The 56243-nt window shown below is 68.7% G+C and carries 53 protein-coding genes and 1 riboswitch (1 of these 54 running past the window's edge); of the genes, 19 read left to right on the top strand and 34 right to left on the bottom strand.

The window, feature by feature from the left end; genetic code table 11:
- A protein-coding gene (gene phoU, locus H0B54_RS22500) for a phosphate signaling complex protein PhoU (protein ID WP_188262175.1) crosses the window boundary here: on the bottom strand, positions 1-434 show its 5' portion. 277 nt of this gene lie to the left of the window's left edge; 434 of the gene's 711 nt are visible here — the first part of the coding sequence; the start codon lies at positions 432-434; the stop codon falls past the left edge of the window.
- A gap of 181 nt (positions 435-615) precedes the next feature.
- On the opposite strand from phoU, the gene H0B54_RS22495 reads away from it, so the two are divergent.
- Positions 616-1926, top strand: a complete 1311-nt coding sequence (locus tag H0B54_RS22495; protein WP_188262174.1) for a pentapeptide repeat-containing protein — start codon at positions 616-618, stop codon at positions 1924-1926.
- Positions 1927-1968: 42 nt separating this feature from the next.
- Here H0B54_RS22495 and H0B54_RS22490 read toward each other — a convergent pair whose 3' ends face one another.
- The gene (locus H0B54_RS22490) at positions 1969-2463 is read right to left on the bottom strand and encodes a MarR family winged helix-turn-helix transcriptional regulator (protein ID WP_343069007.1); all 495 of its coding nucleotides are present in this window, start codon (positions 2461-2463) and stop codon (positions 1969-1971) included.
- A gap of 391 nt (positions 2464-2854) precedes the next feature.
- Between H0B54_RS22490 and aguB the strand changes: the two genes are divergently transcribed.
- Complete coding sequence (gene aguB, locus H0B54_RS22485) at positions 2855-3751, top strand: N-carbamoylputrescine amidase (protein WP_094306294.1); 897 nt, start codon at positions 2855-2857, stop codon at positions 3749-3751.
- Between the two features lie 24 nt (positions 3752-3775).
- On the opposite strand, the gene H0B54_RS22480 is transcribed toward aguB, so the two are convergent.
- Positions 3776-4411, bottom strand: coding sequence for a putative metalloprotease CJM1_0395 family protein (locus H0B54_RS22480; protein WP_188262172.1), 636 nt, complete (start codon positions 4409-4411; stop codon positions 3776-3778).
- A gap of 205 nt (positions 4412-4616) precedes the next feature.
- Here H0B54_RS22480 and H0B54_RS22475 point away from each other — a divergent pair, with 205 nt between their 5' ends.
- From H0B54_RS22475 to H0B54_RS22465, 3 genes are all read left to right on the top strand, one after another.
- On the top strand, positions 4617-7625 hold the full coding sequence (locus tag H0B54_RS22475; protein WP_343069009.1) for an SLBB domain-containing protein: 3009 nt from the start codon (positions 4617-4619) through the stop codon (positions 7623-7625).
- Positions 7622-8452, top strand: coding sequence for a glycosyltransferase (locus tag H0B54_RS22470; RefSeq protein WP_188262170.1), 831 nt, complete (start codon positions 7622-7624; stop codon positions 8450-8452). The genes H0B54_RS22475 and H0B54_RS22470 overlap by 4 nt, the downstream gene beginning before the upstream one ends.
- A 120-nt stretch (positions 8453-8572) precedes the next feature.
- Entirely contained in the window at positions 8573-9040 is a 468-nt protein-coding gene (locus H0B54_RS22465) for a helix-turn-helix domain-containing protein (RefSeq protein WP_188262169.1), read from the top strand.
- Positions 9041-9063: 23 nt separating this feature from the next.
- Here the strand turns inward: H0B54_RS22465 and H0B54_RS22460 are convergent, their stop codons facing one another.
- From H0B54_RS22460 to H0B54_RS22440, 5 genes are all read right to left on the bottom strand, one after another.
- The gene (locus H0B54_RS22460) at positions 9064-9915 is read right to left on the bottom strand and encodes a glycosyltransferase (protein WP_188262168.1); all 852 of its coding nucleotides are present in this window, start codon (positions 9913-9915) and stop codon (positions 9064-9066) included.
- On the bottom strand, positions 9912-10883 hold the full coding sequence (locus H0B54_RS22455) for a GumC domain-containing protein (protein ID WP_246472689.1): 972 nt from the start codon (positions 10881-10883) through the stop codon (positions 9912-9914). The genes H0B54_RS22460 and H0B54_RS22455 overlap by 4 nt, the downstream gene beginning before the upstream one ends.
- Entirely contained in the window at positions 10876-12123 is a 1248-nt protein-coding gene (locus tag H0B54_RS22450) for a glycosyltransferase (RefSeq protein ID WP_188262167.1), read from the bottom strand. Before H0B54_RS22450 ends, H0B54_RS22455 begins: the two co-directional genes overlap by 8 nt.
- Positions 12124-12172: 49 nt before the next feature.
- On the bottom strand, positions 12173-13390 hold the full coding sequence (locus H0B54_RS22445; protein ID WP_343069006.1) for a hypothetical protein: 1218 nt from the start codon (positions 13388-13390) through the stop codon (positions 12173-12175).
- Between the two features lie 87 nt (positions 13391-13477).
- Positions 13478-13948, bottom strand: a complete 471-nt coding sequence (locus tag H0B54_RS22440; protein WP_188262166.1) for a DUF3299 domain-containing protein — start codon at positions 13946-13948, stop codon at positions 13478-13480.
- Between the two features lie 301 nt (positions 13949-14249).
- Between H0B54_RS22440 and H0B54_RS22435 the strand changes: the two genes are divergently transcribed.
- Both H0B54_RS22435 and hutG read left to right on the top strand, forming a co-directional pair.
- Positions 14250-14600: an ArsR/SmtB family transcription factor gene (locus H0B54_RS22435; protein WP_094306285.1), complete on the top strand. Its 351-nt coding sequence runs from the start codon at positions 14250-14252 to the stop codon at positions 14598-14600.
- Between the two features lie 192 nt (positions 14601-14792).
- Positions 14793-15617: an N-formylglutamate deformylase gene (gene hutG, locus H0B54_RS22430; RefSeq protein ID WP_188262165.1), complete on the top strand. Its 825-nt coding sequence runs from the start codon at positions 14793-14795 to the stop codon at positions 15615-15617.
- A gap of 15 nt (positions 15618-15632) precedes the next feature.
- On the opposite strand, the gene H0B54_RS22425 is transcribed toward hutG, so the two are convergent.
- From H0B54_RS22425 to H0B54_RS22350, 16 genes are all read right to left on the bottom strand, one after another.
- On the bottom strand, positions 15633-16043 hold the full coding sequence (locus tag H0B54_RS22425) for a bacteriohemerythrin (RefSeq protein ID WP_038528038.1): 411 nt from the start codon (positions 16041-16043) through the stop codon (positions 15633-15635).
- Between the two features lie 359 nt (positions 16044-16402).
- Positions 16403-17188, bottom strand: coding sequence for an enoyl-ACP reductase FabI (fabI, locus tag H0B54_RS22420; protein ID WP_014240318.1), 786 nt, complete (start codon positions 17186-17188; stop codon positions 16403-16405).
- A gap of 287 nt (positions 17189-17475) precedes the next feature.
- The gene (locus H0B54_RS22415; protein WP_188262164.1) at positions 17476-17898 is read right to left on the bottom strand and encodes a YgaP-like transmembrane domain; all 423 of its coding nucleotides are present in this window, start codon (positions 17896-17898) and stop codon (positions 17476-17478) included.
- A gap of 28 nt (positions 17899-17926) precedes the next feature.
- Positions 17927-18814: a PRC-barrel domain-containing protein gene (locus tag H0B54_RS22410; protein WP_188262163.1), complete on the bottom strand. Its 888-nt coding sequence runs from the start codon at positions 18812-18814 to the stop codon at positions 17927-17929.
- A 100-nt stretch (positions 18815-18914) separates the two neighbouring features.
- Positions 18915-19553, bottom strand: coding sequence for an urease accessory protein UreG (ureG, locus tag H0B54_RS22405; protein WP_014240314.1), 639 nt, complete (start codon positions 19551-19553; stop codon positions 18915-18917).
- Entirely contained in the window at positions 19550-20440 is an 891-nt protein-coding gene (locus H0B54_RS22400; protein ID WP_343069005.1) for an urease accessory protein UreF, read from the bottom strand. The genes ureG and H0B54_RS22400 overlap by 4 nt, the downstream gene beginning before the upstream one ends.
- A complete protein-coding gene (locus H0B54_RS22395; protein ID WP_188262162.1) occupies positions 20349-20930 on the bottom strand; it encodes an urease accessory protein UreE in 582 nt (193 codons plus the stop codon). The genes H0B54_RS22400 and H0B54_RS22395 overlap by 92 nt, the downstream gene beginning before the upstream one ends.
- On the bottom strand, positions 20927-21784 hold the full coding sequence (gene murI, locus H0B54_RS22390) for a glutamate racemase (RefSeq protein ID WP_188262161.1): 858 nt from the start codon (positions 21782-21784) through the stop codon (positions 20927-20929). The genes H0B54_RS22395 and murI overlap by 4 nt, the downstream gene beginning before the upstream one ends.
- Before the next feature lie 184 nt (positions 21785-21968).
- Positions 21969-23678, bottom strand: a complete 1710-nt coding sequence (gene ureC, locus H0B54_RS22385; protein ID WP_188262160.1) for an urease subunit alpha — start codon at positions 23676-23678, stop codon at positions 21969-21971.
- A 26-nt stretch (positions 23679-23704) separates the two neighbouring features.
- Positions 23705-24010, bottom strand: coding sequence for an urease subunit beta (locus H0B54_RS22380; RefSeq protein ID WP_114859129.1), 306 nt, complete (start codon positions 24008-24010; stop codon positions 23705-23707).
- Between the two features lie 11 nt (positions 24011-24021).
- Positions 24022-24324, bottom strand: coding sequence for an urease subunit gamma (locus tag H0B54_RS22375; protein WP_014240308.1), 303 nt, complete (start codon positions 24322-24324; stop codon positions 24022-24024).
- Positions 24325-24361: 37 nt separating this feature from the next.
- Positions 24362-25627, bottom strand: a complete 1266-nt coding sequence (locus tag H0B54_RS22370) for a glycosyltransferase (protein WP_188262159.1) — start codon at positions 25625-25627, stop codon at positions 24362-24364.
- A 42-nt stretch (positions 25628-25669) separates the two neighbouring features.
- A complete protein-coding gene (locus H0B54_RS22365) occupies positions 25670-26512 on the bottom strand; it encodes an urease accessory protein UreD (RefSeq protein ID WP_343069003.1) in 843 nt (280 codons plus the stop codon).
- Positions 26505-28880, bottom strand: a complete 2376-nt coding sequence (xdhB, locus tag H0B54_RS22360) for a xanthine dehydrogenase molybdopterin binding subunit (RefSeq protein ID WP_188262158.1) — start codon at positions 28878-28880, stop codon at positions 26505-26507. Before xdhB ends, H0B54_RS22365 begins: the two co-directional genes overlap by 8 nt.
- Complete coding sequence (gene xdhA, locus H0B54_RS22355) at positions 28873-30342, bottom strand: xanthine dehydrogenase small subunit (RefSeq protein ID WP_188262157.1); 1470 nt, start codon at positions 30340-30342, stop codon at positions 28873-28875. Before xdhA ends, xdhB begins: the two co-directional genes overlap by 8 nt.
- 119 nt (positions 30343-30461) lie before the next feature.
- A complete protein-coding gene (locus tag H0B54_RS22350; RefSeq protein ID WP_038528061.1) occupies positions 30462-31163 on the bottom strand; it encodes a LuxR C-terminal-related transcriptional regulator in 702 nt (233 codons plus the stop codon).
- Positions 31164-31515: 352 nt separating this feature from the next.
- Here H0B54_RS22350 and H0B54_RS22345 point away from each other — a divergent pair, with 352 nt between their 5' ends.
- On the top strand, positions 31516-32178 hold the full coding sequence (locus H0B54_RS22345; protein WP_094306273.1) for a LuxR C-terminal-related transcriptional regulator: 663 nt from the start codon (positions 31516-31518) through the stop codon (positions 32176-32178).
- Between the two features lie 44 nt (positions 32179-32222).
- Here the strand turns inward: H0B54_RS22345 and H0B54_RS22340 are convergent, their stop codons facing one another.
- Complete coding sequence (locus tag H0B54_RS22340; protein ID WP_188262156.1) at positions 32223-32795, bottom strand: type 1 glutamine amidotransferase domain-containing protein; 573 nt, start codon at positions 32793-32795, stop codon at positions 32223-32225.
- A gap of 129 nt (positions 32796-32924) precedes the next feature.
- Between H0B54_RS22340 and H0B54_RS22335 the strand changes: the two genes are divergently transcribed.
- A complete protein-coding gene (locus tag H0B54_RS22335; protein WP_094306271.1) occupies positions 32925-33674 on the top strand; it encodes a PRC-barrel domain-containing protein in 750 nt (249 codons plus the stop codon).
- Between the two features lie 24 nt (positions 33675-33698).
- On the opposite strand, the gene H0B54_RS22330 is transcribed toward H0B54_RS22335, so the two are convergent.
- Positions 33699-35075: a D-amino acid dehydrogenase gene (locus tag H0B54_RS22330; protein ID WP_425490079.1), complete on the bottom strand. Its 1377-nt coding sequence runs from the start codon at positions 35073-35075 to the stop codon at positions 33699-33701.
- Between the two features lie 207 nt (positions 35076-35282).
- Between H0B54_RS22330 and H0B54_RS22325 the strand changes: the two genes are divergently transcribed.
- Positions 35283-36824 carry a sigma-54-dependent transcriptional regulator gene (locus tag H0B54_RS22325; RefSeq protein WP_188262154.1) on the top strand — a complete coding sequence of 514 codons (1542 nt, stop codon included), beginning with the start codon at positions 35283-35285 and terminating at the stop codon, positions 36822-36824.
- Positions 36825-36834: 10 nt separating this feature from the next.
- On the opposite strand, the gene H0B54_RS22320 is transcribed toward H0B54_RS22325, so the two are convergent.
- Positions 36835-37065: an FmdB family zinc ribbon protein gene (locus H0B54_RS22320; protein WP_094306268.1), complete on the bottom strand. Its 231-nt coding sequence runs from the start codon at positions 37063-37065 to the stop codon at positions 36835-36837.
- Between the two features lie 125 nt (positions 37066-37190).
- On the opposite strand from H0B54_RS22320, the gene H0B54_RS22315 reads away from it, so the two are divergent.
- Complete coding sequence (locus tag H0B54_RS22315) at positions 37191-37742, top strand: gamma carbonic anhydrase family protein (RefSeq protein ID WP_188262153.1); 552 nt, start codon at positions 37191-37193, stop codon at positions 37740-37742.
- A 22-nt stretch (positions 37743-37764) separates the two neighbouring features.
- Here H0B54_RS22315 and H0B54_RS22310 read toward each other — a convergent pair whose 3' ends face one another.
- Positions 37765-38514, bottom strand: a complete 750-nt coding sequence (locus H0B54_RS22310) for a sulfite exporter TauE/SafE family protein (RefSeq protein WP_094306266.1) — start codon at positions 38512-38514, stop codon at positions 37765-37767.
- A gap of 324 nt (positions 38515-38838) precedes the next feature.
- Here H0B54_RS22310 and H0B54_RS22305 point away from each other — a divergent pair, with 324 nt between their 5' ends.
- Entirely contained in the window at positions 38839-39288 is a 450-nt protein-coding gene (locus H0B54_RS22305; RefSeq protein ID WP_188262152.1) for a CBS domain-containing protein, read from the top strand.
- Between the two features lie 98 nt (positions 39289-39386).
- On the opposite strand, the gene H0B54_RS22300 is transcribed toward H0B54_RS22305, so the two are convergent.
- Together H0B54_RS22300 and H0B54_RS22295 are read right to left on the bottom strand one after the other, a co-directional pair.
- On the bottom strand, positions 39387-41105 hold the full coding sequence (locus H0B54_RS22300; protein ID WP_188262151.1) for a pyruvate, phosphate dikinase: 1719 nt from the start codon (positions 41103-41105) through the stop codon (positions 39387-39389).
- A 248-nt stretch (positions 41106-41353) separates the two neighbouring features.
- Entirely contained in the window at positions 41354-42121 is a 768-nt protein-coding gene (locus tag H0B54_RS22295; RefSeq protein WP_188262150.1) for an NUDIX hydrolase, read from the bottom strand.
- Positions 42122-42312: 191 nt separating this feature from the next.
- Between H0B54_RS22295 and pyk the strand changes: the two genes are divergently transcribed.
- Positions 42313-43776, top strand: coding sequence for a pyruvate kinase (gene pyk, locus H0B54_RS22290; RefSeq protein ID WP_188262149.1), 1464 nt, complete (start codon positions 42313-42315; stop codon positions 43774-43776).
- Between the two features lie 64 nt (positions 43777-43840).
- Here the strand turns inward: pyk and H0B54_RS22285 are convergent, their stop codons facing one another.
- Both H0B54_RS22285 and H0B54_RS22280 read right to left on the bottom strand, forming a co-directional pair.
- Positions 43841-44530: a GntR family transcriptional regulator gene (locus H0B54_RS22285; protein WP_188262148.1), complete on the bottom strand. Its 690-nt coding sequence runs from the start codon at positions 44528-44530 to the stop codon at positions 43841-43843.
- Positions 44531-44709: 179 nt separating this feature from the next.
- The gene (locus H0B54_RS22280) at positions 44710-45324 is read right to left on the bottom strand and encodes a thiamine phosphate synthase (protein ID WP_188262147.1); all 615 of its coding nucleotides are present in this window, start codon (positions 45322-45324) and stop codon (positions 44710-44712) included.
- Between the two features lie 195 nt (positions 45325-45519).
- On the opposite strand from H0B54_RS22280, the gene gcl reads away from it, so the two are divergent.
- From gcl to oxlT (H0B54_RS22255), 5 genes are all read left to right on the top strand, one after another.
- Positions 45520-47289 (top strand): glyoxylate carboligase, encoded by a 1770-nt coding sequence (gene gcl, locus H0B54_RS22275; RefSeq protein ID WP_188262146.1) that lies wholly within the window; start codon positions 45520-45522, stop codon positions 47287-47289.
- Positions 47290-47497: 208 nt separating this feature from the next.
- Complete coding sequence (gene hyi, locus H0B54_RS22270; RefSeq protein WP_188262145.1) at positions 47498-48295, top strand: hydroxypyruvate isomerase; 798 nt, start codon at positions 47498-47500, stop codon at positions 48293-48295.
- A gap of 66 nt (positions 48296-48361) precedes the next feature.
- A complete protein-coding gene (glxR, locus tag H0B54_RS22265) occupies positions 48362-49270 on the top strand; it encodes a 2-hydroxy-3-oxopropionate reductase (protein WP_014240287.1) in 909 nt (302 codons plus the stop codon).
- Between the two features lie 256 nt (positions 49271-49526).
- Positions 49527-50789, top strand: coding sequence for a glycerate kinase type-2 family protein (locus tag H0B54_RS22260; RefSeq protein ID WP_188262144.1), 1263 nt, complete (start codon positions 49527-49529; stop codon positions 50787-50789).
- Between the two features lie 254 nt (positions 50790-51043).
- The gene (gene oxlT, locus H0B54_RS22255; protein WP_188262143.1) at positions 51044-52342 is read left to right on the top strand and encodes an oxalate/formate MFS antiporter; all 1299 of its coding nucleotides are present in this window, start codon (positions 51044-51046) and stop codon (positions 52340-52342) included.
- An 82-nt stretch (positions 52343-52424) separates the two neighbouring features.
- Here the strand turns inward: oxlT (H0B54_RS22255) and thiC are convergent, their stop codons facing one another.
- The gene (gene thiC / locus H0B54_RS22250) at positions 52425-54266 is read right to left on the bottom strand and encodes a phosphomethylpyrimidine synthase ThiC (protein ID WP_188262142.1); all 1842 of its coding nucleotides are present in this window, start codon (positions 54264-54266) and stop codon (positions 52425-52427) included.
- A 114-nt stretch (positions 54267-54380) separates the two neighbouring features.
- Positions 54381-54493, bottom strand: a riboswitch (TPP riboswitch).
- Positions 54494-54681: 188 nt separating this feature from the next.
- Between thiC and H0B54_RS22245 the strand changes: the two genes are divergently transcribed.
- On the top strand, positions 54682-54870 hold the full coding sequence (locus H0B54_RS22245; protein ID WP_038528112.1) for a hypothetical protein: 189 nt from the start codon (positions 54682-54684) through the stop codon (positions 54868-54870).
- A gap of 71 nt (positions 54871-54941) precedes the next feature.
- On the opposite strand, the gene oxlT (H0B54_RS22240) is transcribed toward H0B54_RS22245, so the two are convergent.
- Positions 54942-56243 (bottom strand): oxalate/formate MFS antiporter (oxlT, locus tag H0B54_RS22240; RefSeq protein WP_211109495.1); only part of this gene is annotated, 1302 nt, incomplete at its 5' end.

Below are 56243 nucleotides of genomic sequence, written 5' to 3'. Positions count from 1 at the left end.
TGTTCGTCATAGGCCGCGACCACGTCGCGGATCATGCCGAGCACCGTCTCGCCCATCCAGGCCAGCGACGCGACGGGCGGTTCGACCGGGATTTCCGCCAGAGTGACCGCGCGCTTGGCCACCGAGCTTGCGAAATCGCCCATGCGCTCCAGATTGGAGGCGATCTTGAGCGCCGATACGATGTCGCGCAGATCCTTGGCCACCGGCTGACGCAGGGCCAGCAAGCGTACGCTCAGGGATTCCAGCTCCAGTTCCAGCCGGTCGATCTCGGCGTCGGCCTCAACCACCCGCGCGGCTTTGCCGGCGTCCCGCTCCGCGATGGCCTCCAAAGCGGCGGCGAACTGGCTTTCCACCCGTTGCCCCATGGTCACGATGATCTGGTGCAGGCGCCCCAGTTCGGCATCGAAGGCCGCCACCGTGTGTCCGCCGTTCATTCCCAACCCCTTTTCCTTGTTTCAGGGCCATACCGCGATGGTCCGGCGTCGTCTTGCGCCCGGCTGCGGAACAGCATGTTAACAATTAAACCAGATTATCTTATGACACTGCTAACGCGCTGGAGTAACCGCGCCCCGAACCCTGCGCTGTGCCGGGAAGGGCCGATTGTCGGACGGGGTCATGACGCCACATGAGTTGGTCGCCGTGCTGGAAAAGCACGAGCGTTGGCTGAAGAACCGGTCGGGCGGCACGCGCGCCAACCTGACCATGACCAACCTGGAGGGATCGAACCTCGCCGGGGTGGAGCTGACTCAGGGCAAGCTGTCGGGGGCCAACATGGCCCATTGCGACCTGTCCAACGCGAATCTCAGCCATGCCGACCTGTTCGCCGCCCACCTGACCAAGGCCGACCTGACCGGCTGCAACTTCTACAGGGCGGATCTGCGCGGCGCCCACATGCGCGGCGCCAAGCTGAAACGCGCCATCCTGAAGGAAGCCGACCTGCGCGGCGGCGCGCTGCTGTACGGCGGGAACGGGGCGAACGGCAGCAAGGGGCTGGACTTCGTCCGCTCCGACCTCTCCGGAAGCGACATGGACGACGCGATGATGTCGAACGCCAACCTGTCCGGCGCCGATCTGACCGACGTGTCGATGAACGGGGCGGATTGCGAAGGCGCGCTGATGGCCGGGGCCACGCTGATGCGCTCGACCATGAAGAACTGCAACCTCGCCCGCGCCGACCTGCGCGGCTGCAACCTGTCCGGCGTCAATCTTCAGGGTGCCATCCTGCGCGACGCCAACCTGAACGGCGCGGTGCTGGCCGGCGCCAACCTGCGCAACGCGGACCTCCAGGGCGCGAAGATGGAGGGAGCGGACCTTGCCGGGGCGGACACCACGGGCGCCAACATGGCGCGCTCCGCCGAGAATTTCTCGATTCAGATCCAGGAAGCCCTGCACAATCACTACACCTGGATCAACACCAACGGCGCCATGGGGTCGCGCGCCGACCTCAGCGGGGCGGACCTGTCGCACATCGACCTTCATGGCGTGAATCTGTCCGGAGCCAACCTGCGCGGGGTGCGGCTGGTCGGCGCCAAGATGCGCGATTCCCTGCTCATCATGTGCGACATCTCCGCGGCCGACCTGACCGGCAGCGATTTCGGCGGCGCCATCCTCGACGGGGCGACCCTTCGCGGCACCAACCTGTCCGGCGCCCGCTTCGATGGGGCGGGCATCGGCTGGGTCGATATCAAGGGGCCGGACGGCCGACCGACCGGGCGGCTGTGGGCGGCGAACCTGACCGGCAGCAACTTCACCGGGGCCTCCTGCATCCGCACCAACATGCGTGGGGCGAATCTGGCCGGCTGCGATTTCTCCAACGCCGATCTGACCGGGGCCATTCTCAGCGACGCGAACATCCGCGACGCGCGTTTCTCCGGCGCCAACCTGACCGGCGCCAGCCTGCCGCCGCCGCCCGATCCGGACGATTGACCGGAACGACCAATCGGACGAGAAGGGCCGCCGCCGCATCCGTCATCCCAGATCATCGTCACCGGCGATGGGCGGCAGGCAGCCGAGGTTGGCGGACACGCGGCGCAACACGCTGACGGTCAGCGCCAATTCGTCCGGAGAAACGCCCTGGGCGGCGGTCTCCTCGATCTCCTCGGCGCAGGGCAGTATGTCGGCCCGCAGCGCCTTGCCTTTCGGCGTCAGGTAGATGTTCACCTTGCGCCGGTCGTGGTGGTTGCGCACCCGTTGAACAAGATCGCACCGCTCCAGATTGTTCAGTGCCGCCACGGTGGTCGGTTCCATCATGCCGACCCGCTGGCTCAGTTCACGCTGGGTCAGCCCGTCCTCCTCCCACAAGGCGCGAAGAAAGTACCATTGCCCTATGCTGACGCCGTGATCGGCGATGCGGAGTTGCAGGGCACGCGCGATCGCGCGGTGCGCCTCCCGCACGGCCCGCGGCAGGGTCGCGCCGGATTGAGGGAGTCCGTCCGCATCCTCCTGGCGCGGCTCAGCGACCACGGGTTCCTGTCTCTTGAAACGCCCAACCATGACGACGATCTTTCGGCAGACGTCCGTCAGGCCGTGGCGCGGTGCAGCGGACGAAATCAACTTACCCGATCATATCTGCTCTCGGAAAAATCGTAAAGCAATTGCGGACTTTTATTTCTCGTGCATGCAATAATATGTCGCATAACCAGCGCGCGATCCCTGGCGTGCGTTTTTCATATTTATGCGTATGACTGTCGAGTTCTGTGACCAACCATCGGCAACGGCTGGGCAAAGAAACCGTCCGGCCCGGTAACGTGGACAAATCTGAAAGGTTTGTGACAGGGCGGAGATGGGTTGCGCGCCCGACCGTCAGCCCGTTAACACGGCACAGCACCACGCAAGAGCACAGGAGCATCAGCCTATGCGCCCCACCACCGGACGCACCGTCACCGTCGCGGCGACCCAGATGGCCTGCGGTTGGGACCGCGACGCCAATGTGAACGGCGTCGAACGCCTCGTGCGCGACGCGGCGGCGCGCGGCGCCCAGATCATCCTGCCCCAGGAACTGTTCGAGACGCCCTATTTCTGCAAGGACCAGAAGCAGGACCTGTTCGCGCTCGCCCACCCGGTCGAGGATCATCCGGTGATCGCGCGGATGAGCGCGCTCGCCCGCGAACTGTCCGTGGTCATCCCCACCAGCTTCTTCGAGCGGGCGAGGAACGCCTATTACAATTCCCTGGCGATGATCGACGCGGACGGCACGGTCCTTGGCGTCTACCGCAAGTCCCACATCCCGGACGGTCCCGGCTATCAGGAGAAATACTACTTCAACCCCGGCGACACCGGCTTCCAGGTCTACGAAACCCGCTACGCCGCCATCGGCTGCGCGATCTGCTGGGACCAGTGGTTCCCGGAATCGGCCCGCGCCATGGCGCTGAAGGGGGCGGAGATCCTGTTCTACCCCACCGCCATCGGATCCGAGCCGCAGGATGGTTCGCTGGACAGCCAAGCCCACTGGACGCGGGTCATGCAGGGCCACGCCGGAGCCAACCTGATGCCGCTGGTAGCCTCCAACCGCATCGGCCGGGAAGAGGGTGAGACCTGCGGGATCACTTTCTATGGCTCCTCCTTCATCGCCGGGCCGACCGGGGAACTGGTCGCGCAGGCCGACCGGGAGAGCGAGGCGGTCCTGACCGCCAGCTTCGACCTCGACCGCATCGCCGCCCAGCGCGCGTCCTGGGGCATCTTCCGCGACCGCCGGCCGGAGTTGTACGGCCCGCTGCTGACCCTTGACGGCGAGTCTCCCGTCCGCCGCTGAGACTCGGAACCGGACCGTCCGGCGTCAGACCATGATGCCGGCGGTGCCGGTCCGCTGGCCGATTCCATAAGCCGACGCGTAAGCCGCCGCACCGCGCGCCGCCAGCGCCGGCGCGGCGGTGTCGCTTGGCGTCGCGCCGCCCTCTGAGCCATCCTGCCCATCGGACGAACCGCCGCTCCGTGAGCCCGGCCCCGAACCTTTCCGCCGCAACTCCTGCTGCGCCTGCATCTTGGTGGCATCGGCCTGCTGGGCGACGCGGAGGTCCTGGGCAGAGGGGTCGGAAGGTGCCAAGGCCGCCGCCTTGACCGTGTCCATTTTGCGGACGGTGGCTTCGGGATCGCTCTCCGCACCGGCGTCCACCTGGACTTCGCCGGCGGTCGCATAATTCTTGCCGTCCGGCCCGCGGGTGAAGGTGAAGGAGGCGCCACCCGCGTGGGGGCCGCCAGCGGCCTGATGCGCCGCCTCGTGCTGGCGGACGTTGGCGTCGATGCGCTTGAGTTCCTGGACCTGCCGCTGCTGATCGTCGGTCAGCGTGCCGGACAGGCCGGCGGTGTTTTGGCCAATGTCCTTCTGGCCGTCCGGGCTCCGGTCACGCGCCTGCTGGCCGGGCCGCAGGAGCGGCACGCCATAAACGCCACTGGACGATACACCGGCAACCATTGGCCGCGGCTCCTGCGCACTCCACGCAATGCCTCGCAGTCTACACGCCGCGTGATGATGCGGCAACACAGCTTGGCCGTTGCCTTTTGAGGGATCTGCACGCGATAGTACTCATCGCGCCCGGACCAAACGATCAATATGGAACGGGGATACAGCGCCAACACAATTCATGTGTGACTCATTGCGCAGAATTTTCACCCTTTTGGTGCCGTTGGCGGCGCTGATCGTCTGGGGGCTCGCCGTATCGGCTGCGGAGCCCACGTCCCCGGCGCTTCATGCCCGCGCTCCGGGGACGCCGCCTCAAGCGAAACCCGCCCCGCTTCCGGAGGCTCTGTCGCCGATCGAGGCCGCCTACAGCGAGCGGGCGGGCTCGGTTCTTCTCCAGTTCGGCTACGACCAGTTCGGAGAGGAGCCGCGGCGGCGCGACGGATCGGGCGGCGTGCAGGCGGACTACACGCTGGGTCCGGGCGACGAGCTTCTTGTGACCCTTCGCGGGCAGAAATCCTCCAGCAAGCGCCACGTCATCGACGCGGCGGGGTTGCTCACCGCGGATGACGTCCGCCCCGTCGTGGCGCAGGGTCTGACCCTGGCGGAATTGCGCGCCCAATTGGCCAGCGCCGTGACCGCTTCCTTTCCCGACACCGAGGTGTACGTCTCGGTGACCGAAATCCGGCGGATCGGCGTGCTGGTGACTGGCGCCGTGGTGCGTCCGGGCCGGCAAGAGGTGGGCGCCTTCGCCACGCTGATCGACGCGCTGACCGCCGCGGGCGGTATCACCCGCGCCGGGTCGTTGCGCCGCATCCGCCTGTTCCACGCCCAGGCCGCGGGAGGCGCCCCATCCAGCGGGCTGCCCATCGACCTGTACGACCTGTTCATGACGGGAGACGGCGCGAATGCCGGCCTCCGCCTGCGCGATGGCGACCGCGTCTTCGTGCCGCCGCTTGGCCCCACCGTGGCGTTGGCCGGTCCGCTGAAGCGGCCCGGCGTCTATGAGCTTCCTCCCGGCCAGGACCGCCTGCCGGTCGCCATGGCGCGGGAGATGGCCGGTGGCCTCCTGCGGCCCGGCGCGCATCGGGTGCTCCGCTACGCCATCGGCCCGAACGGCGAGGAGCGGGCGGAGGAGCTGTCCGACGCGGATGCGACCCAGTTGGCCGACGGCGACCTGCTGATGCTGGCGCCACGCCGCGAGGACCGGCGCGGCGACCTGCGTCTGGACGGCCATGTTCTGCGTCCCGGTCCGCGGGCGCTGGAGCGGACCCCGACCATCGCGGCCCTGGTTTCGACGGCGGATCTGGGGCCGGCGCCCTATCTCCCCTTTGCCGTGCTGGCCTCGACCCGTCCGGGCAGCCGAGCGCGCGTTCTCCAGCCGATCGATCTGGGGGCTGTGCTCAGCGGCCGCGACCGCCGCCCTCTGGCCGAGAGCGACACCCTCTACGTGCTGGGAGCGGAGGACGTGGATTTCCTGACCTCCGAACCGGTTCTGGAGCTGCTGCGCGGTGCACGCGAGCCGGCTCCGGACGCGTGCCGCGGACTGGTCGTGCTGGCCCGCGCACTAACCGCCCAACCCGACGGTCCGCTGGCCAGCGGTCCTCAGGCACGGGCGGCGGCGGGACTGACCGGTGGACGCACGCCCTGCCCGCACCTGTTCCAAGCCGTTCCCGACCTGCTCGTCTTCGCCTTGGAGCATTCCGCCCTGTTGATGGGAGGGGTGCCCCGCCCCGGCTTCTATCCCTCCGTGGGACGGGGCAGCGCGGCGGAGTTGGCGCTCGCCGCCGGAGGTCCGGAGTCCGGCGCGTACTACGACACGCCCTCGGTTGGCGGCGCATCACCACGCCGTCCGGCGGCGGCCGGGGCCATTCTGGAGCCGGACGCCCCCGTCTATGAGTTGACCGGCCATGCCCGCCGTCCCGGCGTCCGCCCCCTTGCCGGAGGCGCCACGCTGCGCGACGCGCTGACCGGCGGCGACGCCCTGAAACGGGATGTCTATCCCCTGCTGGGGGTCATCGAGCGCTTCGACCGCCGCACCCTCGCCCGCCGCCTGATCCCCTTCTCTCCGCAGGAGGTGGCCTCCGGACAGGCGAACCGCGCGCTCGCCGACGGTGATCGGGTGCGGCTGCTCTCCATCGCCGAGATCCGTTCGCTGACCAATCATCCGGACAAGGACGGCAAACCAGAAGCGCAACCCGCCGACGCTCAACCACCGCTGCCCATCGACGTCACAGCGCTGGTGCGGGAACGCGGCGTGCAGGTGCGTGGCGCCGTGCGAACCCCCGGCGCCTATCCCGTGGCGGAGGCGGCGACCGTCGAGGCCCTTCTGGCGACCGCCGGCGGCCCGGCCGCGACCGCCGATCCCGCCAGCCTGGAGATCACCACCGCCACCGGCCAGCGCCGCCGCCTGGACCTGCGCGACGGAGCGTCGGCACGGACGGCGCTGCATCCGGGCGACAGCCTGCGCATCAACCCGTCACCACAAGCACTGGAGGCGCGGGCGGTCACCATCTCCGGCGCGGTGCGCCGCCCCGGCAGCTACGACGTGGCGCGCGGCGAGACGCTCTCCTCGCTGATCGACCGGGCCGGCGGCCTGACGGAGGAAGCCTATCCCGCGGGGACCAGCTTCCTGCGCGACAGCGAGCGCAAGCGCGAGCGCGCCTGGTTCGACCAGCAGGCCCGCGACCTGGAACGCTGGATGGTGCAGGAGGTCGAGAAGGGCGAAGCCGCACGCTCGGACGTGGTCGGGCTGGCCCGGCAACTCGCGACTCAATTGCGCGGTGCCGAACCGCTGGGCCGCATCGTCGTCGAGGCCGACCCACAGGTGCTTCGCCGGCGGCCCGAACTGGACGTGCTGCTGGAGCCGGACGACCGCATCATCGTCCCGAAACGCCCCCTCACCGTCACCGTGACCGGCGAGGTGCTTCATCCGACCGCCGCGCAGTTTGTCAGCGGAAAGACCGCCGACGCCTATCTGCGGGAGGCGGGGGGAGCGAGCCGCAACGCCGACGATGCCCGCATCTTCCTGGTTCTGCCGGACGGGCGGGCGCAGCCGCTGTCACTCTCCTCCTGGAACCACACGATGACGGCGATCCCGCCCGGCTCCTCCATCGTGGTGCCGCGCGACCCGAAGCCGTTCGATCTGATGGAATTCTCCAAGAACATCGGCACCATCCTCGGCCAGCTCGCCATCTCGGCGGCGGCCATCGCGGTGATCTCCGAGTGACGGTTGAAGCGGGAATGGTCCGGCTGGCCGTGGTCACCGTGGTCCGCGACGACCTGCCCGGCCTGCTCGCCACCCATGCCAGTCTGCGCGCCCAGACCCTGGCATCCTACGACTGGTTCGTGGCGGATGGGGGCTCCAGCGACGGGACGGCCGCCTGGCTGGCTTGCCACCAGAACGAGGTGGCCTGGTGGCGCTCGTCGCCCGACCGCGGCCTGTACGACGCCATGAACCTCGCCCTGGACGCCATCGCCGAACGGTCGTTCTCCTGCAGGCCACCCTGCAGCCATGTCCTGTTCCTCAACGCCGGCGACCGGATGGCCGACGACCGGGTTCTGGAGCGGCTTCTTCCCATCCTGGGCGAGCGTCCGGACACCGGTCTGTTCTACGGGGACGCGTTGGAGGAGCTTCCCGGCGGGCGTCTGGTCGTGAAGCGGGCACGGTCGCACCGCCGCGCCGTGCTGGGCATGTTCACGCATCACCAGGCCATGGTCTACCGTCTGGTCGAGTCGTCCGGCCTCCGGTTCGATCTGCGTCATGGGCTGGCCGCCGATTATGCGTTCACCCTGACGGTCCTCAAGCAAGGGCTCCCGGCGCACCGCCTGCCACTTTCGGTTTGCATTTTCGCCGCCGGTGGACGGTCGCAGCAGGACCCGGCGCGCGGGCGCCGGGAGCAGGCGATCATCCGCCGCGAGCTGCTCGGGCTCGGCCGCACGGCCAACGCAACATTGTGGGGATTACAATGGCTTGCCCTTACCCTGCGCCAGAAAATTCCATGGCTCTACGCGAAATATCGTTTCTCATCAAATGAACAATCATTTCTTTCATAAGCTTTGACGACTGTTTCACGCATCTAGCTATTGATGCGCACGAAAAGTTGCATAGAATTTACTTTCTGAACTAACCAATTTCCCTGGTGGCGCGCGCCACCTCCATACTGAGGGTCTATTATGAGCGCCACGAAATCCAAGCTATCACCCGCTCACACGCTGTCACGCCGTGGCGAGGGACCCAACCCGATCGACATCCATGTCGGCGCCCGGTTGCGCCTGCGCCGCACCCTGCTCGGCCTGAGCCAGGAGAAACTGGGCGAGGCGGTGGGCATAACCTTCCAGCAGCTCCAGAAGTACGAGCGTGGGTCCAACCGCATCAGCGCCAGCCGGCTGTTCAACCTGTCGCAGGTCCTGGGCGTCCCGGTCAGCTATTTCTTTGAGGACATGCCGTCGCCGGAGCACATCGCCACTCCGTCGCCCGACGTTCCGCCGTCTGAAACGGAAGAATTCGAATCGATGGCCCGCCGCGAGACTTTGGAACTGGTGCGGGCCTACTACCGCATCGAAGACCCCTCCGTGCGCAAGCGGACGTTCGACCTTCTGAAAGCGCTGGGCGGCGAACGCGCCCTGGACGAGGCGGTGTAAGGCACGGCACCGCCGTCCGATCCTCAGTCATGGGTGGACGCGGGTGACACGGCCCGCCGTCTCGCGTCCGCGATCTTCATGCCGATCTGCCAGTAGTAAAACGCCCGCGCCAACGCATGTTGGAACCCCGGACCGCCGTCCAGGAAGCCCAGCCGCAAAACATATCCATACAGGAATACCAGGAGCGGACGGGCCGGCAACCGGTTGAACCACATCTTCAGCCACCGCCGCGACCCGGAGTCCCGTGCGATCAACTCCGTCATCCGCTCATCCGAACGCAGCGCCGCTTCCCAATCGGCGTAACGGGCATGCCGTTCGAACCAGGCCGCAACCGGCTTGTCGTCGGCATGGTCCAGGCTGTGCCGAAGCCGTCCGACCGTGCCGGCGATCACCGGCTGGTAATGCCCCTCCACCTCCCACATGGTGGCGACATCCAGATCGGGTACCAACGGGAAGTGCGCCTTCCGGCGGTCGAACAGGGCGAGTTTCCGGTTGCCCGCGCCGAAGCGCAGGCGCCGGCCGAGAAACACCGGACGGCCGTCGATGAAGTAGCCGGCATGCCGCGGGCCCGTGGCCATCACCGCGGCGATCTCTTCCACCAGAGCACCGCTGAGCCGCTCGTCCGCGTCGAGGAACAGGACCCAATCCTGATGAAACGGCAGGTGGTCCAGGCACCATTGCTTCTTCTTCGGGTACCGTCCGTCCCACTCGAAGGGCACCACCCGCGCGCGCGCCGCCTCGGCGATGGCCAGCGTCCCGTCGGTGCTGCCGCTGTCCACCACGAAGCGTTCGGCGAAACGGTCGAGCGCTGGCAGACAGTGAGGGAGATTGACCGCCTCGTTGCGGGTCATCACCACGACCGATACGGGGATCACGGAGCCGCCTCCCCACCCGCGCGCCACAGGCGCCGCAGGCTGACGACGATCGCTCCGGTCACCAGCCCAACCAGCGCCGCCATTGGAACCACCGTCAGGGGATTCGGCCAGTCCGCGCGCTGGGCCGCAGCGGGTGGTTCGATGGCGTCCGCCGCCAGCGGCAGATCGACCTCGATCATCATGGCGATGCGCTCCTGCTCCGACAGCAGGTCGGCAAGGGCACGACGGTGCTCCGCCACGGTGATTCCGGCCAGACGGGCGCGGACATGGGCGATCTGCGCGGCGCTGCGCCTGGACGCCTCCGCCCGCAGATGGGCGTCGGTCGCCTGGGCGGCGGCGGACAAAATCCGCAGCGCCATGACGCGATCGGGATGGCGCAGCCGCAGCCGCCGCATCGGTCCGCTGCCCACCATGTCGACGGTCAACCGGTCCCGAAGCGCGCTCGCCACCCGCTCGGCGTCGGGCTCGACCCAGTCCGACCGGCCGACGAGCGCGAGGAACAGCCGCCTGACGGACGCCACGGGGCCGGGCGCGGGGCGCCAGCCTCCCGTCTCCTCGTCCCAACGGTCCGGAAACAGCCCGCGCAGCAGCACCGGATCGGCCATCATCCGCTCCGCCACCGGGATGGAGGTGAAAAGCTGGAGGTAGCGCGCGAAATCCGAGAGGATTTCGTCCCCCGGACCGGGTTCCGACGCGGCGGCAGCGGCTTCCCGGCCGATCAGCACGGGCAGCCGCGCGCCCATGGCCGCCGCACCGACGCGGGCGGTCGGCCCGATCACCATCACCGCGGTGTATTGCGGCACGACCAGCCGCAAGGCGGTCACCGACGCCACGATGCCCAGCGCCGTCCCGATGAGCAGGATCGGCCAGCCCTCCCGCATCGTCCACACGAAGCGCCGCAGCCGTCGGCCCGACTCCGCCGCTTCGGCCTCCAACGGGGAGCGGCCCAACCGCATTCCATCAGGCATGCGGCAGTCTCCGCCCCGGCAGAATGGCGGCGCCGCGCAGCCTCGTTTGGCGCAGTCCGTCCGCCAGCGCCGCGAAGCGCCGTGCCGCCGCCGCCGCGTCCCAAGCCGATGCAACGGACAGCGCCCGCGCCCCCTGTGCCGCGCACAGAGCCGGATCGTGGGCGTAGCGGCGAACCGCAGCGGCCAATCCCGCCGCGTCATCGGACGCCAGCCTTTGCCCGCAGCCATCGAGCATGGCCGCCGCGTCGCTGCCCGCCGGCCCCAGGAACAGGCACGGCCGGCCGGTTGCCAGCGCGCCGGCCACCTTGCTGGGCACCAGCAGCCCCTCTGCCCGCGGGTCCATGGTCGCCAGATGCAGATCCGCGGCTGACAGGCTCTCGGCCAACCGCTCCGGGGGCTGGAGCGGCAGCAGCCGAACGTTCGCCAGCCCGCGCCGCTCCACCGCCTCCGCCACGGCGGCCCGGCGGCGCCCCTCACCGATCAGCAGAATCGCGACGGCGGGATCACTGCGCGCCAGCAGCGTCGCCGCGTCCAGCACGGCGTCCATCGGGTGGGCCAGCCCCATGTTTCCGGAATAGGCCACAGTGAAGCGGTCGCCCAGCCCATGCTCCAGCCGGAAGGGGTTGTCCGCGCGCGGCACCGGGCGGATGCGCGGATCGGGCCAGTTTGGGAGGATGGTGATCCGTTCCGCCGGCACACCTGCCGCCGCCAGCCGCCCGGCCATGCAGCGCCCGATGGCCACCACCGCGTCCTGGCGGCGAAGCGCCCGAACGCTCGCCCGCTCCGTCATCCACCTCAGCGGTTCCGGCATGCGGATGCCGAGCACCGGCAGCAACGCCGGAAACACATCCTGGCTCCAATGAATGGACGCCGCGCCATGGCGGGCCGCGATCAGTGGCCCCGCGCAAGCCAGCAGCGGCGGATCGGTCATGGTCACCACGACGTCATGCCGCGGCAGGCGCAGCGTCCGCTGTATCAGCCGAAACGCGGCTGCAAGATAGCCGCGGGCGGTCAGACGCGCGTCTCTGTGCGCCGCTCCCGCATCCCGCGGGTTCTCCCCACCCGTGCGGCGGACGGTGACGCCGGGCGGTGCGTCGCTGGGTCCGCACCCGTCCGCCACGACGGTGACCCGCCACCCCATCGCCGCCATGCGCTCCGCCAAGTCGGACACGCAACGCCCGGTCGCCCCCTTGTCCGGAGGAAACACACGGTTTACGAACAGGATGGACGGTGAATCCACGAGGGAAAGATCTCAAAGATGGATTGACACGCATAAGTATGCATTTCCATCAGTGTGTCGGCAACCGCTTCCCGCGTTCCGCCGCCAGCACCGCCAAGGTCAGCAAGAGACCGGTGTCGAGGTACTTGAAACTCGTGTGCAGGCCGAGCGCCATCAGCAGCGGCGCCACCACCGCCCAGCCGAGCGCGGGATCGGTGCGGAACAGAGCCACCGCGCGTGGAGCGAGACCGCCGAAATAGGCGATCAGGGCGCACAGGCCGACCACCCCGGTCTTGGCAAGTGCGTAGGTCACGAGCGTGTGGGTGTAGGACACGCGCCAGCCGCCCACCGCCGGGTTGGCGAGGAGCGCCCCCCATCCCTGCCCGAACAGGAAAGCGGCCGGGGAGGACAGGGTCTGCCCGAGCGCAGCCTCCGCCTCCTCCCACCGGGTGTTCGCACCGGCCAGCCGGGTTTTCTCGGCCACCTGTCCCAAGGCGCCGAACAGCGACTCGGGAAACAGCGCCACCAGCAGCAGCGCGGCCACCCCTACCCCGAGCCCGGCCAACGGCGCCCGGCGTAGCCACCACAGCCCCAGGGCGGCGAAGGCCATGACGGCAAGCCCCAGCGCCATGCGGTGCACCGCCCCGGCGAGCGCCGCCAGACACAGCAAACCGCCCACAATCGCGACCACTCCAGTGACGCGCCGCAGCCAGCCACCGCGCGCCAGCATCCCAACTCCGAAGGCCGGCAAACCGATTGCGGCGAACAGGACCGATGGCGCGTTCAGCAGGTAAACACCGCCATCCGCCATCGCCCGGATACCGACGGCGCCGAATCCCCATTCCGCCTGCTTCCACCAACGCAGCGCGAATCCAACCCCGGCCACCGCCATGCCGACCGTCAGCAGCCCCACCGCCCGGTCGGGAGCGGCGCGCAGCGTCGGCACCAAGAGCACGGGAAGGAACAGATAAAGAAGTGGGACCACGTCGCGCACCATGTCGCCCGGCGCCCAGCCGAGCCAAACGCCGCGCATCAGCGGACACCACAGCAACACCGCCAGAGCCAGCACCGCGGGCAATTCCCACGGCGGCATTTCGCGTTCCAGCAGCGTGTGGCCGGTCGCCACCGACAGGGGATGCAGCAGTCCGACGCCCAAAGCCAGCAGCGCGCCGATGGCCGCTTCGACCAAGCGGATCTCCGCCGGTGCCGGCGCGCTCAGCAGACCATAGAGGACCAAAGCCAGCGACAGCCCGGCGGCACGCCACAGCGCCACATCCCGTCCGGCCACCCGCTCCCCGCAACCTGTTCGAGTCGATCCGGCGTCAACATCCCACGGCGCACCGGAAAAGGGAATTCCTTATCTGGCGAGCAACGATCAGGCGTAGCGAAGCTCCGCGCGATCGAGACGATAGAACAACCCCTCCAAAGGGTTCAGCCGCAACGTGCCGGTAATCAGCACCGGGGCCTGCGATTCGCGGACCGGGATTTGGCTGTGGACATACAGCATGGTGGAGGGGCTGGGCCGATGGCAGGCCGGGCAGGAAATGGGATTGGCGGCGAGGATGAAGCGGTTGTGGGACGGCGCGTCGCCCAGCGGCACCATGAAGCCGCGCACCGTCACCAGCTTTCCCTCCAACGCCTTGACACGGGTCGGAAAGACCGGGTTGGCGGCCGGTCCCTCCATGCGGACCTGGACCAGATCCCGCCACAGGGCCGTGGTGTCATCCAACGACAGATGGAAGGGTCCGGCGGGATGCGTGGGTTCGCTGGCGTTGGTGGCCCAGATCGCCCAGCCGGCCACCGGGGCCAGCGCGAGCGGCAGCAGAACCTGTCGGCGCGACGTCATGGCGGTCCTCCCCCTCGATCCTGACCGTTTCGGTCGGTCGTTCGACCGTTCATTCGATCATTTATTCGACCGTTGAAGGCGTCCTGTGCGGCCTTATCCTGGACCGTCGTGCTTGTGGCCGAATTGTTTCCGAGCCTTCGCCGAAGGTCAACAGGCGAGCGATAGGCCATACGTAAGATGCCGCCGCCCGGCGACTTCGGACGCTGCTTCGCCGACCTATGGGATTGACGCGGCCGCTGACCTATACTTTGTAAGAGCGGCAACCACCGATAAAAACCTAACGAGCGGGAATCAACGCGGCATGCAAAAAGGGGCAGCACCGAAGGACAAGCCGGCGCATCTCCGCCTGTCCGAAGACCAGACCACCGAACTGGCCGACATGTTCCGCCTGATGAGCGACCCCAGCCGGCTGCGCATCATCCTGGCCTGCCTGGACACCTCGACCTCGGTCGGCGACATGGCGGCGGCGCTGGGCCTGTCGCCGTCGCTGGTCAGCCATCACCTCCGTCTGCTGCGGGCAGGGCGGCTGATCCAGGCGGAACGGCGCGGCAACCGGGTCTTCTATCTGATCACCGACGAGCACATCCGGCGCGTCCTGTCGGACATGGTCGACCATGTGGCGGAGGAAAGCGAAGGCGACCTGGAAGCGTGAGCCGGCGACAGATGTGAAGGCGGTTGCGGCGGCTTCGGCTGCCACAACGCGTTGAAGCCTTTATAACAAATACGCAATAGGGTTTGACCGCCATGCCGGTTGCGCCGCATAGTTCCGTTTATGCTGCGGCGCATCAAACCGTTGTTGCACGAATGGCCTGATGGGTGGGGCCAGGAAACCAAGGGTGTTGGCATGGAGACGTTCCGCTTCCAGCCGGGGGAGACCCCCGTCCTGCTCAGCATCCCGCATGTCGGCACCGTCGTGCCGCCGGACATCGCGGCCACCATGACCGACGCTGCCCTGGCGGTGCCGGACACCGACTGGCATCTCGACCGCCTCTATCACTTCGCCCCGGCGCTGGGCATCGGCTTCCTGAGGCCCATCGTTTCGCGCTACGTGATCGACCTGAACCGCGATCCCGACGGCGCCGCTGCCGACCCCGGCGCCGGCAACACCGAACTCTGTCCCCTCACCACCTTCGATCACCAGCCGGTCTATCAGCCGGGGCAGGAACCGGATGCGGCGGAGATGCGGCGACGGATCGGTGCCTATTGGCGCCCCTATCACGAGCGGCTCGACGGCGAGCTTCAGGCGCTGAAGGAACGCTTCGGCGTGGCGGTGCTGTTCGACGCCCATTCCATCCGGTCGCGTGTTCCGCGTTTCTTCGACGGACAGATCCAAGACTTCAACCTGGGCACGGTCGAAGGGACCAGCGCCTCGCCGGCCCTAGTCGGCCGCGTGATGAACGTGCTCACCGCGACCGGGCGCTTTTCGTCGGCGCAGAACGGGCGCTTCAAGGGTGGCTTCATCACCCGCCGTTACGGCAATCCCGCCGACAACATCCACGCCATCCAGCTCGAACTGTCGCAAGTCACCTACATGGACGAGGAAGCCCCCTTTGGCTTCCGCGAGGAGTCGGCGCGTCAGGTGCGCCCGACCCTGGAGCGGTTGCTGAGCCTCGTCGTCGAATGGGCGTGGGAGAACGCCGCCGGACGTCGGCGCAGCGCCTTCCTGTAACGGCCCGTTCGGCTCTCAGACCCAGACGCCCCGCACATAGGGCGTCAATTGCGTGTCCTGCATGATGATGTGGTGAACCAGCCAATTGGCCGTGAAGGTGTAGATCCGCTCGGCGTTCTGGTGGGTCGGGTCCCGCGTGAAGACCGCGGACAATTCGCTCAAGGTCCGCACCGCCTCGTGATGCTGGCGGACATGCTCCTCGAACTTCGGGTAATGCACGGCCTGCATGATCTTTTCTTCGCGGGCGAAGTGCTGCTGGGTGTATTCCAGAAGCTTCATGAGGATCTTGGCGACACGCACGGGCATGAAGCTGCGCGAATTCAGCGCCGCGTCCAGTTCATTCAGATACTCGATCAGGTGCTTGTGATCTTCATCGATGGACGGCTGGCCGACGCTGAGCTGCCGCCTCCACGTAATGACACCCATGAACCCTCCGCACCCTGTCTTCCGCGGCCACCGGGCAATTCCGCCGAAAGCCACCGCATTGAAGGGAAGCGCGCCGCATCTGCGCAACTGAAGATGAAGGTGCGCAATCCGTCAAGAAACCGTAAATTCCAAACGCCGCGCCCCTTGTTACCGCCGACTCCGAACCGGCGGCCTTTGCCTGCATTATGGGCGCATTTTCTACAAAACGAACGCATACGATCGTCACATGGCATTTTGCCGCACCAAAACAAAGACGCAGAAAGGCAGGGGAAACACCATGTTTCCCTTGCCTTTCCATCGACTTTATCAAGAAGAGGCGATGATCGGCCGCCCCAACTTATCCGCGAACGACCGCTCGGTCAGCCGACGATCGAATAGCCGCAATCCACATAGGTGGTGCTGCCGGTGATGCCCTTGGCACCGTCCGTCGCCAGGAAGGCGGTGGTGTAGCCGACCTCTTCGATGGTGACGAGGCGCTGTTCCGGCGCGCGTTCCGCGGCCTTCTCCATCAGCTCGTCGAAATGGGCGATGCCGGAGGCGGCGCGGGTCTTGATCGGACCCGGGGAAATGGCGTGCACGCGGATGCCCTTCGGGCCCAACTCCGCCGCCAGATAGCGCACGCTGGCCTCCAGCGCGGCCTTCACCGGCCCCATGACGCCGTAATTGTCGATCACGCGGTTGGCGCCGAAATAGGACATGGTGAACAGCGAACCGCCGTCCTTCATCAGCGGCTCCGCGTAGCGGGCCATCCGGATGAAGGAGTGGCAGGACACGTCCATCGCCATCTGGAAGCCCTCGCGGGAGCAATCGACGACGCGGCCGTGCAGATCGTCCTTCGGGGCGAAGGCGATGGAGTGCAGCGCGAAGTCCAGCTTGCCCCACTTCTGCTCGATCTTCTCGAAGATGGCCTTCAGCTCACCTTCGCCGGTGACGTCCACCGGTTCGAAGATCTCCGCTTCGAGCTGCTGGGCCAGCGGCTCGACGAAGCGCTTCGCCTTGTCGTTGAGGTAGCTGACCGCGAGATCCGCGCCCAGCGCGCGGAAGGCGCGGGCGCAGCCCCACGCGATCGACTGATCGTTGGCGATGCCGAGCACGAGGCCCTTCTTGCCTTCAAGGGTGGCGGCGGCGGGGATGATCGTGGTCATGGGCTGGCTTTCCCGGATTGCAAGGTGGCCGGATTCAGAGTGCGCCAGATCGGATCACTCGAATTGTGCAACGCACCATAATGCAATCGAAGGTCATAGGCAACTTGTTAAAGTCGCAATATAACCGACATTATCGCTTTGTTTATCCGTAACACAGCCTTCACACAGCGAAGACGCGAAGTCCGTGGCAGCGCTCCATACCCCTTTCTTGCGTATTCATGGAAAGGACCGCAACAAAGACAAAGGCCCCACCATCCGGAGGGGCCTTTTCACAGGGCTGGAGACGATCAAACGGCTCCGGGCGTGAAGGACGGCGGATCGCTGGCCGGGAAGGACTCCATCGACGCCTCGTCCACCTTCTCCTTCTCGTCGGCATCGTCGTAGATGTCTCCGGGATGGCGGGAATAACGATGGATGCCCTGATCCACATCCTCGGCGGGGGTGCCCCTCGCCCTGTCTTGGCCGCCCCAGTCCTCCATCAACGCCTTGGCCGGGCAGTAACCGGTCAACCCGCGGGCGACCAGGGCACCACCGGCCAGCGCCAACGCCGCCCCGGCGACGGTCGGACGGCGCAGCCCGAGCACGGCGAGAAGCCCGCCGCCAACCAGCGAGACCAAGCGTTCGGTGTGCCCGACGTTGATCATGCGTTCGAGATCGTCCGGCAGGGCCGCGTCGCGGCTGCCCATGCCCTGTTGGCTCGTCATCGCCATCGCTGCTCTCCTCGATCTTTTTCTATGGTCACTGCTGCGGGGTGGGCGGCGTGGATCCGCCCTGGCCCGGCGCCGGCGTGGCGCCGGTCGAACCGGACGAGCCCGGTTGCGCCGCCCCGTCTGGCTTGCGGGCGGTATCGGCCAGCGTGCGGGCTTGCGACAGCTCGCGGTTCAGCCGGTCGACTTCCTGCGACAGCCGCTGCACCTCCGATTGGAGCTGCGGCGAACCCGCGGCACCGCCCTCCGGCATACCAACCGCGGCGAGGGCCGCACCGTCGCGCATCCAATAGGGCTGGACCCCGTAATAGGTGTGCAGCGCCACCGCCCATTGCCGGTCCGACATGTCCGGACGGTTGGAGCGGGTGAACTGCGGCGCCGCGGTCAGCCGGTCCTTGGTGACGTTGAGGACATAGCCGTCACCGGACTGCGCCGCCCCTCCTTGCGCCGGCTGGACCAATGCCCATGGAACCGGGAAGTTGCGCTCGCCCAGACCGAGGAAACCGCCGGCCTCGACCACGGCGTAGGCGACGCGCCCGGTGTTCGGATCGACCACCAGTTCGGAAATGGAGCCCATCTCCTCGCCGCTGGCGTTGTGCAGCTTGGCCTTGGCCAAGTCGTCGGCGGCGACCACGCGCGGGTGCTCGACCGAGCGCAGCAACGCGTCGGCCTCGCTCAGGATGGTCTGGCAGGCCGGCTCGCCGCCCCGCTGCCCAGCGCGCTCGGCGGTCTGGCGCAGGGCGCGGAGCTGGCCGATCTCCTGCGGGCTGATGGAGGCGGGAGTCTGGTTGCCGGCGGCCTCCAGCGCGCCGATGCGCTGGCCCAGCCGGTTCACCCCCTCCGGGCAGGTCTCGGCGAGAGCCGGCCAAGGCCCGAGCGCCCCCGCGATCATGGCGGCGCTGAGGAGCAGGCGTTTCATCGTCGGTGCCTCCGGCTTGGTTTCCGTGCGTGTGCTTCTCACGCGTGGAAAACAGCACGGCCAAGACGGAGGTTCCGTGAATGCTTCTTCCGCGAAGCGGTCAGCCCGGAAGCGGCAACCCGCCCCGCTGAACGATGAAGGATTGGACCGCGTCCACCCCCTGCCCCGTCTTGATGTTGGTGAAGACGAAGGGCCGGTCGCCGCGCATCTTCTTCGCGTCGCGGTCCATCACCTCCAGGCTCGCGCCGACCAGCGGGGCGAGGTCGATCTTGTTGATGACCAGCAGGTCCGACCGGGTGATGCCCGGCCCGCCCTTGCGCGGGATCTTGTCGCCCGCCGACACGTCGATGACGTAGATGGTCAGGTCGGCCAGTTCCGGCGAGAAAGTGGCCGCCAGATTGTCGCCGCCCGATTCGACGAAGATCAGGTCGAGGTTCGGGAACTTGCGATTCATCTCGTCGACGGCGGCGAGGTTGATCGAGGCATCCTCGCGGATCGCCGTGTGCGGGCAGCCGCCGGTCTCCACCCCCATGATCCGGTCCGGCTTCAGCGCGCCCGAGCGGGTGAGGAACTCGGCGTCCTCCTTGGTGTAGATGTCGTTGGTGATCGCCGCGACCTCCCAGTCGTCGCGCATGCGCTTGCACAGCGCGTCGGTCAGCGCCGTTTTGCCGGAGCCGACCGGCCCGCCGATGCCCACGCGCAGGGGGCCACCATGGCTCTTGGAAATCGGGGCGGTCATGAGCGGAACAACCTCGTGTATTGGGTTTCGTGGATCATGGAGGTCCAATCGACGGCCATGGCGCGGCTGCCCAGGTCGTCGAGCGGGGCGGCCAGCGCGGCCTCCGCCGCAGAGTGCACCACGGAATCGAGCGCCGCCAGGGCCTTCTGCCCGTCCGTCTGCCCCAGCGGCACCAGCCGCACCCCGGCGGAGACGAGGTTGGCGGCGAAGGCGTGCAGGTAGGCCGACAGCGCCGGCCCCTCCGGCACGCCGATCAGCGCGGCGGCCAGCGCCACGGCGACGGCGTAGGCGACCGGGCGGCCGCTGTCGGCGATCACCCGGTCCCAGCGCTCCATCCCCTCCAGCGGCCAGGCGGCGCGCACGGCGATGAGGAAGGCCTGCCCCTGCGCGCGGCTCTCCAGCGCGGTTTCGGAGGAGGCGCGCATGGCGTCGGCGCGTTCGACCGCCCAGGCGAAGCTCTCCTCGTCGCCGGCCAGAACGGCGCGGTGGGCGGCCACGAAGAGCATGCCGTCGGTGCGCCCCGCGCCGTGGCGCAGGATGCCGTCCATCCAGCGCGCCAGCGTGTCGCGGTCGCGGACGAGGCCCTGCTCCACCGCCGCCTCGATGCCATGGCTGTAGGAGAAGCCGCCGACCGGGAAGGACGGCGACAGCCAGGCGAGGAGCTTGGTGAGGTGGGTGGCCGAGACGGGCCCCCACCCCCCCGCTGCGCGGGTCCCTCCCTCCCCCGCTGCGCAGGGGAGGGCCAGATCCCCTCCCTCGCGAAGCGGGGGAGGGTTAGGGAGGGGGCAAGCGCCCTCAGTCATGCGAATGCCCATGGGAATGCCCATGGGAATGGGAGTGCCCATGGGAATGCGAATGACCATGATCGTGGTCGTGGTCGTGGTCATGCCCATGCTCATGGCCGTGCCCGTGCGAGTGGCCATGCCCCTGCCCCGAGTACGCCCCGCCCTCCGGCGCGAAGGGCGCGTGGATGGCGGCGACGTTGGCCCCCAGCCCCTTCAGCATGTCCTCGATCACATGGTCGCGGCGCAGGCGGATGGTCTCGCCGACGATCTGCACCGGCAGGTGGCGGTTGCCGAGGTGCCAAGCGATGCGGGCAAAGCCCTCCGTCCCGCCGCCGCAGCGCACCTCCATCAGCTCCTCGTCGGCGGCGACCACGCGCAGGTAAGCGCCGTCGCCCAGTTCCAGCCCGTCGCCATGGTCGAGCGCGACCGCGCGCGGCAGGTCCAGCAGGAAGTCGGACCCCGCATCGTCCGTCATCACCATGCGCCGCCGATGGCGGTCGTCGAAGGCGAGGGTCACCGTGCCGGCCTCGCGCTCGGCCGGCCAATGGCCGCGGGCGTGGACTCGGGTGGCGCGGCGGAGCGTGTCGGTCATGGAGAAAGCCGTTCGAAGGGTGTGGGCCGGCCGAAGAAACGTCCCGCGAGGGCGCCGACCGGTTCCGCCGCTCCCGTGGTGAAGAAACGAAGGGCGCCTGCCGCCTCGCCAGCGGACGGGGCTGGGGCGTATTCGGGGTGGCGCTCCAGGTAGTTGTCCAGCGACCGGGCGACCAGACTGGGCTGGCACAGCACCTCCACGCCCGGCGGCAGCGCCTCCGCGAACAGATGCGCCACCAGCGGGTAATGGGTGCAGCCGAGCACCGCCGCGTCCAGCGGTTGGCCGCCGAGCTGCTCCAGCAGCGCCCGCACATAGCCGCGCACCGCCGGAGCCAGCTCCGCATCCCCCGCCCCCCGCTCGATCAGCGGGACGAGGTCCGGGCAGGCCTGCTGCACCACCCGCACGTCGGGCGCCCGCTTGCCGATCTCGCGCGGGAAGGAGCCCGACGCGACGGTGGCGGGGGTGGCGAAGACGCCGACCGTCCGCGGCTCCGGACGCCAGTCGGCGGCGGGGCCATCCTGCATCCAGGGCACGCGGGTGATCGCCTCGACCATCGGCACCAGGACACCCAGCACGTTGCGTCCCGGGTGGACCACGGGCAGCCACGTCTGCTGCATCCGCCGCAGCGCCACCGCCGCCGCCGTGTTGCAGGCCAGGACGACCAGCCCGCAGCCCTGGGCGAACAGCCGCTCCACCCCCTGGACCGTCAGGCGGTAGATGTCCTCCTCGCTGCGCGGACCATAGGGAGCGGCGGCATGGTCGCCGAGATAGACGAAGGGACGCCCGGGAGCGGCGGCCACCAGCGCGCGCAGCACCGTCAGACCGCCATGCCCGGAATCGAAAACACCAATCACGAACGCTTCACCCTCTGCCTCGAATTCCCTCTCCCGCCCCGGGAGAGGGAGGGACCCACCGCGAAGCGGTGGGAGGGTGAGGGTGCCGACAAGGATCGGCGCCCTGATCCTCGAACGACCCTCACCCGCCCGCTTCGCGGGCACCCTCTCCCGGGTCGGGAGAGGGAAATGTTCCATTCTCGCCTCAGAACAGGAAGTACCGCTGCGCCATGGGCAGCACGTCCGCCGGCTCGCAGGTCAGGAGCTGGCCGTCGGCGCGCACCTCGTAGGTTTCCGGATCGACCTCGATGTGGGGTGTGGAATCGTTGTGGATCATCTGCTTCTTGCCGACGGCCCGCACCCCCGTCACCGCGACCAGCTCGCGCCGCAGGCCGAGCGAGCGCAGCGCCTCGTTCTCCAGCGACAGCTTGCTGACAAAGGTCAGGGAGCTGGCCTGCATCGCGCGGCCGTAGGCGCCGAACATCGGGCGGTAATGCACCGGCTGCGGCGTCGGGATGGAAGCGTTGGGGTCGCCCATCAGCGCCGCCGCGATGGTCCCGGCCTTCAGCACCATGTCGGGCTTCACGCCGAAGAAGGCCGGCGACCAGACCACCAGATCGGCCAGCTTGCCCACCTCGACCGAGCCCACGACATGGGCGATGCCGTGCGACAGGGCCGGGTTGATGGTGTATTTGGCGACGTAGCGCTTGACGCGGAAGTTGTCGTTCTCGCCCGTCTCCTCGGCCAGGCGCCCGCGCTGGACCTTCATCTTGTGCGCGGTCTGCCAGGTGCGGATGATCACCTCGCCGACCCGGCCCATGGCCTGGCTGTCCGAACTCAGCATTGAGAAGACGCCGAGGTCGTGCAGGATGTCCTCCGCCGCGATGGTCTCGCGCCGGATGCGGCTCTCGGCGAAAGCCACGTCCTCCGGGATGCGGGGCGACAGGTGGTGGCAGACCATGAGCATGTCGAGATGCTCGTCCACCGTGTTCACCGTGAAGGGCCGCGTCGGGTTGGTGGAACTGGGCAGCACGTTGGGCAGGCCCGCCACCTTGATGATGTCCGGCGCGTGGCCGCCGCCCGCCCCCTCGGTGTGGAAGGCGTGGATGTTGCGGCCCTTGAAGGCGGCGATGGTGTTCTCCACGAAGCCCGACTCGTTCAGCGTGTCGGTGTGGATCGCCACCTGGATGTCCGTCTCCTCCGCCACCGTCAGGCAGGTGTCGATGGCCGCCGGGGTGGTGCCCCAGTCCTCGTGCAGCTTCATGCCGCAGGCGCCGGCCGCGATCTGCTCCAGCAGCGCGTCAGGACGGCTGGCGTTGCCCTTGCCGAAGAAGCCGAGGTTGATCGGCAACCCTTCCGCCGCCTGGAGCATCCGGGCCATGTGCCACGGCCCCGGCGTGCAGGTGGTGGCCGACGTGCCCGCCGCCGGGCCGGTGCCGCCGCCCAGCATGGTGGTGACGCCGCTGTTCAGCGCCTCGTCCACCTGCTGCGGGCAGATGAAGTGGATGTGGGCGTCGATGCCGCCGGCGGTGACGATCTTGCCCTCACCGGCGATGACCTCGGTCCCCGGCCCGACGACGATGGTCACGCCCGGTTGGACGTCCGGATTGCCGGCCTTGCCGATGCCGGCGATGCGCCCGCCGATGATGCCGATGTCGGCCTTGACGATGCCCCAGTGGTCGATGATCAGCGCGTTGGTGATGACAGTGTCCACGGCGCCGCCCTGGCGCGAGGTCTGGGCCTGCCCCATGCCGTCGCGGATCACCTTGCCGCCGCCGAACTTGACCTCCTCGCCATAGACGGTGTGGTCCTTCTCGACCTCCACGATCAGGTCGGTGTCGGCCAGCCGGACACGGTCGCCCACGGTGGGGCCGTAGAGAGCCGCGTATTCGGCCCGGTCGATGCGATGCGCCATTGTCTGATGCCCTCCGCTGGCGCCCTTTACAGGCTGCCGTTGACCTTGCCGTTGAAGCCGATGACCACGCGGTTGCCGGCGTAGGCGACCAGCCGCACGCGCCGCGTCTGGCCCGGCTCGAAGCGCACCGCCGTCCCGGCGGGGATGTCCAGCCGGAAGCCGCGCGCCTGTTCGCGGTCGAAGGTCAGCGCCCCGTTCGTCTCGGCGAAGTGGTAGTGCGAGCCGACCTGGATCGGGCGGTCGCCGGCGTTGGCGACGTCCAGCTCCACCGTGTCGCGGCCGGCGTTGAGTTCGATCTCGCCCGCGGCGGGGATGATTTCACCGGGTTTCATCGGGGCTCCCCTTAGCGAATCGGCTGGTGGACGGTGACGAGCTTGGTGCCGTCGGGGAAGGTGGCCTCGACCTGGATCTCGTGGATCATCTCCGGGATGCCGTCCATCACCTGATCGCGGGTGATCACCGTCGCGCCGTCGCGCATCAGCTCGGCCACAGTCCGTCCGTCGCGCGCGCCCTCCACCACATAATCAGTGATGAGGGCCACCGCCTCGGGATGGTTCAGCTTCACGCCACGCTCCAGCCGGCGGCGCGCCACCATGGCGGCCATGGCCACGAGAAGCTTGTCCTTCTCGCGCGGTGTCAGGTTCATGGGGCTGTCTCTCCGCCTTCCCATTGGGTTGGCGGGATTATGCCACGTTGCTGCGGTGCGCCAATCCCTCTTCGATGAATCGCACCGCGTTTCCGACACCATCCTCGGCCCGGATGCGGGCACCGAGCGCCGCGGCCCGGCTGCGCATGCCCGGATCGCCGGTCGCCTCGATGGCGCGGGCGAGCCCGTCGGCGGTCAACGTCCGGCGGGGAATCGGCGGCGGCGCGACGCCGAGATCGTGAAGCCGGGCGCCCCAGAAGGGCTGGTCGCCCATGAAGGGGATCACCACCGCCGGAACGCCCGCGCGCAGTCCCGCCGCCGTGGTGCCGGCGCCGCCGTGATGGACGACGGCGGACACGCGCGGAAACAACCAATCGTGCGGCGCCGACTCCAGGCCATGGACCGTCTCCGGCAAGGCCGACCGGTCGATCCCGCCCCACCCGGCGGAGAGCACGGCGCGCCGCCCGTTCAGAGCCTCGACGACCAGCCGCGTCGTCTCGGCGGGATCGAACCCGGCCATGCTGCCGAATCCGACATAGACCGGCGGCGGGCCGCCCTCCAGAAAGGACAGGAGGTCGGGCGGCGGCGTGTAGGCGTCGGCCTCGTCCAGGAACCAGAAGCCGGTCGCCCGGATGAAGTCCGGCCAGTCGTCTGGCCGCGGCAGCGCATGGGTCGAGAAGGCGTAGGGCATCGGCCATTTCGCCGTCATCAGCAACGGTCCCGGCCCGATGAAGGAGGGCTTCAGACCCAACACCGCGCGCCGCGCCCGGTTGGTCGGCGCCCGGAAGGTCTGCCAGACGAGCTGCATCATCGCCAGATGCAGGGCGTAGTTCACCACGCCCGGAAGACGCCGGGGCGGCATCATCGGCGGCGGGAAGGCCCGCGTCGGCGCCATCGGCTGCAACGCCGTCCCGACGACCGGAACGCCCAGCTTCTCCGCCACCGCCACGCCCGCGTAGAAGGCGAGGCCGGAGGCGATGATCGCGTCGCTTCCCCACGCCGCCTCCCAATATTCCCGCATCCAGTCCTGCGCGTGGTCCTGGCCGAGACGGAGAAGCGCCCGCATCATCTTGACGGGGTTGATGCCGTCGCGGAACAGCCCGTCCGCCTCCCGGCTGCCGGTCACGGCGCGCAGGTCGCCGGACAGCGGGCTGTAGTCCAGACCATGCCGTTCGATCAGGCCGCGGAACTCGCGGTCGGCGGGAAAGGCGACGGAATGCCCGGCGGCCCGCAGGCCCTTTCCAAGAGCGACGTAAGGACGGATGTCGCCCTGGGAACCGTAGGTGACGATGGTGAATCGCATGGGACGGGAGCTACGCCGGCAATCCCCCTTTGACAAGGGGGGTCAGACCTCCCAAAGCCGCGGCAATCTGACCGGCAGCCCCGCCGCCGCCGAGCGCAAATGCGACCACAGCGCCGCGTAGGCGCCACGCACCGACCGCGCCTCGCCGCCCAGGATGCGGACGACCAGCAGCCCGTCGAAAGCCGTGGCGCCGACCCGCACGCCCTCCAGCCCCTCCGCCGCCTCGCGCAGCGCCTCCAGCCGGCTTCCAGCGTCGGTGGCGGCGTAGAGCAGCGTGGCGCAGGCCCCGGCTCCGCCGAAGCCAGCCGGGTGGGCCAGCGTCTCGGCGAGGTCGCCGTCCATGTGCAGGGCGTCGGCCCAGGCCAACCGTCCGTCGCGCACCACCTCCCAAGCGTCGCGGACGAGGCCGCGGGTGACCGTCTCGCCGAAGGCGGCGCGCCCGAAGACCAGCATCTCCCCGGCGATCAGTCGGGCGTCCGCTTCCAGTTCCAGCCGGGTCAGGCGGCGCAGGCGGGAGCCCTCGAAGACGATGGCCTCCTGCGGCATCCATTCCAGCCAGCCGCCGGCCTCCACGGTCACGCGGGTGTCGATGCGGCAGTCCGGCCCGGCGGAGCGGTAGACCTTCTCCGCCGCCTGCGTCGTCACCAGCGCCGCCGCCCCCGGCCCCGCCGACAGGGCGACGTCCAACCGGTCGCCGCCGACCAGCCCGCCGGAGGTGGTGACCAGCACCGCGATGGGCAGGTCTCCCGCCCGCGGGTCGGGCAGCAGCACCCGCAGCGGGTCGTGGTGGTAGAGCGTGGCGAGGCGCGTGGCCCCATGGCGATGCTCGAATCGCACCGTCGCCGCACCGTGGACGGCGACCTTCTTCATCAACGCGTCAGCCACCAGCGGAACCCATCCTTGCCTTGATATCCCGGGCCTTCACATCCTCGACCGACAGCAGCACGCGCTCCGGCGTCGCGGGCGCGTCGAGGCGCACGGGCAGCCGGTGGCCGCCCACCGCCGCGACGGCGTCCTTCAGCGCCAGCCACGCCGAGATGCCGAGCATCAGCGGCGGCTCACCGATCGCCTTGGAGCGGAACACCGTGTCCTCCCGGTTGGGGCGGTCGGTGTAGAGCGCCACCCGGAAATCCTCCGGCAGCGAGCGCGAGGTCGGGATCTTGTAGGTGCTGGGCGCGTGAGTGCGCAAGCGTCCCTCGCCGTCCCACCACAGCTCCTCCGACGTGACCCAGCCCAGCCCCTGGACGAAGGCGCCCTCCACCTGCCCGAGGTCGATGGCCGGGTTGATGCTGCCCGAGCAGTCGTGCAGCACGTCGGCGCGGGGGAAGCTGTATTCGCCGGTCAGCGTGTCGATCAGCGCCTCGGTCACCGCGACGCCGCAGGAGAAGTAGAAGAAGGGCCGCCCCTCGCATTTCTCGCGGTCCCACCAAATCTTCGGCGTGGCGTAATGGCCGGTGGAGGACAGCGACACCCGGTTCAGATAGGCCAGCTTCGCCACCTCCGCGAAGGTCATGGCGTGGTTGCCGGCGAAGACGGCGTTGTCGCGGAACTCCACCTTGTCCGGCGTGGTGTGGCAGTGCTGGGCGAGGAACGCCACCAGCCGGTCGCGGATGGTCCCCACGGCGATGCGCACCGCCATGCCATTCAGGTCGGTGCCGGCCGACGCGGCGGTGGGCGGGGCGTTCGGCACCTTGTCGGTGGCGCTGGCGGTGACCCGCACCCGCTCCACGTCGATCTGGAATTCCTGGGCGGCGATCTGGGCCATCTTGGTGTGGATGCCCTGCCCCATCTCCGTTCCGCCGTGATTCACCTGGATGGAGCCGTCGGTGTAGACATGGACCAGCGCCGCCGCCTGGTTCAGGTGCTTGACGGTGAAGGAGATGCCGAACTTCACCGGGGTCACCGCCAGACCCTTCTTCAGCACCGGGCTGCGGGCGTTGAAGGCGTCGACCTCCGCGCGGCGGCGGCGGTAGTCGCCGTCCCGCTCGATCCGGTCCATCAACTCGGCCAGGATCTCCGGCTCCTCGACCGGCATCCCGTAATGGGTGGTGTCGCGGCCCGGCCCGCCGTAGAGGTTGGCCCGGCGCACGTCGAGCGGGTCCTTGCCGAGGGAGCGGGCGATCTCGTCCACCACATGCTCGATGGCGATGACGCCCTGCGGGCCGCCGAAACCGCGGAAGGCGGTGTTGGACACCGTGTTCGTCCTGCAGCGATGCCCGGTCACCCGCGCCGCCGGCAGGAAGTAGGCGTTGTCGGCGTGGAACATGGCGCGGTCCACCACGCCGTTGGACAGGTCCAGCGACATGCCGCAGCGCCCGGCGAGGTCCATCTCCAAACCCTGGATGCGCCCCTCCGCGTCGAACCCGACGTCGTAGCGCACGAAGAAGTCGTGGCGCTTGCCGGTCATCAGCATGTCGTCGTCGCGGTCCAGACGGAACTTTGCGGGCCGCTTCGTCGCGTTCGCCAGCAGGGCGGCGATGGCGGCGATCTGCGCCGGCTGGCTTTCCTTGCCGCCGAATCCGCCGCCCATGCGCCGGCACTCCACGGCGATGCCGTGCATCGGACGCCCGAGCACCTGGGCGACGGCGTGCTGGACCTCGGCCGGGTGCTGGGTCGAGGAATGGACCAGCAGGTCGCCGTCCTCCTTGGGGATGGCGTAGGCGATGTGGCCTTCCAGATAGAAATGGTCCTGCCCGCCGACCTCCAGAGTTCCGGTCAGGCGGTGCGGCGCCCCGGCGACCTCCGCCGCCGCGTCGCCGCGCCGGAAGGTCAGCGGCGGGGAGACGAAGCTGCCCTTGTCCAGCGCCGCCTCGGCGGTCAGCACCGCCGGCAGGTCCTCATAGTAGATCTCCACCAGCCGGGCCGCCGCGCGGGCCTGCAACAGCGTTTCCGCCGCCACGGCAACCACCGCCTGCCCGGCATACTCGACCAGTTCGTCGGCCAGGATGGGGTCGCCGCGCTGGATGGTGCCGATGTCGCCGTCCCCCGGAATGTCGGCATAGGTGAGGACCGCGTGAACGCCCGGCGCCTGTTTCGCCCGCGACAGGTCCATCCCCAGGATGCGCGCGTGCGCCCGCTCGGACAGCCGCACCGCGACGTGCAGCGTGCCGGGCAGTTCCGGGATGTCATCGGTGTAGGCCGCGGCGCCCATCACATGCTTGCGGGCGCTTTCATGCTCGATGCCGCGATGGACACCGCCCCGGATCGGGTGGATGGCGCCCTCCTTCTGGGCGATGGTGCCGCCGTCAGCCATGCACGGCCTCCAAGGAGGGCAACTCGCCCCCGGTCGTGTGAAGAAGGAAGCGCATCAGCAGGTTCTTCGCCACCAGCGCGCGGTAGCGGTCGCTGGCCCGCATGTCCGTCATGGGCCGGAAGTCGCGGTCGAGCGCCGGCATGGCCGCCGCCACGGCGTCGGCCGTCCAGGGCTGCCCGACCAGCGCCGCCTCCAGCGCCGGGGCGCGGGCCGGGGTCGCGGCCATGCCGCCGTAGCCGGCCCGCAACGCCGCCACTTGCCCCTCCCCATCCAGCGTCACCAGGAAGGCGGCGCAGACGGCGGAAATGTCCTGGTCCCGCCGCTTGGACACCTTCCAGGTGGCGAAGCGCTGGCCCTCGCGCGGCAGGGGGATGCGGATGCGCTCGACGAACTCGCCAGGCTTCAGGTCGTTCTTGCGGTAGCCGTGGTAGAAGCGATCCAGCGGCAGCTCCCGCCGCACCCCGCTCCGGTTCAGCACCAGCGAGGCGCCCAGCGCCAGCAGGGCCGGCATGCTGTCCCCGATGGGCGAGCCGTTGGCGACGTTGCCACCCAGCGTCCCGGAATTGCGCACCTGCGCCGCTCCGATGCGGGTGACCAGAGCGGCCAGCTCGGGTATACGGCGCTCCAGAACCGGCAGCAGATCGGTGTAGGTCGCCGCGGCGCCGACCTCCAGCGCATCGGCCCCTTCATCGATCCGACGAAGCTCCCGCACCTGGGCAAGATGGATCAGAGTGGGCAGGCTGCGCCCCTGCTTGGTCACCCACAATCCCACGTCGGTCGCCCCGGCCACCAGCGTGGCGTTCGGATGCGCGGCGAACAGGGTGGCCAGTTCATCGACGCTCCGCGGCGCGTGGAAGCTGGCGGCGCCGTGGGTCATGGTCAGGGGCCCGTCGCGCCGGATGGAGCGCAGCACTGTGGCGATCCCCTCCTCTGCCCGGTCGAATCGGTCTTCGGCCCGCTCCGCCATCATGGTTCGGGCGGCGTCGAGGATCGGGCGGTAGCCGGTGCAGCGGCACAGATTGCCGGCCAGCGCGTCGTGAATCGCCCCATCGGTCAGACCGCTGCCGTCCGTAGCGCGCCCTTGGTGGTGGAGCGCAAACAGCGCCATCACGAAACCGGGGGTGCAGAAGCCGCATTGCGAGGCATGCTTGTCCACCATCGCCGCCTGGACGGGGTGCAGGTCTCCGTCCTCGCCGGCCAGATCCTCGACGGTCAGCAGCAGCTTGCCGTCGATCATCGGCAGGAAGAGGATGCAGGCGTTGACGGCGCGGTAGAGCAGGCGCCCATCCGGGGCGAGATCGCCCAGCACCACCGTGCAGGCGCCGCAATCCCCCTCGGCGCAGCCCTCCTTGGAACCGGGGCGCCCGTTGGCGCGCAGCCAGTTCAGCACCGTGGTGGTGGGATCGGCGTCCCGCACCTCCACCACCCGTCCGCCGAGCACGAAACGCACAGAGCCCGTCATTGTCCCTCCTGTCGGGCGTTTCCGTCATAGTGCCGGAAAGTCTCCGCAGGCCGCAATGGGGGCCCGGCCGTCTACCCATAAAGGCATGGTTCGGATGGATAAACGGCTCGGGAAGGGCGTCAGGCGTCCTCTGGGAAGCAGCCGCTGCGGGCGGCCACAACGGCGACCTGGGTGCGGTTGCGCACGCCCAGCTTCTGCATGATCGCCCGCACATGGACCTTCACGGTGCCTTCCAGCACGCCCAACTCCCGCGCGATCTCCTTGTTCGAGTGACCGGCCAGCAGAAGCTGGAACACGTCGCGCTGCCGGTCGGTCAGCCGGTCGAGGATCTGCCCCGAGGGGCGCGCGACCTCCGCCGCGACGTTGCCGGACAGAACGGCGCGCGGCAGCGGCAGGAAGGTCTCCCCGGTCAGCGCCAGGGAAATCGCGTGCTCCAGGACCGCGGTGGAACTGGTCTTCAGGATATAGCCCCTGGCCCCCAGCCGCACGCTGTCCACGATGTCCGCCACCTCGTCCGACCCGGAGATGACCAGCAGCGGCCGGTTTCCCAGCACCTCGACCATGCGGCGCACCCCGTCGCGCCCGCTGCGGTCTCCCAGATTGAGGTCGAACAGGACCAGCGTCAGATCCGGCGTGCGGTCGGCGATGGCCATCGCCTCGTCCAGCGAGCCAGCCTCCAGCACCTGCGCGTCCGGGTGGATCTCCCCCACCGAGAGGGCGAAGCCGTGCCGGACCAAGGGATGGTCGTCCACCACCAAAAACGTCTGCGCCCTACCGGCCACCGACCGCTCCTTGCCGCGCGTCTGCAGCTGAACTTCCATTGCTTTGCTACCCCATCAAGCCGCCGAAAGCCGATCTGGAAAACAAAAGAGCCCCAAACCAGCCCAGCTTTCTGTCCAGCGGAAAAGTATAAAGATACCTCTTTTGGACTTTGCAGAAGCAGCGCCATGCGAATTTCTATCGTTTCGAAGCCATTTATGATTCATTCGTATCGAGCTTCTTCCAAGCATCTTGCGCCGCTCCCTGACCATCCGTATAAATCATCGGGACAACCAGCGTAAAGCACGCTTTTTCGATACAATAAAGGCGGCTTTTTTCCCTTTTCCCAGGCGAAACGGACAACGATTGGCGTTGTGCGCTGCTCGTCACGGGTGGCGTCGCGGAGGAGTTTCGATGAGAACCTGGAACGTCATGCTCGTGGACCATGATCGGCTGTTTTCGGCGGCGCTGGGAACGCTCATCGGCGGCGGCCCTTTCCGCGTCTGCCACCATGCCGCGACGGTGGAGGATGCCGAGGCGGCCATCGCGCAGGGCGTGCAGCCCGACTTGATCGTGGTGGCCCTGGGTGAGGCGACGAACGACGAGGCCGGCGGGGTGAAACGGTTGCGTACCGCCACCAGCGCCCGCATCGCCGTGCTGGCCGACGCCATCGCCGACCGCACGCTATCGCTGTCGTTGAAGGCTGGTGCCGACGCCTACCTGAACAAGTCGATGTCGAGCGAGTCCCTGCTGCGCGCCCTGCAACTGGTCATGCTGGGCGAGGTGGTCTATCCGACCCACGTCGCCAGCCTGCTGATCGCCAACGCCAACAGCGAGCGCCCGCAGCCGGAGCGCGCCCAGCCCGCCAGCAACGAGCTGTCGAAGCGCGAGATCCAGATCCTGCGCTGTCTGCTCGCCGGGCAATCGAACAAGGCGATCGCGCGCAACCTGCACATCACGGAATCGACCGTGAAGATGCATTTCAAGAACGTGATGCGGAAGATCAACGCCCAGAACCGCACCCAGGCTGCGGTCTGGGCGATCCAGAACGGCCTGTCGCCGCTGGTGTCCGTTTAGAGAGTCTGTCCCCTCTCCCAGCGCGGGGAGAGGGGACGTGCACCTCACTCCGCCGCGTGGCGGTTGCCGCTGTGGCGGCCTTCGGCGAACTCCTCGACCATCTTGCGGCAGAAGGCCGGCAGATCATCCGGCTTGCGCGACGTCACCAGCCCCCGGTCGGTGACGACTTCGCTGTCCTCCCAATTCGCCCCGGCGTTTCCGAGATCGGCCTTCAGCGACGGCCAGGAGGTCATGCGCTTGCCCTTGGCGCCGCCCGCGTCGATCAGCGTCCAGGGGCCGTGACAAATCGCGGCGATGGGCTTGCCCGACTGGACGAAGCTGCGCACGAAATCGATGGCCTTGGGCTCCAGCCGCAGCGCGTCGGGGTTGATGACGCCGCCCGGCAGCACCAGCGCGTCGAAGGTGCCGGGATCCGCCTGATCGAGCGTGACGTCCACGTCCACCCGGTCGGCCTTGTCGTGGTGGTTCCAGCCCTGGATCTGTCCGCCCTGGGGCGCCACGATCCGCACGTCGGCGCCTTCGTTGCGCAGCGCCTTCACCGGCTCGGTCAGTTCGACCTGTTCGAAGCCGTCGGTCGCCAGAACCGCGACGGTCTTCTTCTCCAGCTTTCCTGCCATGGGATCACCTCCTCGGTTGGCCTGTCCGGTCAGCAACCGGCGTACCTCTGGGGAGTTCCCTCTGGAACCGCCACGCACCCCCCATGTTCCCTTTGACGGACCGCGCGTCACAATCGGGAGCAAAGACCCATGCGTTACAGCGGCACTTCGGCGGGCATCCTCGCCGCATTCGCCATCGCCACGTCCCTGACCCTGGGCGTTCCTCAACCTGCCCAGGCTCAACCTTCCCAGTCCGCCCAAACGGTGCGAACCACGGAGGCGTCCTACCCACGGCTCTACCAAGGCTGGCGGGCCGGGGTGATCGTCGGGACGGAGGTCGAGGGGCTGCTCGGCGAAGAGCTTGGTCAGGTGGTGGATCTCGTCGTCGGCCCGGACGGACGGCTGGAAAGCGCGGTGATCGAGGCCAGCGGCATGCTCGACGTCGGCGAGGCGCGCTTCACCGTGCCCTGGCACCAGCTCATGCCCGGATCGGTGGACGGCATCCTGGCCTATCCGGTCACCGGCCCCGACACGCTGGACCTGATCCGGCGCCAGCAGCAGGCGGCGAGCCGGCCCGGCGACTGGCGAGTCTCCGCCCTGATCGGCCAGCCGGCCAACACGGCGGGCGGCGCAACGGAGGCCGGCTTCTTCGGCACGGTGGAGGATCTGGTGTTCGACCGCAACGGCGCGCTCAGGGCCGTCGTGGTGACGCCGGAACCGGAGGGCGAAGGCCCCTACGCCGTCGCCTGGAAAGCGGCGGCGCTGGAGCCGGGCCTGACCTCCGTCACGTTGCAGGCGACGCCGGATCAGGTCAAGGCGCTCGGCTCCTTCGACGCGGCGCGCATGAAGGAGTTCAACACCGCGCGTCTGAATCAGGGCGCCCAAGCCCGTCAGGATTAAGGCGCGCCGGGAGCAAAAGCCCCGTCAGGCCGCCGGGCGGGCCACGCCGCCGACCGTCGGGCGGCCGACCGTCGCGGCGGAGCGGCCGTAGCGGGCGACCGTCAGCCCGTCCATATCGATCTCCGTCTGGCGCCCGCCGACCACGTCGGCGACCACCCGGCCCGAACCGGCGGCCATCGTCCAGCCCAGCGTGCCGTGGCCGGTGTTGAGGAACAGGTTGCGCACCGGGGTCGGACCGACGATGGGGGTGCCGTCCGGCGTGTTGGGCCGCAGACCGGTCCAGAACTCCGCCTTTGAAAGATCGCCACCCGTCGGGAACAGATCGCCGACCACATGGTCGAGCGGACCGCGGCGGCCCGGACGCAGGGACAGGTCGAAGCCGGTCAGTTCCGCCGTACCGCCGACGCGGATGCGGTCGCCGAGGCGGGTCACCGCGATCTTGTGCGTCTCGTCCATCACCGTGGATTCCGGGGCGCCCGCCGGATCGACGACGGGCAGGGTCAGCGAATAGCCCTTCACCGGATAGACGGGCAGATCCAGCCCGAACGGTTTCACCAGCGTCGGGGAGTAGCTGCCCATGGCGACGATGTAGGCGTCGGCGGTCAGCGTGCCGGCGTCGGTGACCACGCCGGTGACGCGGCGCCCGTCGCTTTCCAGCTTGCGGATGCCGGTGTTGTAGCGGAACTCCACCCCCAGCTCCGTCGCCAGCGCGGCCAGCGCGTTGGTGAAGCGGAAGCAGTCGCCCGTCTCGTCGCCCGGCAGCAGCAGGCCGCCGACGATCTTCTCCTTGACCAGCCGCAGCGCCGGCTCGACCGCCGCGCAGCCTTCCACGTCCAGCAGGCTGTAGGGCACCTTGAAGCGGTCCAGCACGGCCATGTCGGTGGCGGCGGCGTCCACCTGCTTCTGGGTGCGGAAGAGCTGGAGCGTGCCCTTGGCGCGCTCGTCGTAGCGGATGCCGGTCTCGTCGCGCAGAGCGCGCAGACAGTCGCGGCTGTATTCGGCCAGCCGGACCATGCGGCCCTTGTTGATCTCATAGGAACGCTCGTTTGCGTTGGCCAGCAGCTTCAGGCACCAGGACCACATGGCCGGGTCCAGCTTGGGCCGGATCACCAGCGGGGAGTGCTTCATCAGCATCCACTTCACCGCCTTCGCCATCAGGCCCGGCGCAGCCCAGGGGGCGGAGTAGCCCGGCGACACCTCGCCCGCGTTGGCGTAGCTGGTCTCCAGCGCCGGGCCGGGCTGCCGGTCCACCACCGTGACCTCGTGCCCGGCCTTCGCCAGGAAATAGGCGGTGGAAACGCCGATGACGCCGCTGCCGAGGACGATGACGCGCATGTGAAGGCTCCCGAGATCACGGAATTGTTCGCATCTCATTCGCAAGCGCGATGCCAAGTGCCGGATGCCGCGGAAATGCTGGGGCGGACGGTTCCGCGCCGGACCAAGCCGTATACGAATCGTTACACGGCGCTCGAAATGCGCTCTCTGCCCCCCAGATATACACAGTTAAAGCAACGAGTTGCTTTATCCGTATAGAAATCGTTACGGCGTACATGGATGTTTACGGATGCGCCCGTCGTGGTACACTCACCCCCTCCATCGGGAAGAGCCATGCGCATCGACGTCCTGTTCGCCGACCGGGTCGGCATCGCCCACGAGATCCTGGCCGTGCTCGCCAAGCGGCGCCTGAACGTCGTGGCGGTGGAGGTGGACCCGCCGCACATCCACATCGACGCGCCGGAACTGGACGTGCCGGGCTTCGGTGCGCTCGACGCCGCCCTGCGCGCCGTGCCGGGCGTGGAGTCCGTCACCCCCATCGACATCCTGCCCGGCACACGGCGGCGACTGCACCTGGACGCCCTGCTGGCCGCCCTGCCCGACCCGGTGCTTGCGGTGGACCGCGCGGGCCGCATCGTGGTGGCGAACGCCGCCGCCGCGACGGTCGCCGGGCGCAGCGAGGCCGCCCTGACCGGCGCCGATTTCGGGCGGCTGTTCGGCGATGCGGAGTTGTCCGACCTGCTGGTGGACAGCGGCTTCCGCCTCAGCGCCGGACAGGAGGTCACGTTGAACGGACAGCCCTTCCTGCTGGACGCCACCCCCATTGTGGAGGACGGGCGGCCCGCCGGCGGGGTGGTCACCCTCTTCGCGCCGAGCCGGCTGGGCGAGCGGCTGAACGCGCTGCAAAATTTTGACGAGGGCGGCTTCGACCGCATCCTCGGCGAGTCCGCCCCGATCCGCTCGCTGAAGGCACGGGCGGCGCGGGTCGCGGCGGTGGACGCCCCGCTGCTGATCCTGGGGGAGACGGGCACCGGCAAGGAGCTGATCGCCCACGCCTGCCACCGCGCCAGCCCGCGCCGCGACAAGCCCTTCCTGGCGCTGAACTGCGCCGCCGTGCCGGAGAGTCTGGCGGAGAGCGAGCTGTTCGGCTACGCCCCCGGCTCCTTCACCGGGGCGCAGCGCGGCGGCAAACCCGGCCTCCTGGAACTTGCCCAGGGCGGCACCGTCTTCCTCGACGAGATCGGGGAGATGTCGCCCTACCTCCAGGCCAAGCTGCTGCGCTTCCTCAACGATGGGCGGTTCCGCCGGGTCGGCGGAGACCGGGAGCAGACGGTGGATGTGCGCGTGGTCAGCGCCACCCACCGCGACCTCGACGCCATGGTCGCCGAGCACAGCTTCCGCGAGGACCTGTTCTACCGGCTGAACGTGCTGTCGCTCCAAGTCCCGGCGCTGCGCGAGCGCGGCGACGACATCCTTCTGCTCGCCCGGCACTTCATCGCCCGCGCCTGCGCCCAGGCCCGCCGCCCACCCTGCCGGCTGACCGTCGCGGCGAGCGCCGCCCTGCTCGCCAATCCCTGGCCGGGCAACGTCCGCCAGTTGGAGAACGTCATCTTCCGCGCCGTGACGATGAGCGACGGCGCCTATCTCGACGCCGCCGACCTGGAACTGGCCGGGGCGCGCATGGAGGCCGAAACCGGCGGCGAGCCCGCCGAGCCGTCCAGCTGGGACGAGGCGGCGGCGGCGTTCGAGCGCGGCCTGCTCCGCCGCCTTTACCCGCGCTACCCGTCCAGCCGCAAGCTCGCCGCCCGGCTCCACACCTCGCACACGATGATCGCGAACAAGCTGCGCAAGTACGGGATACCGGACGGGACGTGAGCGCCGCGCGTTAGATGCGCGAGCGCTCGGCCTTGCTGTAGTTGCTGAAGTGGCCCTCCGCGGCGGCGGCGCGGCGGGCGGTGTTCAGGAACTTGTCGGCCTTGGTGTCCGGCGCGATGCGCGCCACCTTCCGCTCCAGCGCCGCCGACCCGCAGGAGGCGCAGACGGGCGTGTCCGACGAGCGCACCAGCGCTTCGAAGTCATGATCGCAGGCGGTGCAGCGGTAGGAGTAGAGCGGCATGGGGATCCTCACACGGGTCGGGAACCAAGCGCACCCATCATATCACGCAATTTTCTTATGGGTATAGCGCGGTGCAGCATTCTCACGCCGCCGATCCGTTCCGCGGTAGGATGCCCAAGCGAAGAATGAAGGAGGAACGGGTGATCTACGCCTTCAACGACAAGGTCCCGCAACTGTCGCCCCAGTGCTGGGTGGCCCCCAGCGCCACCGTCGTCGGCGACATCCTGCTGGAGGAGGACGTGTCCGTCTGGTGGGGCGCGGTCATGCGCGCCGAGGAGGAGCGCATCCACATCGGCGCCGGCAGCAACGTCCAGGACAACGCCGTCCTCCACGTCGATCCGGGCTTCCCGCTGCTCATCGGGCGCAACGTGACCATCGGCCATCTGGCGATGCTGCACGGCTGCACCGTCGGCGACGGCAGCCTGATCGGCATCGGCGCCACCGTCCTCAACGGCGCCCGCATCGGGCGTGACTGCCTGATCGGCGCCCACGCCTTCATCGCGGAGGGCAAGGAGATCCCCGACCGCTCGCTGGTGCTCGGCGCGCCGGGCAAGGTGGTGCGCACGCTGTCGGACGAGGATGTGGAGCGCATGCGCGCCCCCGCCGCCGTCTACCGGGAGCGGTGGAAGAGCTACGCCAAGGGGCTACGCCCGATCGCCGTTCCCGGGCAGCCTTGAGGCATCCCGGCGTGGGGCGCCCTCAGGCTCCGGCGCCCTTGATGAAGAAGTACAGGGTCAGCCCCACGCCGATCGACACCACCACCCACTTCATCACGTCGCGGCTGACCCGCTTCGCCGCGTGGGCGCCGGCGTAACCGCCGGCGATGGCCGACACCGCCATGACGGCGGTTTCCGGCCAGGACACCGCGTCGGACAGGCAGAAGGCCGCCACCGCCGCGCCGTTCATCAGCGCGGCCAACAGGATGCGCAGACCGTTCATGGCGTGGATGTCGCGCAGGCCGAACAGGGTCAGCGCCGCCAGCATCAGGAAGCCGATCCCGCCGCCGAAATATCCGCCGTAGATGGCGATGACGAACTGCACGACCAGAACGGAGCGTCCCCCCAGCCGCAGCCGGGCGGCCAGCGCCGGCATGAAGCTTCCCACCGCGAAGACCGCCGTCGCGAACAGCAGCAGCCAGGGCACCAGCCCGGCGAAGGCGCGGTCCGGCGTGGTCAGCAGAAGGACGGCCCCGACCACCCCGCCGACGAGGCTGACCACGGAGAATGCGGTGACGCTGACCTCCGTCACGCCGCGGATCTCGTTGCGGTAGGCCCAGGCGCTGGCCATCTGGCCGGGGAACAGGGCGACGGTGCTCGACACGTTGGCGCTGACCGGCGGCACCCCGGCGAACAGCAGCGCCGGAAAGGTGATGAAGGCCCCGCCCCCGGCGACGGCGTTGAGAACGCCCGATGCGAACGCCGCGAGCATCAGCAGCACCATGGCAACCATCGGACCCCCACCGTCAGCCTTCTGAGTATTTGGCATGCCAGCTATCGTTGTGGGCACCCTGACAATCGCCATAGGAACGACGGCAAAGGCCAGCGACGCCCCTTCACAAAAACGTCATTTCACTGATTGTTTGCTATATTAGCCATTGACGTGTCGTGGCATCTGGTATACCAAATATCCATCGCCTGCCACTGCCCGATGCCCAGGTGCCGCCGACGGCCTTCGACCGGCCCGACGCGGCTCCACCGGTCAAGCTCCGGTCCCCCGCGGGGGTCTCCGTGCAGGGCGCGCTTACGCAACCCGCTGTCTGGTGGAGGGCTCGCCATGAAAGTCGCCGACATTCTTCGGACCAAGGAATCCCGCGTCGTCACCGTCCGTTCCGGCGAAACCATCGAGGAGGCGATCCGGTTGATGAAGTCGGAAAACATCAGCGCCCTGGTGGTCAAGGACGTCTGCCGGACGGAAGGCAACGCCGTGGCCGGCATGCTGTCGGAACGCGACGTCGTCTACGCCCTGCTGGAGCGCGGCGCCTCGGTCCTGAAGACGCCGGTCTTCATGCTGATGTCGCGCGCGCCGCAGACCTGCTCGCCCGACGACAGCCTCGTCCATGCGCTGGAACTGATGGACCGCCACCACATCCGCCACCTGCCGGTACTCGACGGCTCCACGCTGGTCGGCGTCGTCAGCGCCCGCGACTTCACCAAGCTCCAGCTCACCGAAATGGTCGCCCACACCCAGCCCCCGCCTCAGGAATCCCCGGTCTACGCCCACTGACCGCGGCCCGGCGGAAGCGAAAAGGCCCCAGCCGGAAGGCCCGTCGTCCCATCGGACGGCGGGCCTTTCTTCATGGCGTCAAACCATCATTCGCCCCATCATTCGCTGGCGCCCTCGGCCCAGCGCAGCAACAGCGCCACGGCTTCCGGAGGCTCGGGGCGGATCATCGGCACGCTGCCCAGGATCACATGGCCCGCCCCGCCGTCCACGGTGATGATCTCACCCGCCCGGACGGTCAGGTCGCCCACGGTCATCACGCCGGCCGCTGGATCGACGCGCAGCATGCGCGCTCCGGTGACGCAGGGCAGCCCCATGGCGCGGGCGACGGTGGCGGCGTGGCTGGTCGCTCCGCCGCGGGCGGTCACCACCGCGCAGGCCACCTGCATGCCGTGCACGTCGTGGGGAGAGGTTTCCGGACGGCACAGCACCACCGCCACGCCCTCCGCCGCCAACCGGATCGCCTCGTCCGACGTGAAGACGGCGGCACCGGTGGCAGCACCGGAGGAGGCCGGCAGGCCGCGGGCGATCACCTCGTGGGGCGCGTCCGGGTCGGGAATGGGACGCAGGCTGTCCGCCAGCGCCGGCAGGTCGGCGCGCTGCACCGCCTCGGCCCGCGAGATAATGCCGGCCTGCGCCATTTCCGTGGCGATGCGCACCCCAGCCTCCGGCGTCCGCTTGCCGGCACGCGACTGCAGGATGAACAGGCGCCCCTGCTGGACGGTGAACTCGATCTCCTGCATGTCGCCGAAATGGCGCTCCAGCCGGTCGGCGATGCGGCCCAGCTCGGCGAACGCCTCGGGGGCGACGGCCTCCAGCGAGGCGTCGGCGCCAGCCAGTGGCCCCGGCGTGCGCAGCCCGGACACGATGTCCTCACCCTGGGCGTCTGGCAGGAACTCGCCGCACAGCACGGCCTCGCCGGTGGAGGGGTCGCGGCTGTGGGCGACCCCGGTGCCGGAGGCGCCGCCGCGATTGCCGAACACCATCGCCTGCACGGTCGCCGCGGTGCCCCAGTCGTCGGGAATGCCGTGCAGCGCGCGGAAGGCCACCGCGCGGGCGTTGCCCCAGGAGCGGAAAATGGCGCCGATGGCGGCGAAAAGCTGGGTCCGCGCGTCCTGCGGGAAGGGCTCCCCCGCCTCGCGTTCGATCACCTCGCGATAAGCGGAGGCCACGGCGCGCCAGTCGGCGGCGTTCAGGTCGGCGTCGCGGGTCAGCCCGCGCCCCTCCTTGTAGGCCTCCAGCGCCGCATCGAAGGCGTGGGCGCCCACCCCCTGCACCACCGTGCCGTAGGTCTGGATCAGCCGGCGGTAGCAGTCGTAGGCAAAGCGCGCGTCGCCGCTGCGCGCCGCCAACCCCTTCACCGTCGCGTCGGTCAGGCCGAGATTCAGGATCGTGTCCATCATGCCGGGCATTGACGCCCGCGCGCCCGACCGGACGGACACCAGCAGCGGATTCTCCGACCCGCCGAAGCGGGCGCCCGCCACGGCTTCCAGCCGGGTCAGCGCTTCCTCGACCTGGGCGGTCAGCCCGGCGGGAAAGCCGCCTTGCCCGGCGCGGTGCCGGCGGCTGGCCTCCGCCACGATGGTGAAGCCCGGCGGCACCGGCACGCCCAGCCGCGCCATCTCGGCCAGCCCGGCGCCCTTGCCGCCCAGCTCCGCCAGCATGCCGCCGTGCCCCTCCGCACCACCACCGCCGAAGGCGTAGACCCACCGCTGTCCACCGGCCGCCGGCAGCGCCTGGTGCCCGGCAACCACGGCGGCACCGACGGCAATGGCGCCGCTCGTGTCGGTGGAGCCTTGGATGATGGACTGGTGGAGCATGGACCTATCCTCGCGTCGGCGTGGTGTTCAGGCACCCAGTGGACATGAACGGAAAATTTCTCCGGTCAAACCGATATCTTATTTCCTCATAATGCCAATTTACGAACTGAGTGCAATGCACAAATAGTCGCATTTGCGACGATAACGCTTCGGCGGCGAAAAAAGGCACGGGAAATTCCGCATAGCGGAATTTTAGGCGAATTGTTGCCCAGAAATTCGGGCCGGAAATGCGCGATCTCCCTGTGGGCTCAGCCCAGCCGTGCCTGCTCCAGAGGGATACGGGTCAGGAGGTAGCCGAGCCCTTCTGGAATGCACAGCGCCGGGCCTTCGGGGGTGTCGGCGGGACGGGGCAGGATGGGGGCCAGCGGGTGGAATCGCGCGGCCTCCTCCATCGCGTGCCGCACCGTGCGGCAACCGGCCAGACGGAGCAGATTCATACGGGTGGCGAAGACCAGCGACAGCCGTTCCGCCTCCGCCTCGGCCAGGATGGCCCGCGGCGTGCCCCAGAATCCGGCGACCGCCTCCACCCCGTCCACCACCGCGGTCTGGCGCGGCGGCGCCTTGGCCAGGAAGAAGAGGGTGTCGTAGCGCCGCCAGACGCTCTCCGGCGTGAGCCAGCGGGCGAAGGGGACCAGCGCCGCCACGTCCGGCTCCAGCCCCGCCGCCAGCAACCGGTCCAGGAAGGTTCCGCCCGGCGCGGTCCGCAGCCCGTCGAGAATGGACGCATCCAGGGAGCCGCCGGCCAAGAGAAGGCCGCATTCCTCGAACGCCTCGCGGATCGCGGCCATCCGCTGCGGCATGTCGTCGGTCAGCGGCAGGGACAGCTCCCGCCAGGGAAGCGCGCTGTCCTCCGCGTCGAGCCGCCCGCCGGGGAACACCGTGGCGCCGGGCGCGAAGCGAAGGTCGCGGTGCCGCTGGATCATGAAGACCTCCAGCCCGTCCACGCTGTCGCGCAGAAAGATCAGACTGGCGGCGGGAAGCGGCTCGACAGGCGTGTTGATGGCAGGCGTGTTCATGGCATCGTCCTGTCTGGTCGCGGGCGTTCAGTGTCCGCCCACGGCTCACCCCCGGTCAAACCAACCGTGTGACTTCCCGCTATGTGGAAAAGCCATAGCGTCGGTTTGACCCCCGCCCCGCCCCGGTCGCAGCATCACCCCAACACCGACCAGTCACCGCCTCGTCATCGCCCTCTCAGGAGGCCCGCGCCATGCAGCGCAACCGCAGCACCAAGATCGTCGCCACTCTGGGGCCGGCCAGTTCGACCTACAGCCAGATCTTCGCCCTCGCCGAGGCCGGCGTGGATGTCTTCCGCCTGAACGCCAGCCACGGCACGCAGCGCGACCACGCCGAACGCTACCGCCAGATCCGCGCGGTCGAGGAGACGGTCGGGCGCCCCATCGGCGTGCTTCTCGATCTTCAGGGTCCGAAGCTGCGCGTCGGCACCTTCAAGGAAGTGGCGGTGATCCTGGCCGGCGGCGACCGCTTCCGCCTCGACCTCGACCCGACCCCCGGCGACCGCAGCCGCGTCTGCGTCCCGCATCCGGAGATCTTCGCCAGCCTGGAGCCGGGCCACGAGCTTCTGCTGAACGACGGACGGATGCGCCTGCGCGTGCTGAGCTGCGGCCCCGACCACGCCGAGACCGAGGTCATGGTCGGCGGCACCCTGTCCGACCGCAAGGGCATGAACGTCCCCGGCACCACGCTGGCCCTCAGCGCCCTGTCGGAGAAGGACCGCAGCGACCTGCAGTTCGGCCTGACCCTGGGTGTGGACTGGATCGGCCTCAGCTTCGTGCAGCGGCCCGAGGACATCCTGGAGGCGCGCGCCCTGATCGGCGACCGCGCCCACATCATGACCAAGGTGGAGAAGCCCGCCGCCCTGCCCCGGTTGGAGGAGATCATCGCCCTGTCGGACGCGGTGATGGTCGCCCGCGGCGACCTGGGCGTGGAGTTGCCGCCGGAGGACGTGCCCGGCCTGCAGAAGCGGATGATCCGCCTGAGCCGCGCCGCCGGCAAGCCGGTCATCGTCGCCACCCAGATGCTGGAATCCATGATCACCGAGCCGACGCCGACGCGCGCCGAGGCGTCGGACGTGGCGACCGCCGTCTATGACGGGTCGGACGCCGTGATGCTGTCGGCGGAATCGGCGTCGGGCAAGCATCCGGTGGAGGCCGTGGCGATGATGGACCGCATCATCCGCCGGGTCGAGCGCGATCCCCTCTACCGCCGCATCATGGACTCCGAGCATCCGAGCCCGGAGGCGACCACCCCGGACGCCCTGTCCGCGGCGGCCCGCCAGATCGCCGAGACCATCTCGGCCGCCGGCATCGCCACCTTCACCAGCACCGGCTCCACCGCGCGGCGCGCCTCGCGCGAGCGGCCGACCGTGCCGATCCTCGGCCTCAGCGCCGAACGCGGCACCGCCCGCCTGCTGTCGCTGGCCTGGGGCGTGCACCCGGTCTGGACCGCCGACGTGGCGAATTTCGCGGAAATGGTCGAGCGGGCCAGCCTCGTCGCCGCCCAGGAGGGCATCGGCACCCCCGGCCAGTCGCTGATCGTGACGGCGGGCGTCCCCTTCGGAACGCCCGGCACCACCAACAGCCTGCGCGTGGTCACGATCACCGCGAACGGTCTGAACAGCGTGACGACCGCACAGCTCCACGAGCCGGCCTGACCACCCGTGCGTGCCCTTCCCCCCTCACCGGGGGCGGGGCACCCTCACTCCAGGAAGTCGCCCCTCACTCCAGGAAGTCGCAATGCTTTTCGACGTGCGCCGCCAGACCCAGCGTGTGGTCGCGGATCAGGTGTTCGGCCTGATCGACGTCGCGGCGTTCCAAGGCCTTGATGATTTCCTTGTGGTCGTTGATCGACCGCTCCGCCCGGTTGTCCTGGCCGATGGTCAGCTTGCGGATGGCGCGGATGTGGATGAACAGGTTGTCGGTCATCTCCTGGATCAGCTTGGACCCGCTGAGCCGGATGATGCTTTTGTGGAAGGCGATGTTGGCGTCGGAGTACTCGTTGACATGCTCCTTGGGGTTCCGCATCTCGAAGTTGCGGAACAGGTCCCACAGGGTGCGGATGTCCTCGTCGGTGGCCTGCTGGGCGACCATCCGCCCGGCCATGCTCTCCAGCGCCGCCCAGACCTGGATCATCTCGACGATCTCGGCCTTGGTCTTGCGGATGACGAAGATGCCCCGGCGGGGCTGGAGGCGGATGAACCCCTCCTGCTCCAGCAGGGTCAGCGCCTCGCGGATCGGCGTCCGGCTGACGCCCAGCAACTCGCTGAGCTGCCGCTCCTCAAGCCGGATCTCGTCGTTATGGTCGTAAATGTCCATTTGCGAGATGGCTTGCTTCAACGCGTGGTACGCTTGGCTGCGGAAGGTCGTTCCGGTGTCGAGCGGCTGGACGTTGATCGGCGGAGGGTTCATGGTCGGCACCGTTCCTCAATGCTGGCCGTCCGGAAGCACCCCACTGTGCGCCGGCCCGGTCGTGCGAAAGGCATCGCATCGTTTTCGTATATGAGATACCAGATGCACATTTCCGGCTGAAAAGTCCAGAACCACGATAAAGAAAGGGCGGTTTCAACCGGCGCCTTTTCTTCCCGTCTTCATCCTTTCAAGGCCTTGAGCAGATCGGACAGGCGGTCCGGCGTCCGCATCAACCCGCCCATGACCGCCACTCCGGCGGCTCCAGCGGCCAAGCACTCTCCAACATTGCCCGACTCCACACCGCCGAGCGCGATGATGGGAAGGGTGGAGTCCGCGGCCAGGCGTCCCAGCCCTTCCGTCCCGACCTGTGGGCCGTAGCCCGGCTTGCTCGGCGACGGAAAGATGGGCGACAGCGTGACGTAGTCCGCCCCGCCCGCCGCGGCCCGCCGAATCCCCTCGGCGTCGTGGGCCGAAAGCCCGACCAGGGCGCCGGGGCCGAGCCGCCGCCGCGCCGCCGCCACGTCGGCCCCTTCCGGCAGATGCACCCCGTCGGTCCCGGCGGCCAGCGCCAGATCCGGATCGCCGTGCAGCGTGACCAGCGCCCCCCAGGGCCGTGCCCGCTCCACCAGCGCATGGGCCAGGGCGACCTGCCGCGACTCGTCCAGATCCTTTTCCCGCAGCGACAGCCAGCGCAGGCCCCCGGCGAACAGACGCGCCGCCAGATCCGGCAAGGGCTGCGCCGCCTGCCGCCGGTCCGTGATCGCCAGGAGGCGGGGACTCGGGATCGCCATCATCCGATCACGATGACAGCGCCATCGGGACTGTGCAAGTGCAGCATAATTGTCCGCGGCGCCGTGAAGGACTGCCCCGTTCGGCGCGATTTCCATCACGCGGAAAGGATTCGCCAACACTTTGCCAATAGCCGCCCCGCTGATGAAAGCTCAATCCAACGCAACAGCGACCCGTTACGCGAGGGAGGAGACCAAGCCATGGCTAGGATGATGGCGATTGAAGCGGCGGTGCATGTCCTGGAAAAGGAAGGTGTGTCCGTTTGCTTTGGCGTCCCCGGAGCGGCCATCAATCCGTTCTACGCGGCGCTGCAACGCAACGGCCGCATCGGCCACGTTCTTGCGCGCCATGTCGAAGGCGCGTCGCATATGGCCGAAGGCTACACGCGCGCCAAGGCCGGCAACATCGGCGTGTGCATCGGCACCTCCGGCCCCGCCGGCACCGATATGATCACGGGCCTCTATTCGGCCTCCGCCGACTCCATTCCGATCCTGTGCATCACCGGCCAGGCGCCCCGCGCCCGCCTGCACAAGGAGGATTTCCAGGCCGTGGACATCCCGTCCATCGCCAAGCCGGTCGCCAAGTGGGCGGTCACCGTGCTGGAGCCGGGGCAGGTCCCCTACGCCTTCCAGCAGGCCTTCCACCTGATGCGCTCCGGCCGGCCCGGCCCGGTGCTGCTCGACCTGCCGATCGATGTGCAGATGGCCGAGATCGAGTTCGATCCCGACGCCTACGAGCCGCTGCCCACCTACAAGCCGGCGGCGACGCGCGCCCAGGTGGAGAAGGCGCTGTCCATGCTGAACGCGGCGGAGCGTCCGCTGCTGGTGGCCGGCGGCGGCATCATCAACGCCGACGCCAGCGACCGGTTGGTCGAGTTCGCCGAGGTCGCCGGCCTGCCGGTCATCCCGACCCTGATGGCCTGGGGCGCCATTCCGGACGATCACCCGCTGATGGCCGGCATGGTCGGTCTCCAGACCGCCCACCGCTACGGCAACGCCGCCATGCTGGCGTCGGACTTCGTGCTGGGCATCGGCAACCGCTGGGCCAACCGCCACACCGGCTCGGTCGACGTCTACACCAAGGGCCGCAAGTTCGTGCATGTGGACATCGAGCCGACCCAGATCGGCCGCGTCTTCGCACCGGACCTGGGCATCGTCTCCGACGCCGGGGCGGCGCTCGACCTCTTCATCGAGGTTGCGAAGGAGTGGAAGGCCGACGGCAAGCTGCGCGACTGGTCGGAGTGGGTGAAGACCTGCCAGGTCCGCAAGCGCTCCATGCTGCGCAAGTCCGACTTCGCCAACGTGCCGATCAAGCCGCAGCGCGTCTATCAGGAGATGAACAGCGCCTTCGGCGAGGACGTCTGCTACGTCTCGACCATCGGCCTGTCGCAGATTGCCGGCGCGCAGTTCCTGCACGTCTACAAGCCGCGCCATTGGATCAATTGCGGTCAGGCCGGCCCGCTCGGCTGGACCCTGCCGGCGGCGCTCGGCGTGCGGGTGGCCGATCCGAAGCGCAAGATCGTCGCGCTGTCCGGCGACTACGACTTCCAGTTCCTGATCGAGGAGCTGGCGGTGGGCGCGCAGTTCAAGCTGCCCTACATCCACGTTCTGGTGAACAACAGCTACCTCGGACTGATCCGGCAGGCGCAGCGCGCCTTCCAGATGGACTTCCAGGTCCAGCTCTCCTTCGAGAACATCAACGCCCCGGAGATCGGCGTCTACGGCGTGGATCACGTCGCGGTGGCCGAGGGACTCGGCTGCAAGGCCATCCGCGTCACCGACCCGGACAACCTGCAATCCGCCTTCGCCCAGGCGCAAGCCTGGATGGACGAGTTCCAGGTCCCGGTGGTCGTCGAGGTCATCCTGGAGCGCGTCACCAACATCGCCATGGGCACGGAGATCAACAACATCACCGAGTTCGAGGACGTGCTGGACGTGCCCGCGGACGAGCCGGAGCTGGTGCGGGTCTGATCAACACGCCGCGCGCCCAAATCCCCTCCCCTGCGAAACGGGGGAGGGTCAGGGTGGGGGCACGCGGCTCCGCCAGATCCACAGTTCCGCAGGGTGGAAAAAGGCGGACGTCGCGTTGACGCCTCCGCCATCGCCCTTCGATCCTGACCGCCAACCGGCCAAGTCCGTAACGAACATCCGGCCCGAAACGACCATCCGGGAGAGAGACATGCCCAAGTTCGCCGCCAACCTGACGATGCTCTACAACGAGCTGCCCTTCCTCGACCGCTTCGCCGCGGCGGCGAAGGACGGCTTCACCGGGGTCGAGTATCTGTTTCCCTACGCCTTCGAGAAGGATGCGCTGGTCGAGCGGCTGGCCGCCAACCGGCTGACCCAGGTCCTGCACAACCTGCCGGCGGGCGACTGGGACGCGGGCGAGCGCGGCATCGCCGTCCTGCCGGACCGCGTGGGCGAGTTCCAGGACGGGGTGGGCCGCGCCATCGAGTACGCCACGGCGCTGGGCTGCAAGCAGATCAACTGCCTCGCCGGCAAGGCCCCGGCGGGCGTGGCGGCGGACGCGCTGGAGCGCACCTTCGTGGACAACCTGTCCTTCGCCGCCAAGGCGCTGAAGCAGGCCGGCATCCGCTTCCTGATCGAGCCGATCAACACCCGCGACATTCCGGGCTTCTACCTGACCAACACCGCGCAGGCGGAACGGATCCTGGAGGCCGTCGGCTCCGACAACCTCTTCATCCAGTACGACGTCTACCACATGCAGATCATGGAGGGCGACCTCGTCCCGACCATCCAGCGCCTGCTGCCGAAGATCGCGCATGTCCAGATCGCCGACAATCCCGGCCGCAACGAGCCGGGCACCGGCGAGATCAACTACCCCTTCGTCTTCGCGGCGCTCGACCGGATCGGCTACGACGGCTGGGTCGGCTGCGAGTACAAGCCGGCCAAGGGGACCAGCGAAGGGCTGGGCTGGATGCGCGCCGCCACCCCCAGCGAGACCGTAGCCGCCTGAGGGCCGCCACCTGATCGCCCACCCCTTTTTCGACCGCCCGAACACAGAAGATTTGAGGACACAGCCATGAACGTTGGATTCATCGGTCTCGGCATCATGGGCCGCCCCATGGCCGGTCATCTGGCCGACGCCGGCCACACCCTGTTCGTCTACGACATCAACCCGGCCCCCGAAGACCTGCTCGCCAAGGGCGCCACGGCCTGCGGCTCCAGCCGTGAGGTGGCGCAGAAGGCCGACATCGTCTTCACGATGGTCCCCGACACCCCCCATGTGCAGGCCGCCCTGTTCGGCCCGAACGGCGTCGCCGAGGGTCTGTCGGCCGGCAAGATCGTCGTGGACATGTCCTCGATCTCCCCGATCGAGACGAAGGCCTTCGCCCAGCGCATCAACGAGCTGGGCTGTGACTACCTCGACGCCCCGGTGTCCGGCGGCGAGGTCGGCGCCAAGGCCGCCTCGCTGACCATCATGGTCGGCGGTCCCGACAAGGCCTTCGAGACGGTGAAGCCGCTGTTCGAGAAGATGGGCAAGAACATCACGCTGGTCGGCGGCAACGGCGACGGCCAGACGACGAAGGTCGCCAACCAGATCGTCGTCGCCCTGACCATCGAGGCGGTGGGCGAGGCCCTGCTGTTCGCGTCCAAGGCCGGCGCCGACCCGGCGAAGGTCCGTCAGGCCCTGATGGGCGGCTTCGCCTCCTCGCGCATCCTGGAGGTGCACGGCGAGCGCATGGTGAAGCGCACCTTCGATCCGGGCTTCCGCATCGAGCTGCACCAGAAGGACCTGAATCTGGCCCTGTCCGGTGCCCGCGCGCTCGGCGTGTCGCTGCCCAACACGGCGACCTGCCAGGAGCTGTTCAACGCCTGCGCGGCCCAGGGCGGCAAGGCCTGGGACCACTCCGGCATGGTCCGCGCGCTGGAGCTGCTCGCCAACCACGAGATCGGCCAGAACCACCGCGTGACCGAACCCGCGGAGTGAAGTTGTTCTTTATCTCCCTCTCCCGCCCCGGGAGAGGGAGGGGCCCATGCATAGCATGGGAGGGTGAGGGTGCCGCCAAGGAACAGTGCCTTGATCCTTGCGCGACCCTCACCCGCCCGCTTCGCGGGCACCCTCTCCCGGGACGGGAGAGGGGTACTTCCCCCATTGCCCCCCGCGCCAAATCCGTTAGCATTCCCAGCACATGAGGACCGGCGCCGGTGAACGGCGCGGCTCAGGGAAGGGACAGAACCAGACCATGACGACCACCGACCCCCGCGCGCTCCTGACCGACATGTTCCGCGCCGCCGTCGCTTCGGCGCAGCCGGCGCTGTGCGTGCCGCCGCACCTTCCGGAACCGCCGAAGGGCCGCACGGTCGTCGTCGGTGCCGGCAAGGCCGCGGCCTCCATGGCGAAGGCGGTGGAGGATCACTGGAAGGGTCCGCTGTCCGGGCTGGTCGTCACCCGCTACGGCCACAACGTGCCCTGCGAGCGGATCGAGGTGGTCGAGGCGTCGCATCCCGTCCCCGACGAGGCCGGCCAGCAGGCGGCGAAGCGCATCCTCGACATCGCCGCCTCGCTCGGCCCCGACGACCTGATGCTCTGCCTGATCTCCGGCGGCGGCTCCGCCCTGCTCGCCCTGCCCGCGCCGGGTATCAGCATGGCCGACAAGCAGGCGGTATCCAAGGCGCTGCTCCGCTCCGGCGCGAACATCACCGAGATGAACTGCGTGCGCAAGCACCTGTCCGCAATCAAGGGCGGGCGACTGGCCGCAGCAACCAAGGCGCGGGTGGTCTCGCTGGTCATCTCCGACGTGCCGGGCGACGATCTGTCGGTGATCGCCTCCGGCCCCACCGTGCCGGACCCGACCAGCTACGCCGACGCGCTGGCCGTGCTGGAGAAGTACGGCATCACCCCGCCGCAGCCGGTCATGGACCATCTGCTGGCCGGGCGCGACGAGAGCCCGAAGCCCGGCGACCCGCGGCTGGAGCGCGTCAGCACCATCCTCGTCGCCACCCCGCAGATGGCGCTGGAACGCGCGGCGGAGGTCGCCCGCAAGGCCGGCGTCACCCCGGTCATCCTCGGCAACGCGCTGGAGGGCGAGTCGCGCGAGGTGGCGCTCGTCCATGCCGGCATCGCCCGCCAGATCGTCGAGCACGACCAGCCGGCGGCCAAGCCCTGCGTCCTGCTGTCCGGCGGCGAGACCACGGTGACCGTGCGCGGCAAGGGACGCGGCGGGCGCAACGCCGAGTTCCTGCTGGCACTGACCGTGGCGCTGGACGGGATGAAGGGCGTCCACGCCCTGGCTGCCGACACCGACGGTATCGACGGGACGGAGGACAACGCCGGCGCCCTGCTCGGCCCCGACACGCTGGCCCGCGCCGCCGAGGTCGGCGTCAACGCCAAGGAGCGGCTGGCCGACAACGACGGCTACAGCTTCTTCAGCGCGCTCGGCGACCTGCTGGTGACCGGGCCGACCCTGACCAACGTCAACGACTTCCGCGCCGTTCTGGTCCTGTGACGGGCGGGGCACCGCCGGCCGATTTAATATATCACTTATGGCCAGAGCGGCGCCCGCTCACGAAAATTTCTTGCTGACTCCACGGATCATCCGCCACACTCACCGTCAAGGCATCACGAATACGGCGTCTGGCATGCCAACGGCATGCAACCGGATTGCCCCGTTCGAAGGACAAAGCGAAGCGGTCGGGCACCGAACGCACCCCGCGCGCGCCAGGACAAGAACGAGATAGCGGACCATCCGGGAGGAACCATATGCGCCAAACCGGTGCGCGGAGCGCTCTGCCTGTCGGCGGGCGTTGGATGCAGTTGCTTGCCGGCGTCATCTGCATGTCGATGATCGCCAATCTCCAGTACGGGTGGACCCTCTTCGTCGAACCCATCGACGACAAGCACGGCTGGGGCCGTGCGGCCATCCAGGTGGCCTTCACCATCTTCATCGTCACCGAAACATGGCTGGTGCCCGTCGAGGGCTGGTTCGTGGACCGCTTCGGCCCGCGGATCGTCGTGCTGTTCGGCTCGGTGCTCTGCGCCGCCTCCTGGGCGCTGAACGCCGTGGCCGACTCGCTGCTCGTGCTCTACGTCGCCGCGGCCATCGGCGGCATCGGGGCGGGCGCCGTCTACGGCACCTGCGTGGGCAACGCGCTGAAGTGGTTCCCCGACCGGCGCGGTCTGGCGGCCGGGATCACCGCGGCCGGCTTCGGAGCCGGCTCCGCCCTGACGGTCGTGCCAATCGCCACGATGATCGAAACCTCGGGCTACGAGGCGACCTTCATGGCCTTCGGGCTGGGCCAGGGGCTGGTCGTCTTCGCGCTCGCCTGGCTGTTGGTGGCGCCGCCCTCCGCTCCGCTCGCCCGCGGCGGATACTCCGCCCCGCCCGCGCAGCGGCAGTACACGCCGAGCCAGATGGTCCGCACCCCGGTCTTCTGGGTCATGTACGCCATGTTCGTGATGGTGGCCGGCGGCGGGCTGATGGCGACGGCGCAGCTCGGCCCGATCGCCCAGGATTTCGGGCTGGCCCACGCGCCGGTCAGCATCCTCGGCCTGACCCTGCCCGCCCTGACTTTCGCCCTGTCCATCGACCGGGTGCTGAACGGGCTGACCCGTCCCTTCTTCGGCTGGGTGTCCGACCACATCGGGCGCGAGAACACCATGTTCATCGCCTTCGCGATCGAGGCGGTGGGCATCGTCGCGCTCAGCCTCTACGGCCGCGACCCGGTGGCCTTCGTGCTGCTGACCGGTCTGGTCTTCTTCGCCTGGGGCGAGATCTACAGCCTGTTCCCGGCCTGCTGCGCCGACACCTTCGGGTCGAAGTTCGCGGCGAGCAACGCCGGCCTGCTCTACACCGCCAAGGGCACCGCGGCGCTGCTGATCCCCTTCGCCAACATCATCGCCGACGCGACGGGAAGCTGGCACGCCGTCTTCCTGCTGGCCGCCGGGGTCAACGCGCTGGCCGCCGTGCTGGCGCTGTTCGTCCTGCGCCCGATGCGCAACCGCATGGCCGCCGAGTCGCTGGGCACGCCCAACGGCCGGAGCGTGACGGCAACGCCCTGACGCTCTCTTCCCCTCCCCCCGCTTGGGGAAGGAGCCGAAGCGAGGGGGCGCCCGCAAGGGCGTCCCCTTTCCATTTCGGGCGCTAGTCCGCCGCCTGCCCTTCCTCCAGGTAAATCTCCCCGCCCTTGGCGCGGAAGCTCTCCGACATCTCGGCCATGCCGGAGTTGGCGTATTCCCGCACCTCCTGCGTGATCTTCATCGAGCAGAACTTCGGCCCGCACATCGAACAGAAATGCGCAACCTTCGCCCCCTCTGCCGGCAGGGTCTGGTCGTGGAAGCGCTCCGCCGTCTCCGGGTCGAGCGACAGGTGGAACTGGTCGCGCCAACGGAACTCGAAGCGGGCGCGCGACAGGGCGTCGTCGCGTTCCTGGGCGCCGGGATGGCCCTTGGCGAGGTCGGCGGCGTGGGCGGCGATCTTGTAGGTGACCACGCCCACCTTCACGTCGTCGCGGTCCGGCAGCCCCAGATGCTCTTTCGGCGTGACGTAGCAGAGCATCGCCGTGCCGAACCAGCCGATCATGGCGGCACCGATGGCGCTGGTGATGTGGTCGTAGCCCGGCGCGATGTCGGTGGTCAGCGGCCCGAGCGTGTAGAAAGGCGCCTCGCCGCACAGCGCCAACTGCTTGTCGACATTGGCCTTGATCTTGTGCATGGGCACATGGCCCGGCCCCTCGATCATCACCTGCACGTCGTGCTTCCAGGCGATCTTGGTCAGCTCGCCCAGAGTCTCCAGCTCGGCGAACTGGGCGGCGTCGTTGGCGTCGGCGATGGAGCCGGGGCGCAGCCCGTCGCCCAGCGAGAAGGCGACGTCGTACGCCTTCATGATCTCGCAGATCTCCTCGAACCGCTCGTAGAGGAAGCTCTCGCGGTGGTGGGACAGGCACCATTTCGCCATGATCGAGCCGCCGCGCGACACGATGCCGGTGGTGCGCTTGGCGGTCAGCGGGATGTGCGCCAGACGGATGCCGGCGTGGATCGTGAAGTAGTCCACCCCCTGCTCCGCCTGCTCGATCAGCGTGTCGCGGAAGATCTCCCAGGTCAGGTCCTCGGCTTTGCCGCCGACCTTCTCAAGTGCCTGGTAGATCGGAACGGTGCCGATGGGGACCGGGCTGTTGCGCAGAATCCATTCTCGGGTGGTGTGGATGTTGCGGCCGGTGGACAGGTCCATCACGGTGTCCGCGCCCCAGCGGATCGACCAGACCATCTTGTCCACCTCCTCCCCCACCGAGGAGGCGACGGCGGAGTTGCCGATGTTCGCGTTGATCTTGGTGAGGAAGTTGCGGCCGATGATCATCGGCTCCGATTCGGGGTGGTTGATGTTGGACGGGATGATCGCCCGCCCGCGCGCCACCTCGTCGCGGACGAACTCCGGGGTCACATGGTCGGGGATGGAGGCGCCAAAATCGTCTCCGTCCCGCGCCGCTGCCTCGGCCATCCGCCGACGGCCCAGATTCTCGCGGACGGCGATGTACTCCATCTCCGGCGTGACGATGCCGGCGCGGGCGTAGGCCATCTGCGTGACCGCCCGGCCCGGCTTGCCGCGCAGCGGACGGCGCCCGGCGCGGTCGAAGACGGGCACGGCGCGCGTCTCGCCGGCGCGCAGCCCGTCGTCCTCCGGACGGACCTCGCGGCCCTCATAGGCCTCGACGTCGCCGCGCCCCTCGATCCAGGAGCGGCGCAGCTCCGCCAAGCCGCGGCGGATGTCGGTCTGCACGGCGGGATCGCTGTAGGGGCCGGAGGTGTCGTAGACGCGCACCGGCGGCTCGCCGCCGCCGACATGGATGTCGCGCATCGCCACACGGAGGTCGGGGAAGCGCTCCCCCGCCACATGGACCTTGCTGGACGACGGCAGCGGGCCGGTCGTCACCGAGAAATGGTCGGACGGCGTGGCTTGTTGGGAAGCGGGGGGAAGAGAGTCGGGCATCTGCTTGGATCTCCATCGCACATAGGATCGTTGGAGACCCGGGTGTGACGGAGCGGCAGAACGGACGACCGGAGCGGTCCCCATAAAGGGGTGCGCGATAGGGTGCGCGTGACCGTGGCCCGTTTGTTCCTGTCCCTACGCCGGTACGACCCGGATCAGGTTCAAAGGGTTCGGCGCCTTACGGCATCATCTCAGCCCCGTGCTATGGGGCTCCCCTTGGAACGTCGCCATGCTGAACGATCCGCCCCACCCACGTCAACGCGATTCACGGCGAATCCCACCCGATCAATGCAATTGTTGCGGTTCTGGTATCCATTATCTGGTATACAAAATCCCATTGCGCAGCCTGAGCCGGGCCGCTATGCTGCTTCACAACAAGAAGCAAAGCCCCTCCCGAGTGCCCGGAGCCCGTCCCATGCTCGAATCCCAGATGATCGCCTTCGTCGCCCTGGCCGGCCTGATGGGCCACGGCCTGACCCTGCTGATGCGGGAGGACGACGAGTGGACTTCCGATCCGCAGGACGAGCAGCCGGACGGCCTCTGGTCGTCGGACCGCTTCAACCAGTCCGGCGAGGGCCACAACCGTCCCTTCTTCCTGGAATGAAAGAAGGCCGCCGCGCGGGGTGCGCGCGGCGGCCTTTCTCCGAGGGCAGTAACCCGTTGTGCGCGGACCGATCAGTGGCCGGTCTGCACCGCCAGCCCCCCCGCGCCCTGCCGGGCGGCGAGCTCGGCGTTTCGGGCGTGGTGCTTGCGCAGCATGGGCCGCAAGACCGCGATGGCGCAGAAGGCCGCGATGAGGTCCATGGTGGCGCAGATGTAGAGCACGGTCGCCCAGGTGCCGGTGGCTTCCATCAGCAGGTTGCCCAGCGGGACCAGCAGCGCCGCGACGCCCTTGGCGCAGTACAGCACGCCGTAGATCTTCGCCGCATGCTTGGTGCCGAAGGTGTCCGCCGAGGTCGCGCTGAACAGGCTGTACACTTCGCCCCAGGCCAGGAACACCAGACCCGACAGGATCAGGAACATGATCGGGTCGTGGCCGAAGCGGCTGAGCATCAGGATGCCGAGGCCTTCGAAGGTGAAGGCGATGAACATCGTCGCTTCACGGCCGATGTGGTCGGAGATGAAGCCGAACAGCGGACGGGAGATGCCGTTCATCACGCGGTCGAGCATCAGCGCGAAGGGCAGAGCCGCCATGGTGATGCCGAACAGGCTGATCGGGGCTTCCTTGACGCCCAGATCGTGGGCGATCACGCCGAGCTGGGCCACCGCCATCAGGCCGCCCGACACGGTGCAGATGAACATGACCATCATGACCCAGAAGACCGGCGTCTGCAGCGCTTCCTTCAGCGTGTAGTCGCGGCGGGACTGCAGGACCTTGGTCGAGGCCTTGACCTGATCCTTCTGCGGAGCGCGCAGGAAGAAGGCGGCGATGAGGATGATCGTGCCCTGCAGCAGGCCGAACCAGAAGAAGGTCGCCTGGTAGCCCGAGGAATGGATCATGTTGGCGATCGGCAGGATGGTCACGGCCGAGCCGGCGCCGTAGCCGCCCGCGGTCAGGCCGACGGCGAGGCCGCGCTTGTCCGGGAACCACTTGAGCGCGCTGTTGACGCAGGTGGCGTAGACGCAGCCGACGCCGATGCCGCCGATGGCCGAGCCGACATAGAGCATGCCGAGCGAGCCGGCGTAGCTGTCGATGATCCAGGAGAGGCCGGTCATCACGCCGCCGAAGGCGACGATGGCGCGGGGGCCGTAGCGGTCGATGAAGTAGCCTTCGATGGGGGTCAGCCAGGTCTGGACGACGACGAAGACGGTGAAGGCAGTCTGGATCGAGGCGCGGGTCCAGCCATGGGTGGCCTGGATTTCCGGCACGAACAGCGTCCAGGCATACTGGATGTTGGCCGCGGCCACCATGCAGACGATGCCGACGACGATCTGCATCCAGCGCGCGCCTTCGGAAATGGGCGCCTGCGAGCCGCC

The sequence above is a fragment of the Azospirillum tabaci genome, assembly GCF_014596085.1.
GTDB lineage: Bacteria > Pseudomonadota > Alphaproteobacteria > Azospirillales > Azospirillaceae > Azospirillum > Azospirillum tabaci.
The sequence above is the reverse complement of the archived record's forward strand: the minus strand, read 5'-3'. Positions and strand labels throughout refer to the sequence as shown.

Excerpts from the sequence above, each read along its gene's own strand:
- H0B54_RS22495 (WP_188262174.1), top strand. The coding sequence starts at position 616 with ATGACGCCACATGAGTTGGTCGCCGTGCTGGAAAAGCACGAGCGTTGG.
- aguB (WP_094306294.1), top strand. The coding sequence starts at position 2,855 with ATGCGCCCCACCACCGGACGCACCGTCACCGTCGCGGCGACCCAGATG.
- H0B54_RS22480 (WP_188262172.1), bottom strand. The coding sequence starts at position 4,411 with ATGGTTGCCGGTGTATCGTCCAGTGGCGTTTATGGCGTGCCGCTCCTG.
- H0B54_RS22465 (WP_188262169.1), top strand. The coding sequence starts at position 8,573 with ATGAGCGCCACGAAATCCAAGCTATCACCCGCTCACACGCTGTCACGC.
- H0B54_RS22455 (WP_246472689.1), bottom strand. The coding sequence starts at position 10,883 with ATGCCTGATGGAATGCGGTTGGGCCGCTCCCCGTTGGAGGCCGAAGCG.
- H0B54_RS22440 (WP_188262166.1), bottom strand. The coding sequence starts at position 13,948 with ATGACGTCGCGCCGACAGGTTCTGCTGCCGCTCGCGCTGGCCCCGGTG.
- H0B54_RS22435 (WP_094306285.1), top strand. The coding sequence starts at position 14,250 with ATGCAAAAAGGGGCAGCACCGAAGGACAAGCCGGCGCATCTCCGCCTG.
- hutG (WP_188262165.1), top strand. The coding sequence starts at position 14,793 with ATGGAGACGTTCCGCTTCCAGCCGGGGGAGACCCCCGTCCTGCTCAGC.
- H0B54_RS22425 (WP_038528038.1), bottom strand. The coding sequence starts at position 16,043 with ATGGGTGTCATTACGTGGAGGCGGCAGCTCAGCGTCGGCCAGCCGTCC.
- fabI (WP_014240318.1), bottom strand. The coding sequence starts at position 17,188 with ATGACCACGATCATCCCCGCCGCCGCCACCCTTGAAGGCAAGAAGGGC.
- H0B54_RS22415 (WP_188262164.1), bottom strand. The coding sequence starts at position 17,898 with ATGGCGATGACGAGCCAACAGGGCATGGGCAGCCGCGACGCGGCCCTG.
- H0B54_RS22410 (WP_188262163.1), bottom strand. The coding sequence starts at position 18,814 with ATGAAACGCCTGCTCCTCAGCGCCGCCATGATCGCGGGGGCGCTCGGG.
- ureG (WP_014240314.1), bottom strand. The coding sequence starts at position 19,553 with ATGACCGCCCCGATTTCCAAGAGCCATGGTGGCCCCCTGCGCGTGGGC.
- H0B54_RS22400 (WP_343069005.1), bottom strand. The coding sequence starts at position 20,440 with ATGACCACGACCACGACCACGATCATGGTCATTCGCATTCCCATGGGC.
- H0B54_RS22395 (WP_188262162.1), bottom strand. The coding sequence starts at position 20,930 with ATGACCGACACGCTCCGCCGCGCCACCCGAGTCCACGCCCGCGGCCAT.
- ureC (WP_188262160.1), bottom strand. The coding sequence starts at position 23,678 with ATGGCGCATCGCATCGACCGGGCCGAATACGCGGCTCTCTACGGCCCC.
- H0B54_RS22380 (WP_114859129.1), bottom strand. The coding sequence starts at position 24,010 with ATGAAACCCGGTGAAATCATCCCCGCCGCGGGCGAGATCGAACTCAAC.
- H0B54_RS22375 (WP_014240308.1), bottom strand. The coding sequence starts at position 24,324 with ATGAACCTGACACCGCGCGAGAAGGACAAGCTTCTCGTGGCCATGGCC.
- H0B54_RS22370 (WP_188262159.1), bottom strand. The coding sequence starts at position 25,627 with ATGCGATTCACCATCGTCACCTACGGTTCCCAGGGCGACATCCGTCCT.
- xdhB (WP_188262158.1), bottom strand. The coding sequence starts at position 28,880 with ATGGCTGACGGCGGCACCATCGCCCAGAAGGAGGGCGCCATCCACCCG.
- xdhA (WP_188262157.1), bottom strand. The coding sequence starts at position 30,342 with ATGACGGGCTCTGTGCGTTTCGTGCTCGGCGGACGGGTGGTGGAGGTG.
- H0B54_RS22350 (WP_038528061.1), bottom strand. The coding sequence starts at position 31,163 with ATGGAAGTTCAGCTGCAGACGCGCGGCAAGGAGCGGTCGGTGGCCGGT.
- H0B54_RS22345 (WP_094306273.1), top strand. The coding sequence starts at position 31,516 with ATGAGAACCTGGAACGTCATGCTCGTGGACCATGATCGGCTGTTTTCG.
- H0B54_RS22340 (WP_188262156.1), bottom strand. The coding sequence starts at position 32,795 with ATGGCAGGAAAGCTGGAGAAGAAGACCGTCGCGGTTCTGGCGACCGAC.
- H0B54_RS22335 (WP_094306271.1), top strand. The coding sequence starts at position 32,925 with ATGCGTTACAGCGGCACTTCGGCGGGCATCCTCGCCGCATTCGCCATC.
- H0B54_RS22325 (WP_188262154.1), top strand. The coding sequence starts at position 35,283 with ATGCGCATCGACGTCCTGTTCGCCGACCGGGTCGGCATCGCCCACGAG.
- H0B54_RS22320 (WP_094306268.1), bottom strand. The coding sequence starts at position 37,065 with ATGCCGCTCTACTCCTACCGCTGCACCGCCTGCGATCATGACTTCGAA.
- H0B54_RS22315 (WP_188262153.1), top strand. The coding sequence starts at position 37,191 with ATGAAGGAGGAACGGGTGATCTACGCCTTCAACGACAAGGTCCCGCAA.
- H0B54_RS22310 (WP_094306266.1), bottom strand. The coding sequence starts at position 38,514 with ATGGTTGCCATGGTGCTGCTGATGCTCGCGGCGTTCGCATCGGGCGTT.
- H0B54_RS22305 (WP_188262152.1), top strand. The coding sequence starts at position 38,839 with ATGAAAGTCGCCGACATTCTTCGGACCAAGGAATCCCGCGTCGTCACC.
- H0B54_RS22300 (WP_188262151.1), bottom strand. The coding sequence starts at position 41,105 with ATGCTCCACCAGTCCATCATCCAAGGCTCCACCGACACGAGCGGCGCC.
- H0B54_RS22295 (WP_188262150.1), bottom strand. The coding sequence starts at position 42,121 with ATGAACACGCCTGCCATCAACACGCCTGTCGAGCCGCTTCCCGCCGCC.
- pyk (WP_188262149.1), top strand. The coding sequence starts at position 42,313 with ATGCAGCGCAACCGCAGCACCAAGATCGTCGCCACTCTGGGGCCGGCC.
- H0B54_RS22285 (WP_188262148.1), bottom strand. The coding sequence starts at position 44,530 with ATGAACCCTCCGCCGATCAACGTCCAGCCGCTCGACACCGGAACGACC.
- H0B54_RS22280 (WP_188262147.1), bottom strand. The coding sequence starts at position 45,324 with ATGATGGCGATCCCGAGTCCCCGCCTCCTGGCGATCACGGACCGGCGG.
- gcl (WP_188262146.1), top strand. The coding sequence starts at position 45,520 with ATGGCTAGGATGATGGCGATTGAAGCGGCGGTGCATGTCCTGGAAAAG.
- hyi (WP_188262145.1), top strand. The coding sequence starts at position 47,498 with ATGCCCAAGTTCGCCGCCAACCTGACGATGCTCTACAACGAGCTGCCC.
- glxR (WP_014240287.1), top strand. The coding sequence starts at position 48,362 with ATGAACGTTGGATTCATCGGTCTCGGCATCATGGGCCGCCCCATGGCC.
- H0B54_RS22260 (WP_188262144.1), top strand. The coding sequence starts at position 49,527 with ATGACGACCACCGACCCCCGCGCGCTCCTGACCGACATGTTCCGCGCC.
- oxlT (WP_188262143.1), top strand. The coding sequence starts at position 51,044 with ATGCGCCAAACCGGTGCGCGGAGCGCTCTGCCTGTCGGCGGGCGTTGG.
- thiC (WP_188262142.1), bottom strand. The coding sequence starts at position 54,266 with ATGCCCGACTCTCTTCCCCCCGCTTCCCAACAAGCCACGCCGTCCGAC.
- H0B54_RS22245 (WP_038528112.1), top strand. The coding sequence starts at position 54,682 with ATGCTCGAATCCCAGATGATCGCCTTCGTCGCCCTGGCCGGCCTGATG.